This window comes from Bradyrhizobium sp. SZCCHNR1043 (assembly GCF_032489675.1).
Lineage (GTDB): Bacteria > Pseudomonadota > Alphaproteobacteria > Rhizobiales > Xanthobacteraceae > Bradyrhizobium.
The window spans coordinates 344260-401171 of the sequence record NZ_JAUEYN010000005.1; the positions used below are offsets into that span (position 1 = coordinate 344260).

At 65.3% G+C, this 56912-nt stretch carries 53 protein-coding genes, 2 tRNA genes and 1 pseudogene (2 of these 56 only partly in view); 32 read left to right on the plus strand and 24 right to left on the minus strand.

Features of this window, described 5'->3' with window-relative positions; translation table 11 throughout:
• Positions 1–56 (minus strand) — tRNA-Cys (locus QX039_RS11250); it reaches 18 nt to the left of the window's first position.
• Between the two features lie 223 nt (positions 57–279).
• On the opposite strand from QX039_RS11250, the gene QX039_RS11255 reads away from it, so the two are divergent.
• Positions 280–864, plus strand: a complete 585-nt coding sequence (locus QX039_RS11255; protein WP_315738037.1) for a Panacea domain-containing protein — start codon at positions 280–282, stop codon at positions 862–864.
• A gap of 348 nt (positions 865–1212) precedes the next feature.
• On the opposite strand, the gene QX039_RS11260 is transcribed toward QX039_RS11255, so the two are convergent.
• Positions 1213–1689 carry a hypothetical protein gene (locus tag QX039_RS11260; RefSeq protein ID WP_315738036.1) on the minus strand — a complete coding sequence of 159 codons (477 nt, stop codon included), beginning with the start codon at positions 1687–1689 and terminating at the stop codon, positions 1213–1215.
• A 67-nt stretch (positions 1690–1756) separates the two neighbouring features.
• Between QX039_RS11260 and QX039_RS11265 the strand changes: the two are divergent.
• Positions 1757–2256 (plus strand): annotated as a pseudogene (locus tag QX039_RS11265) (PQQ-binding-like beta-propeller repeat protein); the annotation flags it as partial.
• 120 nt (positions 2257–2376) lie between these two features.
• Here QX039_RS11265 and QX039_RS11270 read toward each other — a convergent pair.
• The 6 genes from QX039_RS11270 to QX039_RS11295 form a co-directional block, all read right to left on the minus strand.
• A complete protein-coding gene (locus QX039_RS11270) occupies positions 2377–2556 on the minus strand; it encodes a hypothetical protein (RefSeq protein WP_315711867.1) in 180 nt (59 codons plus the stop codon).
• 371 nt (positions 2557–2927) lie between these two features.
• Complete coding sequence (locus QX039_RS11275) at positions 2928–3332, minus strand: response regulator (RefSeq protein WP_315738035.1); 405 nt, start codon at positions 3330–3332, stop codon at positions 2928–2930.
• Complete coding sequence (locus QX039_RS11280; RefSeq protein WP_315738034.1) at positions 3310–3774, minus strand: response regulator; 465 nt, start codon at positions 3772–3774, stop codon at positions 3310–3312. Before QX039_RS11280 ends, QX039_RS11275 begins: the two co-directional genes overlap by 23 nt.
• 221 nt (positions 3775–3995) lie before the next feature.
• A complete protein-coding gene (locus tag QX039_RS11285; RefSeq protein ID WP_315738033.1) occupies positions 3996–4841 on the minus strand; it encodes an EamA family transporter in 846 nt (281 codons plus the stop codon).
• Positions 4842–4856: 15 nt separating this feature from the next.
• Complete coding sequence (locus tag QX039_RS11290; protein ID WP_315738032.1) at positions 4857–5579, minus strand: NUDIX domain-containing protein; 723 nt, start codon at positions 5577–5579, stop codon at positions 4857–4859.
• Positions 5546–5620: transfer RNA gene (locus tag QX039_RS11295), tRNA-Asn, on the minus strand. The genes QX039_RS11290 and QX039_RS11295 overlap by 34 nt, the downstream gene beginning before the upstream one ends.
• Before the next feature lie 257 nt (positions 5621–5877).
• On the opposite strand from QX039_RS11295, the gene QX039_RS11300 reads away from it, so the two are divergent.
• From QX039_RS11300 to QX039_RS11320, 5 genes are all read left to right on the plus strand, one after another.
• Entirely contained in the window at positions 5878–6063 is a 186-nt protein-coding gene (locus QX039_RS11300) for a hypothetical protein (RefSeq protein ID WP_315738031.1), read from the plus strand.
• Between the two features lie 132 nt (positions 6064–6195).
• Complete coding sequence (locus QX039_RS11305; RefSeq protein ID WP_315770760.1) at positions 6196–6861, plus strand: protein-L-isoaspartate O-methyltransferase; 666 nt, start codon at positions 6196–6198, stop codon at positions 6859–6861.
• Between the two features lie 282 nt (positions 6862–7143).
• Positions 7144–8529: a TolC family outer membrane protein gene (locus tag QX039_RS11310; protein WP_315738029.1), complete on the plus strand. Its 1386-nt coding sequence runs from the start codon at positions 7144–7146 to the stop codon at positions 8527–8529.
• A gap of 379 nt (positions 8530–8908) precedes the next feature.
• A complete protein-coding gene (locus QX039_RS11315; protein ID WP_315738028.1) occupies positions 8909–9667 on the plus strand; it encodes a DUF2497 domain-containing protein in 759 nt (252 codons plus the stop codon).
• A gap of 309 nt (positions 9668–9976) precedes the next feature.
• On the plus strand, positions 9977–12841 hold the full coding sequence (locus QX039_RS11320; protein ID WP_315770758.1) for a valine--tRNA ligase: 2865 nt from the start codon (positions 9977–9979) through the stop codon (positions 12839–12841).
• A 108-nt stretch (positions 12842–12949) separates the two neighbouring features.
• On the opposite strand, the gene QX039_RS11325 is transcribed toward QX039_RS11320, so the two are convergent.
• Positions 12950–13573, minus strand: a complete 624-nt coding sequence (locus tag QX039_RS11325) for a DNA-3-methyladenine glycosylase (RefSeq protein ID WP_315770756.1) — start codon at positions 13571–13573, stop codon at positions 12950–12952.
• Between the two features lie 135 nt (positions 13574–13708).
• On the opposite strand from QX039_RS11325, the gene lipA reads away from it, so the two are divergent.
• Both lipA and QX039_RS11335 read left to right on the plus strand, forming a co-directional pair.
• On the plus strand, positions 13709–14668 hold the full coding sequence (gene lipA, locus QX039_RS11330; RefSeq protein WP_315770755.1) for a lipoyl synthase: 960 nt from the start codon (positions 13709–13711) through the stop codon (positions 14666–14668).
• Between the two features lie 10 nt (positions 14669–14678).
• Positions 14679–15152 carry a type II toxin-antitoxin system RatA family toxin gene (locus QX039_RS11335; RefSeq protein ID WP_315770753.1) on the plus strand — a complete coding sequence of 158 codons (474 nt, stop codon included), beginning with the start codon at positions 14679–14681 and terminating at the stop codon, positions 15150–15152.
• A 300-nt stretch (positions 15153–15452) separates the two neighbouring features.
• On the opposite strand, the gene QX039_RS11340 is transcribed toward QX039_RS11335, so the two are convergent.
• Entirely contained in the window at positions 15453–16715 is a 1263-nt protein-coding gene (locus QX039_RS11340) for a methyl-accepting chemotaxis protein (RefSeq protein ID WP_315770750.1), read from the minus strand.
• An 862-nt stretch (positions 16716–17577) separates the two neighbouring features.
• Here QX039_RS11340 and QX039_RS11345 point away from each other — a divergent pair.
• The gene (locus tag QX039_RS11345; protein ID WP_315770748.1) at positions 17578–18135 is read left to right on the plus strand and encodes an HD domain-containing protein; all 558 of its coding nucleotides are present in this window, start codon (positions 17578–17580) and stop codon (positions 18133–18135) included.
• Between the two features lie 248 nt (positions 18136–18383).
• Positions 18384–18734, plus strand: a complete 351-nt coding sequence (locus tag QX039_RS11350; RefSeq protein WP_315770746.1) for a DUF1127 domain-containing protein — start codon at positions 18384–18386, stop codon at positions 18732–18734.
• A gap of 36 nt (positions 18735–18770) precedes the next feature.
• On the opposite strand, the gene QX039_RS11355 is transcribed toward QX039_RS11350, so the two are convergent.
• Positions 18771–19739, minus strand: coding sequence for an alpha/beta hydrolase family protein (locus tag QX039_RS11355; RefSeq protein WP_315770744.1), 969 nt, complete (start codon positions 19737–19739; stop codon positions 18771–18773).
• A 401-nt stretch (positions 19740–20140) separates the two neighbouring features.
• On the opposite strand from QX039_RS11355, the gene QX039_RS11360 reads away from it, so the two are divergent.
• Both QX039_RS11360 and QX039_RS11365 read left to right on the plus strand, forming a co-directional pair.
• Complete coding sequence (locus QX039_RS11360) at positions 20141–20368, plus strand: hypothetical protein (protein WP_315770741.1); 228 nt, start codon at positions 20141–20143, stop codon at positions 20366–20368.
• Positions 20347–20649, plus strand: a complete 303-nt coding sequence (locus QX039_RS11365; protein ID WP_315770739.1) for a type II toxin-antitoxin system RelE/ParE family toxin — start codon at positions 20347–20349, stop codon at positions 20647–20649. The genes QX039_RS11360 and QX039_RS11365 overlap by 22 nt, the downstream gene beginning before the upstream one ends.
• A gap of 142 nt (positions 20650–20791) precedes the next feature.
• Here QX039_RS11365 and QX039_RS11370 read toward each other — a convergent pair whose 3' ends face one another.
• Together QX039_RS11370 and QX039_RS11375 are read right to left on the minus strand one after the other, a co-directional pair.
• Positions 20792–21403, minus strand: coding sequence for a CinA family protein (locus QX039_RS11370; protein ID WP_315770737.1), 612 nt, complete (start codon positions 21401–21403; stop codon positions 20792–20794).
• 66 nt (positions 21404–21469) lie between these two features.
• Positions 21470–22651 (minus strand): bifunctional 2-C-methyl-D-erythritol 4-phosphate cytidylyltransferase/2-C-methyl-D-erythritol 2,4-cyclodiphosphate synthase, encoded by a 1182-nt coding sequence (locus QX039_RS11375; protein WP_315770735.1) that lies wholly within the window; start codon positions 22649–22651, stop codon positions 21470–21472.
• Between the two features lie 448 nt (positions 22652–23099).
• Here QX039_RS11375 and dusB point away from each other — a divergent pair, with 448 nt between their 5' ends.
• The 7 genes from dusB to hflX all read left to right on the plus strand — a co-directional run bounded on the left by dusB (position 23100) and on the right by hflX (position 32512).
• Positions 23100–24053, plus strand: coding sequence for a tRNA dihydrouridine synthase DusB (gene dusB / locus QX039_RS11380; protein ID WP_315770873.1), 954 nt, complete (start codon positions 23100–23102; stop codon positions 24051–24053).
• On the plus strand, positions 24050–25225 hold the full coding sequence (locus tag QX039_RS11385) for a nitrogen regulation protein NR(II) (RefSeq protein ID WP_315770733.1): 1176 nt from the start codon (positions 24050–24052) through the stop codon (positions 25223–25225). Before dusB ends, QX039_RS11385 begins: the two co-directional genes overlap by 4 nt.
• A gap of 9 nt (positions 25226–25234) precedes the next feature.
• Positions 25235–26677 (plus strand): nitrogen regulation protein NR(I), encoded by a 1443-nt coding sequence (gene ntrC / locus QX039_RS11390; protein WP_315711890.1) that lies wholly within the window; start codon positions 25235–25237, stop codon positions 26675–26677.
• 176 nt (positions 26678–26853) lie between these two features.
• On the plus strand, positions 26854–29199 hold the full coding sequence (locus tag QX039_RS11395; RefSeq protein WP_315738012.1) for a PAS domain-containing sensor histidine kinase: 2346 nt from the start codon (positions 26854–26856) through the stop codon (positions 29197–29199).
• Between the two features lie 17 nt (positions 29200–29216).
• Positions 29217–30587 (plus strand): sigma-54 dependent transcriptional regulator, encoded by a 1371-nt coding sequence (locus tag QX039_RS11400; protein ID WP_315711893.1) that lies wholly within the window; start codon positions 29217–29219, stop codon positions 30585–30587.
• A gap of 269 nt (positions 30588–30856) precedes the next feature.
• Positions 30857–31105 carry an RNA chaperone Hfq gene (gene hfq, locus QX039_RS11405; RefSeq protein ID WP_006613906.1) on the plus strand — a complete coding sequence of 83 codons (249 nt, stop codon included), beginning with the start codon at positions 30857–30859 and terminating at the stop codon, positions 31103–31105.
• Positions 31106–31132: 27 nt separating this feature from the next.
• A complete protein-coding gene (gene hflX, locus QX039_RS11410; protein ID WP_315770731.1) occupies positions 31133–32512 on the plus strand; it encodes a GTPase HflX in 1380 nt (459 codons plus the stop codon).
• Between the two features lie 64 nt (positions 32513–32576).
• Here hflX and QX039_RS11415 read toward each other — a convergent pair whose 3' ends face one another.
• From QX039_RS11415 to QX039_RS11425, 3 genes are read right to left on the minus strand one after another with little or no spacing between them, the layout of a single operon-like run.
• A complete protein-coding gene (locus tag QX039_RS11415; protein WP_315770729.1) occupies positions 32577–34310 on the minus strand; it encodes a thiamine pyrophosphate-requiring protein in 1734 nt (577 codons plus the stop codon).
• Positions 34307–36007 carry an FAD-dependent oxidoreductase gene (locus tag QX039_RS11420; protein ID WP_315770727.1) on the minus strand — a complete coding sequence of 567 codons (1701 nt, stop codon included), beginning with the start codon at positions 36005–36007 and terminating at the stop codon, positions 34307–34309. The genes QX039_RS11415 and QX039_RS11420 overlap by 4 nt, the downstream gene beginning before the upstream one ends.
• Positions 36008–36027: 20 nt before the next feature.
• On the minus strand, positions 36028–37401 hold the full coding sequence (locus QX039_RS11425; RefSeq protein ID WP_315770725.1) for an MFS transporter: 1374 nt from the start codon (positions 37399–37401) through the stop codon (positions 36028–36030).
• Positions 37402–37529: 128 nt separating this feature from the next.
• On the opposite strand from QX039_RS11425, the gene QX039_RS11430 reads away from it, so the two are divergent.
• Entirely contained in the window at positions 37530–38432 is a 903-nt protein-coding gene (locus QX039_RS11430; protein WP_315738006.1) for a LysR family transcriptional regulator, read from the plus strand.
• A 23-nt stretch (positions 38433–38455) separates the two neighbouring features.
• Here the strand turns inward: QX039_RS11430 and mazG are convergent, their stop codons facing one another.
• Positions 38456–39274 (minus strand): nucleoside triphosphate pyrophosphohydrolase, encoded by an 819-nt coding sequence (gene mazG, locus QX039_RS11435; RefSeq protein WP_315770722.1) that lies wholly within the window; start codon positions 39272–39274, stop codon positions 38456–38458.
• 134 nt (positions 39275–39408) lie between these two features.
• On the opposite strand from mazG, the gene queC reads away from it, so the two are divergent.
• Positions 39409–40125: a 7-cyano-7-deazaguanine synthase QueC gene (gene queC / locus QX039_RS11440; RefSeq protein ID WP_315770720.1), complete on the plus strand. Its 717-nt coding sequence runs from the start codon at positions 39409–39411 to the stop codon at positions 40123–40125.
• Positions 40126–40177: 52 nt separating this feature from the next.
• Here the strand turns inward: queC and QX039_RS11445 are convergent, their stop codons facing one another.
• The 4 genes from QX039_RS11445 to nthA form a co-directional block, all read right to left on the minus strand.
• Positions 40178–40954, minus strand: a complete 777-nt coding sequence (locus tag QX039_RS11445) for a hypothetical protein (protein WP_315770718.1) — start codon at positions 40952–40954, stop codon at positions 40178–40180.
• A 187-nt stretch (positions 40955–41141) separates the two neighbouring features.
• Positions 41142–41528 (minus strand): nitrile hydratase accessory protein, encoded by a 387-nt coding sequence (locus QX039_RS11450; RefSeq protein ID WP_315770716.1) that lies wholly within the window; start codon positions 41526–41528, stop codon positions 41142–41144.
• Positions 41525–42187: a nitrile hydratase subunit beta gene (gene nthB, locus QX039_RS11455; protein ID WP_315770713.1), complete on the minus strand. Its 663-nt coding sequence runs from the start codon at positions 42185–42187 to the stop codon at positions 41525–41527. The genes QX039_RS11450 and nthB overlap by 4 nt, the downstream gene beginning before the upstream one ends.
• A complete protein-coding gene (nthA, locus tag QX039_RS11460) occupies positions 42187–42822 on the minus strand; it encodes a nitrile hydratase subunit alpha (protein WP_315738000.1) in 636 nt (211 codons plus the stop codon). Before nthA ends, nthB begins: the two co-directional genes overlap by 1 nt.
• A gap of 278 nt (positions 42823–43100) precedes the next feature.
• Between nthA and QX039_RS11465 the strand changes: the two genes are divergently transcribed.
• Positions 43101–44561 carry a GH1 family beta-glucosidase gene (locus QX039_RS11465; protein ID WP_315770711.1) on the plus strand — a complete coding sequence of 487 codons (1461 nt, stop codon included), beginning with the start codon at positions 43101–43103 and terminating at the stop codon, positions 44559–44561.
• Positions 44562–44664: 103 nt separating this feature from the next.
• On the opposite strand, the gene QX039_RS11470 is transcribed toward QX039_RS11465, so the two are convergent.
• The gene (locus QX039_RS11470) at positions 44665–44805 is read right to left on the minus strand and encodes a hypothetical protein (protein WP_315737998.1); all 141 of its coding nucleotides are present in this window, start codon (positions 44803–44805) and stop codon (positions 44665–44667) included.
• On the opposite strand from QX039_RS11470, the gene QX039_RS11475 reads away from it, so the two are divergent.
• Positions 44804–45691 (plus strand): hypothetical protein, encoded by an 888-nt coding sequence (locus tag QX039_RS11475; protein ID WP_315737997.1) that lies wholly within the window; start codon positions 44804–44806, stop codon positions 45689–45691. The two genes, QX039_RS11470 and QX039_RS11475, sit on opposite strands and share 2 nt — an antisense overlap.
• A gap of 69 nt (positions 45692–45760) precedes the next feature.
• On the opposite strand, the gene QX039_RS11480 is transcribed toward QX039_RS11475, so the two are convergent.
• Complete coding sequence (locus tag QX039_RS11480; protein ID WP_315737996.1) at positions 45761–46585, minus strand: hypothetical protein; 825 nt, start codon at positions 46583–46585, stop codon at positions 45761–45763.
• A 359-nt stretch (positions 46586–46944) separates the two neighbouring features.
• Here QX039_RS11480 and QX039_RS11485 point away from each other — a divergent pair, with 359 nt between their 5' ends.
• The 6 genes from QX039_RS11485 to QX039_RS11510 all read left to right on the plus strand — a co-directional run bounded on the left by QX039_RS11485 (position 46945) and on the right by QX039_RS11510 (position 53376).
• The gene (locus QX039_RS11485; protein WP_315770709.1) at positions 46945–47763 is read left to right on the plus strand and encodes a DUF2167 domain-containing protein; all 819 of its coding nucleotides are present in this window, start codon (positions 46945–46947) and stop codon (positions 47761–47763) included.
• Positions 47760–48485 carry a site-2 protease family protein gene (locus QX039_RS11490; RefSeq protein ID WP_315770706.1) on the plus strand — a complete coding sequence of 242 codons (726 nt, stop codon included), beginning with the start codon at positions 47760–47762 and terminating at the stop codon, positions 48483–48485. The genes QX039_RS11485 and QX039_RS11490 overlap by 4 nt, the downstream gene beginning before the upstream one ends.
• Before the next feature lie 296 nt (positions 48486–48781).
• A complete protein-coding gene (locus QX039_RS11495) occupies positions 48782–50014 on the plus strand; it encodes an ABC transporter substrate-binding protein (protein ID WP_315737993.1) in 1233 nt (410 codons plus the stop codon).
• A 76-nt stretch (positions 50015–50090) separates the two neighbouring features.
• The gene (locus tag QX039_RS11500) at positions 50091–50966 is read left to right on the plus strand and encodes a branched-chain amino acid ABC transporter permease (protein ID WP_315770704.1); all 876 of its coding nucleotides are present in this window, start codon (positions 50091–50093) and stop codon (positions 50964–50966) included.
• A 2-nt stretch (positions 50967–50968) separates the two neighbouring features.
• Positions 50969–51898 (plus strand): branched-chain amino acid ABC transporter permease, encoded by a 930-nt coding sequence (locus QX039_RS11505; protein ID WP_315737991.1) that lies wholly within the window; start codon positions 50969–50971, stop codon positions 51896–51898.
• Positions 51899–51906: 8 nt separating this feature from the next.
• Positions 51907–53376, plus strand: coding sequence for an ATP-binding cassette domain-containing protein (locus QX039_RS11510; RefSeq protein ID WP_315770702.1), 1470 nt, complete (start codon positions 51907–51909; stop codon positions 53374–53376).
• 52 nt (positions 53377–53428) lie between these two features.
• Here QX039_RS11510 and QX039_RS11515 read toward each other — a convergent pair whose 3' ends face one another.
• Positions 53429–54169, minus strand: coding sequence for a hypothetical protein (locus tag QX039_RS11515; protein ID WP_315770700.1), 741 nt, complete (start codon positions 54167–54169; stop codon positions 53429–53431).
• A 569-nt stretch (positions 54170–54738) separates the two neighbouring features.
• Between QX039_RS11515 and QX039_RS11520 the strand changes: the two genes are divergently transcribed.
• Positions 54739–55758, plus strand: coding sequence for a TRAP transporter substrate-binding protein (locus QX039_RS11520; protein WP_315737989.1), 1020 nt, complete (start codon positions 54739–54741; stop codon positions 55756–55758).
• 35 nt (positions 55759–55793) lie between these two features.
• Positions 55794–56912: the 5' portion of a TRAP transporter large permease subunit gene (locus QX039_RS11525; protein WP_315737988.1), read on the plus strand. The gene runs 768 nt beyond the window's last position; only the first 1119 of its 1887 coding nucleotides appear in the window; it begins with the start codon at positions 55794–55796; the stop codon falls past the right edge of the window.

The window sequence follows — 56912 nt, forward strand, 5'->3', positions numbered from 1 at the left end:
TTGAACTGGTGTAAACGGTTTTGCAGACCGCTGCGTAACCACTCCGCCACGTGGCCCCAACATGACGGATCGATACCGGAGATCAATGGGTTAGGCAACCGGCTTGTTTCGTTCCATCCACCAGTTCTGAAACTCCCGGCCGCTTCATTTCTGAAACTGGAGTTGCGGGTTCGTTCCATGAGAATGCGTGAGACGCTGATGAATGTCATTGGGCGGATCAGTCGGCGCCGGATCTGACGAGGGCTAGCGTAGAATCGTTCGAGAGCCTAGGTTACTGACATGTCAAGCATTCCGGAGACCCGAGCAAAATTGACCTGGGAGGTCGATCTACCCGGCGGCCAGCGCCGTCTTCGGGAGGCGGTCCTTTATGTCTCCAAGGCTTGTGAGAGGACACCTTTCTTTGGCCTCGTAAAACTCAACAAGATTATTTGGCACGCCGATTTCGAGTCATTCACCCAGCGAGGGCAGCCGGTAACTGGGCGGATGTATCAGAAGCTAAGACAGGGCCCGGCTCCTGTTGAAATGCTCCCGGTTCTCAATGACCTTCAAGCCGAAGGCCATCTAAAGATTAGCAGAATTCTAAAGGGACATCACTACGAACAGCGCCCTGTCGCTCTCTCAGATCCATTCCTTACAATCTTCAGCAGGCAGGATTTAGATTACCTTGATCGTGCCGTTGCCGCCTATTGGGATTTGACGGCAAAGGAGGTCAGCGAGAAGTCGCACGGGGTTGCGTGGAGAACGCGGGAAAATGGTGAACCGATGCCGTATCAATCGGCCTATTTGTCGGATGAACCAATAGGGGCTGGACAGCGTGGACGACTCCTCAAATTGGGAGCTGAACACGGTTGGCGCAGCAAATAGCAAGTGCGACAGATAATCGAGGGCCCCAATTTTGCGGAAAGCGTGGAGCAGCTTGGAGGCTACCGAGCAGTTGACCTAGCCCTTGAAACAATCATTGAAGGACTACAAGAAAATCCGTTTGGCTTTCCGCTTTTTGAAAACGACTGGTGTCGCTTCAGGTACGCGCGAACACGCATGATCGAGGGTTATATCCCGCCTCTAGTCGTGACCTTCGTAGTCAACGAGGATAACGACGTAATTCTCCAGTGGGCGGAAGTCGCAGACGAGGGCGAAGACTACTAATAATCGGTGAGCGTCCTATCGAATTGAGCGTCCTATCGAACACGGGCCTTGGGTCTGGTTCTGATCTCACCCTACGATCCCGATCCGATGCGCATAGCGCTTCCGTGTTGCCGCCAGCGCCCGTTTCTTCGCATATCCCTCATACGCCTTCGACTTGTGGGCAGACAGCGCGCGGCCCGGGCCGTCGGTGAACTCTGCCTCTTCGAGTTCGGTCATGCCGCCGTGGCGGCAGGCGTCGATGGTGAAGGTCGCGGGCAGGCCAAGCCGCTCGCGCAGCGCCCGCACCAGGCGGGCCATGCTCATGTTGTCCCATTTGCGCGGGCCGCTCGGCGTCGGGCGGTCGCGCATGACGATGCCCAGGCCGAGGCGCGGCACCTTGGCCAGCACGGCCTCGGCCTCCTCGTAGAACAGCGTGTGGCCGTCGGCCGTCGTCTCCTCGAGCGGATGTAGCACCATCTCGCCGGTCTTGTGGTGCTCGATGCGGATCTGCGTCGGCGCGCGCGGGCCGCGGTAGTCGTTCCAGGTCAAGTAGCCGGCCAGCACGTTTTCCGGCCGCTGCAGCTACTCGAAGCAGATCACCGCGGCGGCCGCCGCATCGGGATGACCGGCGTACGTGCCGGCGAACGAGAATTTCTGCGGCGGCTTCACCGGGGAAAAGCTGTCGCTCGTTCCCGCCAGCTCTGGCTCGGCACCAAGGCCGAGGACATCAGGCTCACGGTGCGGCCCGGTGCCGACCATTTCGGGGAGCTGCAGGCCTGGGATCCAGCGACAGGCAAGAAGGTCTGGTCGCACAATTTCCCCAAATCCCAGCTGTTCGGGTCGGTGACCGCGACGGCGGGCGATCTCGTCCTGGTCGGCGGCACCAATGACCGGATGTTCCGGGCTTTCCATGCCAAGACCGGCGAGCTGCTGTGGGAGCAGAAGACGAATTCGGGCATCATGGGCATGCCGGTCGCCTATGAGGTCGATGGTACCCAGTACATCGCCGTGCAGTCCGGCTGGGGCGTCGACGCGCAGCGCATCCAGGATGCGCTCTCGAAAGGCAACATCGGTCTCGAAGACAACGTTCCGCAAGGCGGCGTCGTCTGGGTGTTCGCAGTCAGGAAGTAGCGCCGGTGATCTGAATGGCGGCGGCCTCGGCCGTCGCCATTCCGGGAAACGAAGATCGCAGCAGTGTTCCGGCCAAGACGTGCCGATCGCCTGGCCTGCATGGCGACAGAAGATCGCGCGTCAGCAGGCCGCGAACCAGCCGTCTGGAAACGGGATCAGCGGCCAGGCGCCCTGGTTGTCGTTGGCTGCCGTGGGGAAATGCAGGATCGAAAACAAGCGGGCCATGGAATCGGTCTCGGTCTCGGGCGCAATAGCCGTTCTCACAACGTCCATCAACAACTCGTATTCGGCTTCGCTCATCTTGCCCTCGCGCAAACTGCGAGCCACGATGGCAGAATTCCACTTTGTTCAAATTGAGCGGATCGCTCAAATTCTAACGATCGGGCGCAAAGGACCTAATCGTTACCGGTGCCCGTCGTTCCAAAAGGTACGGCGGTCCGCGCTGTTCCGATGTGAACAGGCTCACACCCCTCGAGACTTCTCGTCTTCCCTTGACCCGTCTCCCTGTGCGGCAGGTGATGCCGTACAGCGACGACGAGCCGGCCTGCAGCCGACCGTGAGCAAGAGATCGACATGGCCGCCGCGAGTCGCAGGCTGCTTCTCCGGCAAAGGTCGAAGAGGCGATCCGCTCCAAACGTTCGGCTCGACGCGTGCGACCGAATCGCTGGCGGTCAGACCGCGACGGCGAGAGGTTCGGTGTCCTGCGCCAGAATGTCACGCATCAGCTGCGACAGGTCTTTCGGCTTGAACGGCTTCGCCAAACGATGAAGGCCGACCACTTTGGCCGAGGGGCCGAGCAAATCAGCCGTCCCACGTCCTGATTCCAGCACCATGCCCGACATCATCACGATGGGCATCGTGGGCCGAGCCGCGCGTGCAGCCCGGATCACGTCGTTGCCGTCCATGTCGGCCAAGTTGAGATCGATCAGAGCCGCGGCGAAGTCACCGCGGGTCACCGCATCCATCGCCAGCCGACCGTCGGTGACGGCAGTGACCGCGTAGCCCTCGCGAACCAGAAGGTGCTGGATGACACAGCAAACGCCGACTTCGTCATCAACGACCAGGATGTTCATCATGAGGCCTTCCTGACAGATGTGAGCGAGGAGCCACGTGCCGCGCCTCGGTCAGAAGTCGTTGACGCACCTCGATCGCACGATCGACCGCTTCGAGCAGATCGCGGATGTCGAACGGCTTCTGCAACGCAGCCGTCGCTCCGAGCTTGATTGCCATACCGAGGAAATCCGGAGCGCCCTGTTTCTTGTCGGTGAATGCGTAGCCGGAGATCGCGATGAACGGCACCGTGGGATCGATCTTGATGAGCTCACGAATGGTTGCGATCCCATCCATACCCGGCATGAACATGTCGATCACGACGGCATCGAAGGACACGCTGCCGATCAATCGAATGCCGGTCGGACCGTCCGGCGCGAGAAACACGCAGAACCGCTTCTTCTTCAATGATGCTTCCAGCGCAGCGCGCGTAGGATAGTCATCGTCAATAATGAGGACAGTAGGCATGGGCCACCTCAGTATCAGCGGGACTGAAGGACTCTCACGCTACAAGGACAATGGGTTGAAGCTCGAAAATGACAAAGTGGTTAACACTGAATTAGTTGTTACGATTCTGCAACGAGGAGTTTTACGGAACTTCCCGGCCGCGGGCCGGCGCATGTTGTGCACTAAGCGACGAAGATGGAACCATGCTTTCCGGACCAATCGCTTCGGCAGTTTGGAGAAGCTCAGCCCGGCTTGAGCAAGGCGATGGCGACCAGCCCGGCTGCGATCAGTGCGGCGCAGCAGAGCCGCCGCGGCGTCGCATGCTCCTTCAAGAACAGCACGCCGATCAGCGTCGCAAACAAGACGCTGCATTCGCGGAAGGCCACCACATTGGCGATCGGATTGCGGCTCAAGGCCCAAAGGAATACCACGAATGACGCCAGCCCCAGGGTTCCTGCGATCAGCACCGGAATCCAGGCGTCGCGGATCTCCCACACCAGCGCAGGCCCTCGCAGCATCATCGCGACGAGGAAGAACGCGACACTGTCGAGCACGATCATCCAGACCGTGAACGAAGCCCAGCCTTCGGTCTGCCGGGTGCCTGCCGCATCGATGACCGAATAGCCAGCGACCAGTGCGGCGGCGCAGATCGCAGCCCAGAACGCACGGCGATCGACGGGACCGTGGATGCGGTCGCGCGCCAGGCCGGTGATGCCGAGGACGATGACGGCAATCCCGATCAACTGCCCGCTCCGTGGCGGTTGCTGTAGACCCAGCGAGGCAAACAGCGTTGCGAACAGCGGAACGGCGCCGCGCGCGATCGGGTAGGAGCGTCCAAGCTCGGCCGAGCGGTAGGCCGTTGCGAGGCTCGCCTTGTAGCCTGCGTGCAAGACGAGCGAAGCGACGATGAGCGGCCAAGTCGAGGGGGCCGGAACGGGAACGAGAAACATGAAGGGCAGGATCAGGATGCTGCTCACCAGCCCCATGCCAGCCAGGAGAGAGAGGCTGCTGCCGGTCTTGACGATGGCATGCCAAGTCGCGTGAAGCAGACCGGCCATCAGCATGAGGCTTGCGGCGACAGGATCCAACGTCTTGTGTCCGGATCAGCTCTCGGGCCGCCAGCTCGCGGCAGCGAAGTAGGGGACGGGGTCGTGCTGGAGCGCCTGCCGCGAGATGATTCGGCTCGATGGCGACACCGCGAGCTGTTCCCATTCCGCGCGATCGACAAATCGCAGGCTCGCCATCTCCTCGCCGTCGGGCGCAAGCGCGCCGCCTTCGATGACGGCCTCGAACGCGATGACCGTATAGTAGGTCAGATCACCGTTGGGATAGCGGATGAGGAACTCCGGGCCGCCGAACACCCCGAGCAGACGTTTTGGCCGGACCACCAGTCCGGTCTCCTCGAAGCATTCGCGGGTGGCCGCGTCGGCTGGGTGCTCATTCGGATCGATGGCGCCGCCAGGCAACGTCCAGAGGCCCGTCTCCGCGTCGCGTCCGAGTAGAATGCGTCCTTGGTCGTCGAACACGGAGATGGAAACTGCCGTGGTCGCCAACAGATCATGGCCGATCTTGCTGCGGACGGCTCTCAGATGATCGGAAATCGGCATCGCTGGTCGCCACTTGCAAGAGATCCGTCCCGCTTGCCCGACGCCCCATGCGCCGTCAAGGCGGACAGCCACGCCGCCCAGCCAGATGACGGTCAGGAGGCGCGCGTTCGCCGCGAATCGGCGGGTGCCCAGCGTCACAAGAAAGAGGGAATGTGAGGATAAAGAGCCATTCGGCTTGGCCAGAATGGCTCCCCGGGCTGGATTCGAACCAGCGACCATTCGATTAACAGTCGAATGCTCTACCGCTGAGCTACCGAGGAACAGGCGAAACAATGTTCGCGAATGCGGCTGCGTATAACAAAGCCGTTTCGCCTTGCATAGAACGAAATCGCATCTTTGCGACGATTGCGGGTTCAGGAATAAAATACCGAAATTTCAGATGGTTAGATTCATTTTGAACGCTTGCTGGGCAGCGGTCGCCCACAGTTCGATGACAGGAAATTCACTTGGAGGGGAGCAAACCGGCCCCGATAGTTTGCTGGAACCGGCCAGTGCCCGCGCTCATGGAGTGTCGCAGATGCCAAACACCGTGATCCAATTCGCCGAAGCCGCCTCCGCGCCCTCCTTGATTCCCGACCAGGTCGAGCGTCTCAGCGACGACGAATGCCTCACGCGGCTGGCCGACATGGTGACGCGCGGTGATTCCGAACACATTGACGAGATCGTGCAGTTGCTCGGACGACTCGCCGTGGTGATCGAGTAGCTGGCGACCGCCCTCGCAGACGCGGCTTCCCAGCGGATCCGTTCAAACCCGCATGTTGCCTTTTCGGGGACCTTGTACCAAAAGATTGCGCAGATCGTCCGCGGTCCATCCACTTTGCTTGCAGGTCTGCTCATGTCTTCATTCGCGACGGCGCGCCAGAAAATGGTCGATGGTCAGGTTCGGACCAGCGACGTCACCGATCACCGCGTGCTGGATGCGTTGTTGACCGTGCCGCGGGAAGCCTACGTTCCCGCAGATCGGCAGGCGCTGGCCTATCTCGACTTGGATCTCGACGTCTCCGAATCCGCTTCTGCCAAGCGGTATCTGATCAAGCCGATGCTGACCGGAAAGCTGCTGCAGGCTGCCGAGATCAAGCCAACCGACAACGTGCTGGTGGTTGGATGTGCGACGGGCTATCTCGCCGCGCTGACCGCCCGACTCGCGGGCAGCGTGACGGCGACCGAGGTCGATTCTGCGGTCGAAGGGCGCGCCAAGCAGCTGCTTGCCGCCGTCCATGGCTGCCCGGTCACGATTCGGGTCGCGCCGGCCGCGCAGGGTGATCCGGCGGACGGCCGCTTCGACGTGATTCTCCTCAATGGGGCCACCGAGGTCCCTGTCGACGGTCTTTGCCGTCAATTGAAGGAGGGCGGCCGCCTTGTCGGTGTCTTCGCCACCGTACGTCCCGCCCGCGCCATGATCTTTACGCGATCGCATGGTGATATCGGCAGCAGGGTCCTGTTCGATGCCGCGGCACCGGTCATTCCCGGTCTCGAACAGCTCCCGGAATTCGTGTTTTAAATCGCCCAACGAAGTTCTTCGCGGCTTCTCTGAACTGGCGGGCCATCCCGTGGCGAGCAGGGTTTGCTGCGTCGTTTTCGCGCCCTCTAGCGGGCGAAATTCTGTTTTAAATCAGAAGTGTGGCCCGGATGCTGCACGTTGACAGTTTTCGGCACAGGTTCCAGGCTTGGGTAGTTCCGTTGCGCATGCATGGGGAATAAGGTGCGAGGTGCGCGGGAGTCTCTTCAACAGGTTACGGCCCGGCTCTGGCGTTCGAGCCGGTAACAAATGAATGGAACAGGGATGTTTGGGGTGAAGCTCGTCACTGCAGCGGCGGCTGCGGTCCTCGTGATGGCTTGTGCGGGCCCGACGCCTGCGCTGGCCGACACGATCGAGGCTGCGCTGGTGCGCGCCTATCAGAACAACCCGCAACTGAACGCGTCGCGGGCTCAGGCTCGTGCGGTCGACGAAGGCGTTCCGCAGGCACTCTCGGGGTATCGGCCGAAGGTCAGTCTGAATGCGACGGCGGGCATTCAGTATACGGATTTGCAAGCGGCACCCGCGACGCCGGCCGCGCACGGCGTGCAGAGGCCGCGAAGCGTCGGCCTGACGGTCAACCAAACTCTCTACAACGGTCAGCAGACGGCAAACGGCGTGCGCAAGGCCGAGGCGAACGTCTCGGCGCAACGCGAGGCTCTCCGCATTCTTGAGCAGCAGGTGCTGCTAGCGGCGGCCACGATCTATATGGACTATCTGCGCGATGCGGCGATCGTCGAGGTCCAGCGCAGCAACACGCGGGTGCTGGAGCAGACGCTCAAGCAGACTCGCGATCGGTTCAACGTCGGCGAGGTCACCCGCACCGACGTCGCACAATCCGAGGCTCAGCTCGCCGCCGGCCGCACGCAGCAGCTCACAGCAGAGGCCCAACTAACGGCGACCCGCTCGAACTTCCGCCGAATCATCGGCAACGATCCCCAGAACTTGGCGCCGGGCTCTCCTGTCGACCGTTACTTGCCGCCGACCCTCCAGCAGTCGGTCGAAACGGCCCTGACGGAAAACCCGAGCGTGACCTCGGCGATGTACGGCATCGACGTCCAGTATCTTGACACGAAGATCAAGGAAGGTGCGCTGCTGCCGACCGTAAACGTCCAGGCTCAGGCTCAGCAGGGCTATGAGTCGAGCCTGCAATCCTATCGTGGGTTCAGCGCGTCGGCTGTCGCCTCGCTGAACGTCCCAATCTACAACGGAGGGGCGGAATATTCGCTGATTCGTCAGTCCAAGGAGTCGCTGGCGCAGCAGCGTCTGGTCCTGGAGCAGACCCGCGATCAGGCTCGCTCCGACGTGGTATCTGCCTGGGGCAAGCTGCTCGCGGGCAAGGCACAGGTGCAGTCGGCACAGGCCCAGGTCTCAGCCTCCGAGATCGCCCTCAATGGTGTCCGCGAAGAGGCCAAGGCCGGGCAGCGCACCACCCTCGACGTGCTCAACGCTCAGCAGGCGCTGGTCAACGCGCGGAATTCGCTGGTGAACGCCCAGCATGACCGCGTGGTGGCATCCTATACGGTGCTTCAGACCGTGGGGCGGCTGTCACCGCAGGTGCTGAACCTGCCGACCACCACCTACGATCCCAGCGTGCACTACCAGCAGGTCCGGGATAACTGGGCGGGTGTACGGACGCCGGATGGTCATTAGTACATTCTTAATATCGACCCTGATCCCTCGGTCCTTGGCCGGGGGATTTTTTTGTGGCACATGCTGTGGTTGTGACGAATGGGCGACGCTTGACAGGCGACCTCCGTGCTCCACCGGGTTCGCGGCCGGCGTTGCTTGCATTCATTTGTTGCCATGACATAGCCTCAAAATGGCCGCCGAACGATTCGGACTGCGTCGGAAGTTCTTCCAAGAATAGACTCCGACATGGGCAGTATCGTTCTGTTGTTTTGCATCGATCAGGCCTTGTCCGGAGACAAGTTGGCATGTCCGTTGAGAAGTCCAAGCCACTTGGGGCCGGCGCCCGGGACTTTTGCGCTGAGCCGGTTCGTACGGCAGCGTTGCTGATTTGGAGTCGGAAATGACGCAGCCTGCGAAGGTCCAAGAACCCTCCATGGAGGAGATTCTGGCGTCGATCCGGCGTATCATTGCCGACGACGAGGGTAAGCCGCCGGCGGCAGACAAGGCCGCCGCGCCGGAGCCGGTCAAGGCCGAGAAGCCGGCGGCCCCGGCAGCGAAGTCGGCGATGAACGACATCCCACCTTCGAAGATCGCCGCTGCGGCTCCCGCCAAGCCCGCACCTCCACCTCCCGCACCGCCGCCAGCGCCTGCGGCCGCCGCGAACAACAACCAGGACGACATTGACGCATTGCTGGCGGGTTTGGATGAAACGACTCCAGTCGCAGAGGTTCGGCCGGTAGCACCCGAGCCCGATCCCGAACCTGAAGTACTCGAGTTGACGGACGACATGGCAGTGGCCCCACCGACTCCCGCTCCAGCGCCAGCCCCCGCCGCGGCATCCTTCCGAAAGGTGGATCCGCGGGACGATATCGAGTTCATCGAGGCCGGGCGGCTCAATCAGAAGGCTGCCAGCTTCGAGTCCCCGTTCGAGCAAGTCACGCCGAAGCAGCCGATCCTGGCCCCATCGACGGTGAACGCCGTCGAATCGGCGTTCAACGCGCTGGCCAATACGGTGCTGAGCAACAACGCCCGGACGCTTGAGGACCTCGTCAAGGAGATGCTGCGTCCGATGCTGAAATCGTGGCTGGATGACAATCTTCCGGCCCTGGTCGAGCGCATCGTCAAGGCGGAGATCGAGCGCGTCTCGCGCGGCCGCTGACGCCAAGACGGCACGATCTCCCGTTCCGTTCTGGAGTGAGCCGCGGCGGGCGGTAGACGCTATCCGTCAATGTTCGCCGCTGCTGTTGACTTGGCGCGCCGCGGCGGCTTTCTAGCCCTGTCAAGCTGATCCCTGCCGGACGGATCGAGAGGGCTCTTCCGGGAGCGCGGTCCGCGGTCGGGCATCAGTCCGAAAACAGCCCAAGCACCAACAGCTTGCGCGAGCTTTTTCAGGTCGTGTCACAAAAGGCCCGGACGAGTTCCGCGACATCCCGAATTGGACAGCCGGCCCCGCGCCGCTGGAAATGCCATGATCGATAAGAATTATCAGCCCACCGATCTCGAAGGTCGCATGTCCCTGGTCTGGGAGGATGCCCGCGCGTTCTCCGCCGGTCGCCCCGATCGGCGCAATGCGGATCCCTTCACCATCGTGATCCCGCCGCCGAACGTGACCGGCTCGCTGCACATGGGGCACGCGCTCAACAACACGCTGCAGGACATCCTGTGCCGTTTCGAGCGCATGCGCGGCCGCGACGTGCTGTGGCAGCCGGGCACCGACCATGCGGGCATCGCGACCCAGATGGTGGTCGAGCGTCAGCTGATGGAGCGCCAGCAGCCCGGCCGCCGCGAGATGGGCCGCGAGAAGTTTCTCGCGCGCGTCTGGCAGTGGAAGGACGAGAGCGGCGGCACCATCATCAACCAGCTCAAGCGCCTCGGCGCCTCCTGCGACTGGGGCCGCGAGCGCTTCACCATGGACGAGGGCCTGTCCAAGGCCGTCGTGAAGGTGTTCGTCGAGCTGCACCGCGCCGGCCTGATCTACAAGGACAAACGGCTGGTCAACTGGGACCCGAAGCTCCTGACCGCGATCTCCGACCTCGAGGTGCAGCAGATCGAGGTCAAGGGCAATCTCTGGTACCTGCGCTATCCGATCGAGGGCACGACGTTCAGCCCCGAGGATCCCACGAGCTTCATCGTGGTCGCCACCACGCGTCCCGAGACCATGCTCGGCGACAGCGCGGTCGCGGTGCATCCGGACGACGAACGCTATCAGCATCTCGTCGGCAAGCGCGTGATCCTGCCGCTGGTCGGTCGTGAGATCCCGATCGTCGCCGATACCTATTCCGATCCTGAGAAGGGCACCGGCGCAGTCAAGATCACGCCGGCGCACGACTTCAACGATTTCGAGGTCGGCCGCCGCCACGGCCTGCCGCAGATCAGCATTCTCGATCGCGAAGGCTGCATCGCGCTGGTCGACAACGAGGACTATCTGCGCGGCCTGCCCGAGGGCTCCGAGGAGTTTGCCAGGGAGTTCCACGGCATCGAGCGCTTTGCTGCGCGCAAGAAGATCCTGGAGCGGCTGGAATCCTTCGGCTTCCTCGAGCGCGTCGAGCCGAACACGCACATGGTGCCGCATGGCGACCGCTCCGGTGTCGTCATCGAGCCGTACCTCACGGACCAGTGGTACGTCGACGCCAAGACCCTGGCGCAGCCGGCGATCGCAGCCGTCAGGTCGGGCGCGACGACGTTCGTGCCGCGCAACTGGGAGAAGACCTATTTCGACTGGATGGAGAACATCCAGCCCTGGTGCATTTCGCGCCAGCTGTGGTGGGGCCACCAGATCCCGGCCTGGTACGGGCCCGACGGCAAGGTGTTCGTCGCCGAGACCGAGGAAGAGGCGGTGTCCAACGCACTCGGCTACTACGTCGAGCAGGAGGTCATCACGGCCGAGCAGGGGCGGGAGATGGCGCTCGACCGCAACAAGCGCGACGGCTTCATCACACGTGACGAGGACGTGCTCGACACCTGGTTCTCCTCGGCGCTGTGGCCGTTCTCGACGCTCGGCTGGCCCGACGCCACGCCGGAGGTGAAGCGCTACTACCCGACCAACGTGCTGGTCACCGGCTTCGACATCATCTTCTTCTGGGTCGCCCGCATGATGATGATGGGCATCCACTTCATGAAGGAGGTGCCGTTCTCGACCGTCTACATCCATGCGCTCGTCCGCGACGAGAAGGGCGCCAAGATGTCGAAGTCGAAAGGCAACGTCATCGATCCGCTCGCGCTGATCGACGAGCACGGCGCCGATGCGCTGCGCTTCACGCTGGCCGCGATGGCGGCGCAGGGCCGCGACATCAAGCTGTCGACCCAGCGCGTCGACGGCTACCGCAAGTTCGCCAACAAGCTCTGGAACGCGAGCCGCTTCGCCGAGATGAACGGCTGCACCGTGCCGGACGGCTTCGATCCGGCCGCTGCGAAGGAGACGCTGAACCGCTGGATCGCCCACGAGGCCGCCGCCGCGACGCGCGAGGTCACCGAGGCGCTGGAGGCGTATCGCTTCAACGACGCGGCCAATGCGATCTACCGCTTCGTCTGGGATGTCTATTGCGACTGGTATGTCGAGCTCTCCAAGCCGACGTTGCTCGGCGAGGACGGCCCGGCCAAAGCCGAGACCCGTGCCATGGTCGCCTGGGCGCGCGACGAGATCCTCAAGCTCCTGCATCCCTTCATGCCCTTCATCACCGAGGCGCTGTGGGAGTCGACCGCCAAGCGCGACAGTCTGCTGACCCTGTCGCCCTGGCCGCACCGCACCGACAGGCCGACGGTCGCCGAGATCGCCGCGCTGTCGGCCGCCAGCTTCGGCGATCCCCTGGTGCCGCCGCTGCTGGTCTCGTTCGACGCCGCCAGCTTCAAGGACGAGGCGGCCGAGGCCGAGATCGGCTGGGTGGTCGATCTCGTCACGTCCATCCGCTCGGTCCGCGCCGAGATGAACATCCCGCCGGCGACTCTGATGCCGCTCGCGCTCGTCGCTGCCTCCGCCGAGACGAGGGAGCGCGCGCCGCGATGGAGCGAGGTCATCAAGCGCCTTGCGCGTCTCTCCGACATCTCCTTCGCCGATACGGCGCCCGAAGGCTCCGCCCAGCTCGTCGTGCGCGGCGAGGTCGCCGCGCTGCCGCTCAAGGGCGTCGTCGATCTCGCCGCCGAGCGCACCCGCCTGGGCAAGGAGATCGCCAAGGCCGAGGCCGACATCGAGCGCGTCGACAAGAAGCTCGGCAACGAGAAGTTCGTCGCTAACGCGCCCGAGGAACTCGTCGAGGAGGAGAAGGAGAAGCGCGAGGCGGCACTGGCCCGCAAGGCCAAGCTTCAAGACGCGTTGTCGCGGCTTCAGGGCGCGTGACGTCGTCCTCTCTCCCTCGTCATTCCGGGGCGATGCGAAGCATCGAACCCGGAATCTCGAGATTCCGGGTCTGGTCCCTTGGGCCATCCCGGAATGACTGCCATGGGCTTAGCGCGCGAACGGCTTGCTCAAAAACCGCGAGCCCTTCAGTCCGAACCGCCAGGGCAGCTCGACGGCCTTGGTGATGCCGATGCGCACGCCGGTGACGACGTCGACATCACCCGCTCGTGCGAACAGCTCGATCGGTAGAGCATCCAGCGCCAGGCCATTATGGGCGATCGTGATCCCCATCGCCTCGGTCAGCTTGCCCGGCCCCGAGCACAGTGTCCTGACATCCTCCAGCCCGCGCCGCTGCCGCATCTCGTCGATCCCGAACGTCGGCTCGATCGCCCGGATCAGGACCGCGCTCGCCGAGCCCTCCATCTCGCAGACGAAATTCATGCACCAGTGAATGCCGTAGGAGCGGTAGACATAGGCGAAACCGGGCGGGCCGAACATCACCTGGTTGCGCGGCGTCGGGCCCCGGAACGAATGCGCCGCCGGGTCGGTGTGATGATAGGCCTCGACCTCGACGATGGTTCCGCCGACGCCGTCGACCAGAAAGGTCGCCCCGATCAGCTCCGGCGCCACCGCGAGCACCTCGCGGGCGAAGAACGCCCGCGTCAGCCGTTTGGCCGCGCCATGCCGCCGGGGCCGTGAAACCCCGGGGGCTTTTGCCGGTTTTTGCGCCATTCTTGAGGAAATCCGCCGTGATGAGCGCTGTTCCGCGCTGCCCATATCTGCCATGCCCTGGTATCGTCGGCCAGCCGGTTGCGGCGCGCCGCGGCACGGAATAGCTAGGGCGCAACAGAGGTTTGTGCGAATCCCATGGTCACCATCGTCGACACGCTCTCGAACACGCCGCTGCGCCCGCGCCACCCCGAAAAAGCGAACCGGCCGGACTCGATCTCGCCGGCCAAGCCTGCCTGGATCCGCGTTAAGGCGCCGACCACCCGCGGCTATGCCGACACCCGCAACATCGTGCGCGAGAACGGCCTCGTCACCGTCTGCGAGGAGGCCGGCTGCCCGAACATCGGCGAGTGCTGGGACAAGAAGCACGCCACCTTCATGATCATGGGCGACACCTGCACGCGGGCCTGCGCCTTCTGCAACGTCAAGACCGGTCTGCCTCAGGCGCTCGACGCCGGCGAGCCCGAGCATGTGGCGGAGGCGACCTTCAAGCTCGGCCTGGCCCACGTCGTCGTCACCTCGGTCGACCGCGACGATCTCGCCGACGGCGGAGCCGGCCATATCGCCGCGACCATCCGTGCCATCCGCGCGAAATGTCCGACCACCACGATCGAGGTGCTGACGCCCGACTTCCTGCGCAAGGACGGCGCGCTTGAGCAGGTCGTCGCCGCCAAGCCCGACGTCTTCAACCACAATCTCGAGACCGTGCCGTCGCGCTACCTCTCGGTCCGTCCCGGCGCGCGCTACTTTCACTCGATCCGGCTGCTGCAGCGGGTCAAGGAGATCGATCCGACCATCTTCACCAAGTCCGGCATCATGGTCGGCCTGGGCGAGGAGCGCCACGAGGTGCTGCAGGTGATGGACGACCTGCGCTCGGCGGAGGTCGATTTCCTCACCATCGGCCAGTATCTGCAGCCGACCAGGAAGCACCACGCCGTGATGCGCTTCGTCACGCCGGAGGAATTCTCCGGCTACGAGACCGTCGCCTACACCAAGGGCTTCTTGATGGTGTCGGCGAGCCCGCTCACGCGCTCCTCGCACCATGCCGGCGAGGACTTCGCCAAGCTGAAGGCCGCGCGCGCCGCTATCGCGCGCTGATCGAGACCAGATGCCGAGATTCTCTAACAAGCGCCGCGTCGCGCATACGGCTGACCAGATGTTCGACCTCGTCGCCGATGTCGAGCGCTATCCCGAATTCGTGCCGCTGTGCGAGAAGCTGGTGGTGCGCCAGCGCAGCCAGAAGCCCGATGGCACCGAGGTCGTCGTCGCCGACATGACGGTGTCGTTCAAGCTGGTGAAGGAGACCTTCACCAGCCGCGTCACGCTCGACCGCGCCGGGCGCAAGATCCTGGTCGAATATGTCAGCGGGCCGTTCTCCAGCCTGGAGAACCGCTGGAGCTTTGAGCCGCGCGAGCAGGGCGCCTGCGAGGTGACGTTCTTCATCGCCTACGAGTTCAAGAGCCGCATGCTGGCGATGCTGATGGGCTCGATGTTCGACACCATCTTCGCGCGCATGTCGGCGGCGTTCGAGAAGCGCGCGGATGCGATCTACGGCCGCAAGCCGGCGGTGTCGTCGACGTAAGTCCTTGCCAATCCCTGCCGATGGTAGACCACGGCCGGCGCCCCAACCTCAGCTGTCATCCCCGCGAACCATAGCCGCCGCGGAGTATGGGTCCCGGGTCGGCGCCTCCGCGACGCTGCGCGCCGCTCTGGCTTGCCCGGGACGACAGCGAAGGGTGAGGACGCTCCTCGTCATCTCACCCCGCGCGTTCCGAGTGCGAAGCCCGAGCGCTTTCCTTCCTATCCACGTCTTCAAACAGCTGCTCCGCGACATCGTCGCGGAGTCGTTCTGATCGCGGACACGTCGCGCCGGCGATCGAAACTACGCCGCCTGCACGGCGCTCAAAAAGTCCTTCACCTTGCCGCGCAGCTCGTCCGCGTGCTTGGCGAGCTGGCCGGCCGCGCCCAGCATCTGCCGCGCGGCGCCGCCGGCTGATTCCACCGTCTGGCTGACCGAGCCGATGTTGGTGGCGACCTCGCGGGTGCCGCTGGCGGCCTGGCTGACCGAGCGGGCGATCTCCTGCGTCGCGTGGCCCTGCTGGTCGACCGCGGTCGCAATGGTCTTGGCGATCTCGCTGATCTGGCCGATGGTGCCGCCGATGCCCTGGATCGCGGCCACCGTGTCGCTGGTGGCGCGCTGCATCGCGCTGATGTGCGCGCTGATCTCGTCGGTCGCCTTGGCGGTCTGGCTCGACAGGCTCTTCACCTCCGAGGCCACGACGGCGAAGCCGCGGCCGGCATCGCCGGCGCGCGCCGCCTCGATGGTCGCGTTCAGCGCCAGCAGGTTGGTCTGGCTCGCGATCGCGTTGATCATGTCGGTGACCGCGCCGATCTTGGCGGCCGCGTCCGCGAGGCTGTTGACGAGATCGTTGGTGCGCGAGGACGCCTCGACCGCCTCGGCTGCGATGGTCGAGGAGGTCGCGACCTGGCGGTTGATCTCGCTGACCGAGGTCGAGAGCTCCTCGGTGGCGCCGGCCACCGACTGCACGTTGGAGGAGGCGGAGTTGGACGCCGACGCGACCAGCGCCACGCGTTGCGCGGCCTGATCCGCGGTCGTCGTCAGCGAGGCCGCCGTGGTCTCGACCTCGCGCGAGGCGCCGGAGATCGCATTGGCGATGGCGCCGACGCTGGTCTCGAAATCCTTGGCGAACCGGTCGAGCGCGCGCTTCTTCTCCTCGCGTGCGGCGACGAGGTCGGAAAGATCGCGGCGGAAGCTCATGACGTAGGTCTGGCCCTCGACCTGGGTCGGCACCAGCGTGATCTGGACCAGCGCCGGGCTGCCGTCGGCGCGCTTGGTGGTCCACTCGAACGTCGCGTGGCCCTCGCGCCTGGCCTTGGCATCCATCTCCTTCACCACGTCGGCGGAGCGCTTGCCACTGGGCTGAAACTCCGGCGCCATGGTCGCCGGCGAGCGCGACAGCAGATCCTGCTTGCTGCGGAAGCCGCCGAAGCGAACCGCGGTCTCGTTGCAGGCGATGATCTTGCCGTCGGACATCACCAGGATGGCGTCGCGATGGCGTTCGAACAGCTCCGTCATCAAGAGATTATGCGTACGATCAGCCGACTTGCCGGAGAAGAAAGCCATGGGGTCCCGAATCCACTGTCAGAGAAGAACGCACGAGACGTAGCAGGACAAAATTAACCAAAACCTTTAGGCCGTGGAGGGGCGAGCGATAATCGTCGGCGATCGCGGTCCGGACGGTGAGGGACGGCATCCAGCGGGCACGCAGCCGCATCCTCCGCGGCGCAATCACGCCCGGGCTGTGCATCTCGATCGACCCTCTGAAATCACGAGGGCGCAGGGAATGCCGGGTGCTGGCCGCAACCCATGGCCCGCCTGCAACAAAAAAAGCAGGCGGCAGTCACCACAGGTCCAGCCGACATCCGGCATTCCCTGCGCGATGGTCTTCACGTTTATACGCAGTCTCCCCGGGGACCGGGCTGTCTTGCCCCCGTGACCGGCGGATCATCATCTCCACCGGCGTGACACCAGCATCGGGGTGCCAGGACGCTGCGACTTCACGTCCGCCAAGAGCCGTTCGTCCGCACGTCATCAGACGTGCTGCGGCCCATCGGCGGCCATCGCCTCCCCACCTCGCGTGTCGTGACGATCGCGATACGCCCCTCGTGTCGAGGCGGGATGACGGGAGGGAAGCATGAATTCTGAAAAATAGAAACGAGAATATTTTCGTCGGCAGGACTGGACAGTGAGTCGGACATTGAACGGATTGAGGAAATCAGTGTCTCGGCGCACGCCCTCGCGATGGGCTTCGATCGCAGCAAGGCACCGGAGGCGGGCTCTCCGCTATTCCGCACGCCAGCTGATTCGCCCGTCGGGTCGGCTAGGATGATGCTCGACGTGGTGCCCAATGATTGGAACAATGCCGATAGTCCCCAATGACGAACCATCGGTCTGACCCTGCGTCAGCCAGAGAAGAAAGCAAGCAATGACACTCTCCCATCTCTACGACGAAGCGCTCGTCTATGCGACAAGGCTGCACCGGACCCAATTGAGAAAGGGCAGCAACGTGCCCTACATCGCGCATCTGCTGAGCGTCTCCAGCCGCGTGCTGTCGGCGGGCGGCAGCGAGGTGCAGGCTATCGCGGGACTGTTGCATGACGCCGCCGAGGACCAGGGCGGGCAGGCCACGCTGGATGAGATCCACCGGCGTTTTGGCGATAGCGTCGCCGGGATCGTCGCGGACTGCACGGATTCCTGGGTCGATCCGAAGCCGGCCTGGCGCCCGCGGAAGGAAGCCTATCTCGCCCGGCTGCCGCTCAAGCCGGCGTCATCGCTGCTGGTCTCGCTCGCTGACAAGGTTGACAACGCGGAAGCGATCGCGAGCGACCTTGATGAGGTGGGCGACGTCGTGTGGCAACGCTTCACCGGTGGAAGGGATGGGACGATCTGGTATTACCGCACGCTGAGCCGGATTTTCGATGAGGCTCTGCCCGGACCGTTGGCGCGGCAACTTGCGCGGACCGTCGGTGCTTTTCCCTCCTGACCAGATCGGGCAAGGCGCTTGCCCGCCTCGCACCGGATTCGATGATGACAACCTCAGGGCGATCAGCTATAGAGCCGGCCATGATCACCGTCGCTTCCCATCGTTTTGGTCGCATCACGCACCGTAGCTCGCTGGCGGCGGGAGGATCGCGCTCAATCTGACGATTTGCAGGATTTGATCCGAACAGCCGCCAGAACCTGGCGGCTTTTTTGTTGCCGGCAGGTTCTTCATTTGAAGGGGAGCCCGCTATGCCGAGCACGACCGACGATCCGAGGGTCAGCGCCATCGAGGAGCGAACTCCGCTCCATCATGCGCTGCGTTTCCAGGAACTCGACGAGCGGCGCCGTGGTCCCTCGGCGAGCCATCCGATCTCGCCCAAGCCCGGCGCTGAGATCTACTACTTGGCGCGACCGGCGCCTGATCAAAGCTGCGCCGAGCTGCAGCCAGTGTCATTGCTGCGGCTCTGGTGGGAGCGCTGGCGCGAGCGCGGTCGCTTCGCCCAGGAGTTGCCGTGGATCGCCGACGAGGTGCTGCAGGACTACGGCCTGACACGCGACGAGGCGCGGCGGCTGTGCCGGCGCCCGTTCTGGCGCGCATGAGAGCGACGCGGCGGAACGCAGGTTCTGCCACGGATCCTACTTGCCCAGCTTCTCGGAGAAGAACCTGACGACCTGGGCGTCAAACTCTCGGTGAAACGCCGCGCGGTCGAAATCCGCAGGCGTATCAGCGCAGATGCGCGGGACGGCGGCCGCGAGCTCCGCGGAGCACGGCGCGAGGAAAGAAAAATGCGCGGCGGGCACGGTGTGGACCTCGGGCGTGCCGGGAAGGCTCGCGGTTACGCGGGCGGTCCCTTCCGGATCGACCCCGTTGCCGCCGAGCTCCGAGCGCCAGACCTGGAGGGGAATCTTGATGCTCGCGAGATTTGCTCGCGTGAATCCGACCGTGTGGGCGGCGTCGGCCAGAACGGCCGCCTTGATCCTCTCGTCGTGCGGCCAGCTTCTAGGAAACTCGCCATTGCGGACCTGCTCGCAGAACGGGTTCTGTTGCGTGCAGTAGTGCGCCACCCTTTGAAAGTCCGGGTCGACGCCGGCGAGAACGGTTCCGGTGTAGCCACCGCGCGAAAAGCCGAAGAAGCCGATCCGGTCCGGATCAATCGCGGCTCTGCTTGTCCAATCGTTCAACATGAAATCGATCAGATGCATCATGTCCTGCGGCCGTGAGAGCCAGACCGACAGGCTGTCGCGCTGCGCCAGGTCACCGACACTGTCGCCGGGATGGTTGATCGCCGCGACGATGAATCCCGCGTCCGCCAGCGCTTCCGCAACATCGTGGTTTCCACCGATCCAGCCGCCGCGCCCGTGGGACATGACGACCAATGGCAGCTTCGTGCCGTTGATTGGACAATTCTTTATCCCGGGCAGTGTCTCCAGCCCTGGGATCGCGAGGCTTCCAACCGGCACGCTACCGGCGTCTTCGGCGCACGGCGTCCAGATGATGCCGTGAAATCCATGATCGACCTCCAAGAGCTGCAAGCCAGCGGCGTGGGCGGAGGAGGTCAGGAGTAGGAGCGGCAGCGCGAGAGTGGCGAAGGTCCGATGAAGCAAGACGGTCTCCTCACGTTGAACTACGAAATAGCGTGTACCCGCGAAAGTTGTGCCAACTGGACCGCCCGTTCCGCCCAATGACCGGCCGTCGAACCGGAGTGGACAATCCATCGGCAGATCACCTCGGGTGCCATAGGGTCTGTCGTGCCGACCATCTTTGCGTTCACCACCAGCTCGTGCCTCCGATGACAAGATGATTTGATCAAGCCGTCGAGGTTCTGCGGTAACTCCCAAACGTTAGCTTCAGTCCCGGCCAGTGCGGGCGCTCCGTGCCCACCATTCCGAATGCGCGGCTGACATGGCGGCAGTCCGGGCGCCTTACGGGCGGCTCTTTGCCTAGGTGTCCGCAGCCTATTGCGTGAACACTTCCCGGCGGAGGCTCGTCAGTATATATTGCCTGCATGACAACATTGCTTGACAGGGCTTTTGACGTCGCACGCCAGCTTCCGGCCGAAGAGCAGGATGAGCTGGCGCGGGTACTGTTACGGTTGACCGGATACGACGAAGCTTGCGTTGAGTTGACTCCTGCCGACCTTGCTTCGCTGGAAGAATCGCTGCGCCAAGCAGATCAAGGGCGGTTCGCGACCGAAGACGAAATCAAGGCCATATGGGCCAAGCACGGTCTCTGAAGCTTCGCTTCACGACTCGCGCAGCGAACGAGCTTGAGAGCGTACTCGATTATGTCGCGTCGCATTCGCCAGGCGGCGCAAGGCGCGTTCATATGCGGATCAAGTCCGTCTTTGACGTGTTGGTTTATTATCCTAAGGCAGGTGCTCAATCGACCCATCCGCGCCTGCGCAGATTGACTATCAATCCTTATCCTTACCTCATCTACTACGAAGTTGCTGCCGACGAGGTGGTCATTCACAGTGTGCGTCACACGGCGCGCAATCCGGATGAGTTCGGTTAGGGGCGGAATGAAGATTGAACATCTGGTCATTGCGAGGCGCTGTCGCGCCGGAGCAATCCAATGTCTTGAAGCGCGAAAGCCTTGGATCGCGTCGCTGCGCTCGGGATGACGATGGGGCGAGAGCTGCGCTCATGACGAGCAACTAAGTTCGCGGCCGGCGTGGCCGTTTCACCGGATGCAGCCGCGGCGCGCGGGCGACGCGCGGACGGAGGCGGGTGGCGGCGGCGCGCTTGGGCTTGGCAGCGACCTGTGGCCGGGCCAGTTCCATCAGCAGGCGCAGGGCCTCGATGACGGAGCGGGTGCGCACGGTGCTTCGGCCGATGGCGCCGAAGCGGTGTTCGCGGTGGGTGATGCGGCCGTCGCGGGCAGCAACGGCGAAATGGACCAGGCCGACCGGCTTGCCGGGGGTGGCGCCGCCGGGGCCGGCGATGCCGGTGATGGCCACCGCGAGATCGACGTCGGCGCGCTCCAGGGCGCCGACCGCCATCTGGATCGCGGTCTCCTTGGAGACGGCGCCGAAGGTCTGCAGCGTCGAGGCCTCGACACCGAGCATCGCGCGCTTGGCCTCGTTGGAGTAGGTGACGAAGCCGCGGTCGATGACATCAGAGGAGCCGGGGATGTCGGTCAGGGCCGCGGCGACCAGGCCGCCGGTGCAGGACTCGGCGGTCGCGATCATTAGCTTGCGCGACCGGCAGAGGTCGAGCAGCGAGCGGGCCAGCGCGCTGGTAGAGCCGATTTGACGTTCGCTGGCCATGGCTGCGTTGTCCTCATCCGACCGTCAGATCGAAAGCTCCATGAGCGGTGACAGGGTGGTGCGCCTCTAGGCGCTCCACGGCAGACGGATCGTCGCGCTCGCCGTCGCTGCGATGCCTTCCTCGCGGCCGGTGAAGCCGAGCCGCTCGCTGGTGGTGGCCTTCACCGCGATGCGCGAGATGTCGACGCCGGTGATCTCGGCGATGCGGGCGCGCATCTGGTCGCGCAGGGGGCCGATCTTCGGGCGTTCGCAGATCATCGTGACCTCGAGATTGGCGACGCGGCCGCCACGCGCGGTCACGCGCTCGATGGCGTATTTCAGGAACTGGTCGGAGGAGGCGCCTTTCCACTTCATGTCGGAGGGCGGGAAGTGCGAGCCGATGTCGCCATCGGCCAGGGCGCCCAAAATTGCATCAACCAGAGCGTGCAGACCGACGTCACCGTCGGAGTGGGCAAGGAACCCCTTGCTATGCGGCACACGCAGGCCGCACAGCCAGACATGGTCGCCTTCGCCGAAGGCGTGGACGTCGTAGCCGGTGCCAGTCCGGATGTCGCCGAGCTGCGCGGCAAGGCGCGCTTCCTCGCGCACGAAATCTTCCGGTGTGGTGAGCTTCATGTTGGCAACATCGCCCTCAAAGGTCGCGACGGTCAATCCCGCCCATTCGGCGATCGCCGCATCATCTGTGAACTCGGTGAGGCCGTCGCGCGCGGCGCGGCGGTGTGCCTCCAGGATCGTGTCGAACTTGAAGGTCTGCGGCGTCTGGGCGATGCGCAGCTTCGCGCGCTCCGGTGTCGCGGTGATGTCGCCGCCCGTGCCGACTTCCTTGATGGTGTCGGTGACCGGAACCACGGGAATCGCCGCACCGGTCTTGCCGGCCGCTCGAATCGCGCGCGAGATCACGGCGGGCGTGACGAACGGACGCGCGGCATCGTGGATCAGCACGATGTCGGGCTTGTGCGGCGCCAGCGCTTCCAGGCCTGCGAGCACCGAGGCCTGGCGCGTCGCACCGCCATGCGCCGGGACCTCGTGGCGCAGGCCGAAGACGGCTGCGTTGAAGACGTCGATGTCGTCGGGGTTCACCACCGGCTGGACCACCGCCACCTCGGGGTGATCGGCGAAGGCGGCGAGCGCGCGATGGATGACCGTGCGGCCGCCGATCATGCGATATTGCTTCGGACCGCCGGCGCCGGCGCGCAGGCCACGTCCGGCCGCGACGAGAATGGCTGCAGTCCGCTGAGAAGTCGTCATGGGAACAGGGTATCGATGCAAAGGGAGATGATGGGTTCGCGGCTTCTTACATCTGCAGAACATGTTAAGCGAGCAGGATCACACGTTGCCTGAGCGGCAACTGCGATCGCGCTGCATGTGCCGGGAGGCGCCGTGGCCTCGAGCGGGCCGATCGCCCGCCGCCTGTGGGCATCCTCGCTGAGCCATGCAAAAATCCGCCGGCTCACGGGTTTACCATGACTGCCGAACAAGCATATTTTGCTGCACTGCACTTGAAATGCTGATTGTCTTGGCTAAAGTGTAGGCATGACGCTTGACTGCCCAAGATTTGTGCTTGAGAGTACAGCGCAGACGCGATGATGCGTCCGAAGAGCTTTAAGAGTCGTTCGTGACCGGTCCGGCCAATACACACGCCAAAGCCTTGAAGATAGGCGACGTTTCACTCGCCAACCGGGCCATTCTCGCGCCGATGTCGGGCATCACCGACGCGCCGTTCCGCCGACTCGCGGCCGAGCTCGGCGCCGGGCTGGTGGTGTCCGAGATGACCGCGAGCGACGATCTCGTGCGCGGGCGGTGGATATCCCGGTTGCGCTGCGAGGCGAGCGGCGTCGGGCCGCATGTGGTGCAGCTCGCCGGCTGCGAGGCGCATTGGATGGCCGAGGGCGCGAGGGTCGCCGAGGAGGGCGGCGCTGATATCATCGACATCAACATGGGCTGCCCGGCGCGCCACGTGACCGGCGGCCAGTCCGGCTCGGCCCTGATGCGTGATCTCGATCATGCGCTGACCCTGATCGAGGCGACGGTCGAGGCCGTCGATGTGCCCGTGACGCTGAAGATGCGGCTCGGCTGGGACCAGGGCAGCCTCAATGCACCGGAGCTGGCGCGCCGCGCCGAAGCCGCGGGCGTGCAGCTGATCACCGTGCACGGCCGCACGCGGCAGCAGTTCTACAAGGGCGAGGCCGACTGGAGCGCGGTGCGCGCGGTGAAGGACGCCGTCGATCTGCCGGTCGTCGTCAACGGCGACATCACCACCTACGAAGACGCGCGCGAGGCGCTCGATACGTCCGGCGCCGATGCCGTGATGATCGGGCGCGGCGCGCAAGGACAGCCGTGGCTTCCCGGCCAGATCGGCCGCCGGCTCGACGGCGGTGCGGAAGAGGGCGCGCCCGAACTGGCTCAGCAGCTCAGTCTTCTCACAGCGCTCCATGACGAGATCTGCCGTCACTATGGCGCGCGTGTCGGCCTGCGCCACGCCCGCAAGCATCTCAGCTGGGGGCTCGACGTCGCCGCCCAGCACGCCCAGGCGCCGGCCGAAAAACTGAAGGCGTGGCGCGACCGTATCCTGACGTCCGAGCAGCCATCCCAGGTGCATCGGGCGCTGCGTGAGGCTTTCGACGATTTTGCCTGGAGTGCAGCCGCATGAGCTCAGCCGCAGAACAGCGCAAGCGACTTCCGTCGGATGGCGACGCCATCCTCAACGCTTTGCCGAATCCGGTCCTCGTCATCGGCCCGGATGGCATGATCATGGACGCCAACATGGCGGCGGAATCGTTCTTCGATTCCTCGACGCAGTTTTTGCAGCGGCAGTCGCTGAAGAAGCTGGTGCCGTTCGGCAGCCCCTTGCTGGCGCTGATCGACCAGGTCCGTACCACCAGCGCGCCGGTCAACGAGTACAAGGTCGATCTGGGCACGCCGCGCACCGGCGCCGATCGGCTCGTCGACCTGCACGTCGCGCCGCTGCCGGAGCGCCCCGGCCATATCGTGGTGATGCTGCAGGAGCGCACCATCGCCGACAAGATGGACCGCCAGCTCACGCATCGCAGCGCTGCGCGCTCGGTGATCGCGCTGGCCGCGATGCTCGCGCACGAGATCAAGAACCCGCTGTCGGGCATCCGCGGCGCCGCGCAGCTTTTGGAGCAGCAGGCCTCCTCCGAGGACCGCATGCTGACCCGCCTGATCTGCGACGAGGCCGACCGCATCGTCACTTTGGTCGACCGCATGGAGGTGTTCGGCGACGACCGCCCGGTGGCGCGCGGGCCCGTGAACATCCATTCCGTGCTCGATCACGTGAAGCGGCTGGCGCAGTCGGGCTTTGCCCGCAACATCCGCTTCGTCGAGGATTACGATCCGTCGCTGCCGCCGGTGCTCGCCAACCAGGATCAACTGATCCAGGTGTTCCTGAACCTGGTCAAGAATGCCGCGGAAGCGGTCGTCGATCTCGGCTCGGATGCCGAGATCCAGCTCACCACGGCCTTCCGCCCGGGCGTGCGTCTGTCGGTGCCCGGCAAGAAATCGCGGGTGTCGCTGCCGCTGGAGTTCTGCGTCAGGGACAACGGCCCCGGCGTGCCGGAAGACCTGATGCCCAATCTGTTCGATCCGTTCGTGACCACCAAGCCGACCGGAAGCGGCCTCGGACTTGCATTGGTCGCGAAGATCGTCGGCGATCATGGCGGGATCATCGAGTGCGAGTCGCAGCCGCGCAAGACGACCTTCCGGGTGCTGATGCCGATGTACAGCGCAGCCAGACAACCAGACCACGGCCATCGCGATGACGTTTCGGGGACGCCGTTGCATGCCTCACAGGGATCAAATTGAGGACCACCTATGCCTGCAGGTAGCATTCTCGTTGCCGACGACGATACGGCCATCCGCACGGTCCTGAACCAGGCGCTGTCACGCGCCGGCTATGAGGTGCGGCTGACCGGCAACGCCGCCACGCTGTGGCGCTGGGTGAGCCAGGGCGAGGGCGATCTCGTCATCACCGACGTGGTGATGCCGGACGAGAACGCGTTCGACCTGCTGCCGCGGATCAAGAAGATGCGGCCCAACCTGCCGGTCATCGTGATGAGCGCGCAGAACACCTTCATGACCGCCATCAAGGCGTCGGAGCGCGGCGCCTATGAGTATCTGCCGAAGCCGTTCGACCTGAAGGAGCTGATTGCGATCGTCGGCCGTGCCTTGGCCGAGCCGAAGGAGCGTGCGGCGAGCCAGCCCGACGACGGCGAGTTCGAATCGATCCCTCTGGTCGGCCGCTCGCCGGCGATGCAGGACATCTACCGCGTGCTGGCGCGACTGATGCAGACCGACCTCACGGTGATGATCTCCGGCGAGAGCGGCACCGGCAAGGAGCTGGTGGCGCGCGCGCTGCACGATTACGGCAAGCGCCGCAACGGCCCGTTCGTTGCGGTCAACATGGCGGCGATCCCGCGCGACCTAATCGAGTCGGAACTGTTCGGGCACGAGCGCGGCGCCTTCACTGGCGCCAACACCCGAGCGTCCGGCCGTTTCGAGCAGGCCGAGGGCGGCACGCTGTTCCTGGACGAGATCGGCGACATGCCGATGGAGGCGCAGACGCGGCTCTTACGCGTGTTGCAGCAGGGCGAGTACACCACCGTCGGCGGCCGCACCCCGATCAAGACCGACGTGCGCATCGTCGCCGCCTCCAACAAGGACCTGCGCATCCTGATCCAGCAGGGGCTGTTCCGCGAGGATCTGTTCTTCCGCCTCAACGTCGTGCCGCTGCGGCTGCCTCCCTTGCGCGAGCGCATCGAGGACCTGCCAGATCTCGTCCGGCATTTCTTCGCGCTGGCCGAGAAGGACGGGCTGCCGCCGAAGAAGCTCGATGCTGCGGCGCTGGAGCGGCTCAAGCAGCACCGCTGGCCGGGCAACGTCCGCGAGCTGGAGAATCTCGCCCGGCGTTTGGCCGCGCTGTATCCGCAGGACGTGATCACTGCCTCGGTGATCGATGGCGAGCTGGCGCCGCCGGCGGTGACCACCGGCTCGAACACGCCGACCTCGATCGACAATCTCGGTGGCGCCGTGGAGGCCTATCTGTCCTCGCACTTCCAAGGCTTTCCGAACGGCGTGCCGCCGCCGGGGCTGTACCACCGCATCCTCAAGGAGATCGAGATTCCGCTGCTGACGGCGGCGCTGGCGGCAACCCGCGGCAACCAGATCCGCGCGGCCGATCTGCTCGGCCTCAACCGCAACACGCTGCGGAAGAAGATTCGCGACCTCGACATTCAGGTGTACCGCAGCGGCGCTTGATGGTGATTTGATACCTTTCCGGGCGGGCTCAGGCCCGCCTCAGGTGAGAATTAATGTAGACAAATCCGCGACGCGCTCCGGCGCCGCGGATTTGTCGCAATTTGGCAACAGCGTGGTAGGAATGCATCAGTCCGATTCCCGGATATGCCGCGTTCAGCATCACCCACCTTGCCGGAATGACCAGCGCAGAGACCTCGGCCACCCCCTTCGATTCGTCGTCCACCGACGGCCGGCGCTGGACCTGGCGCACCTGGCTGGCGCCGGTGGCGGTGGCGCTCGCGCTGCTGTCGGCCTTCCTCACCTTCATCGTGCTGGTCGGGTTGACCCCGGTCGAGCCGACGACCGACGTCGTCAAGACCTTCTACCTGATCGACGCCGGAACGATCCTGGTCCTGGTCGGGATCATCATCCGCGAGGTCTGGCAGGTGGTGCAGGCCCGCCGGCGCGGCCGGGCGGCGGCGCGGCTGCACGTGCAGATCGTCAGCCTGTTCTCGGTGATCGCGGTGCTACCGGCCGTGCTGGTCGCGGTGGCGGCCAACGTCACCATCGATCGCGGCCTCGACCGGCTGTTCTCCGGACCGGCCAAGGTCGCGATCCAGAACTCGCTGACCATCGCGCGCGCCTACATGCAGGAGCACGCGCAATTCATCCGCGGTGACATCATCGGCATGGCGACCGACATCGCACGCGCGCGGCCGCTGTTCGACCAGGACCGCGCCAGCTTCCGCGAGCTGCTCACCACCAGCGCCGCCTCGCGCAACCTGCCGGGCGCGATGATCATCGACAAGAACACCAATCCGATCGTCTGGGCCGAGACCGGCGGGGTGCAACTGGCCTATTCGCCGCCGGCGCCCGAGTTCCTCAACAATGTCCGGGAGGAGGAGCCCGAGATCGCGGTCCTGCCGGAATCGAACTACGTCGCCGCGGTGATCCGGCTGCGCGCGTTCAACGACACCTTCCTCTACGTCGCGCGCCCGCTCGATCCGCAGGTCGTCGAGCAGCTCAAGCAGACCGAGCTGTCGGTCGCCGAATACGCCCAGGTCGAGGCGCGGCGCTTCGGCATCCAGATCGCCTTCGCGCTGATGTTCGCGGTGATCGCGCTGACCATCCTGATGGCCTCGGTGCTGATCGGGCTGAACTTCGCCAACTGGCTGGTGGCGCCGATCCGGCAATTGATGAATGCCGCCAACACCGTGTCGACCGGCGATCTCAACGTCCAGGTCCCGGTGCATCGCTCGGAGGGCGATCTCGCCCAGCTCGGCCAGACCTTCAACAAGATGACGCAGGAGCTGCGCACGCAGCGCGACGAGCTGGTCAGCGCCAGCGAATTGATCGACAGCCGGCGCCGCTTCATCGAGGCGGTGCTGTCGTCGGCCTCCGCCGGCATCATCGGCGTCGATGCCTCGGGCAGCGTCGGCATCCTCAACCGCTCGGCCGAGAAGCTGATCGGACATGCCGAGCAGGAGGTGCTGGATCATCCGCTCTCCGACGTGCTGCCCGAGCTCGACGACATGATGAAGACGGCGCGCGAGGGCAAGCAGCGGCTGGTGCAGGGGCAGATCACGATCCAGCGCGACGGCCACGAGCGCAATCTGTCGGTGCGCGTCACCGCCGAGCAGACCAACCAGGCGCGCGACAGCTACATCATCACGCTGGACGACATCACCGAGCTGGTCTCGGCGCAGCGCACGTCCGCCTGGGGCGACGTCGCGCGCCGCATCGCGCACGAGATCAAGAATCCGCTGACGCCGATTCAACTCTCGGCTGAGCGCATCCGCCGCAAATTCGGCAAGGTCATCACCGAGGACAAGGCGGTATTTGAGCAATGTACCGAGACGATCGTGCGGCAGGTCGACGACATCAGGCGAATGGTCGACGAGTTCTCGCGATTCGCGCGGATGCCGAAGCCGGTGATGGAAGGCGAGGACGTCGCCGACACCGTGCGGCAGGCCGTGTTCCTGATGAAGGTCGCGCATCCCGAGATCGACATCGAGACCGAGATCAAGCAGGACCCGTTGCGCGCGCAGTTCGACCGCCGCCTGATCTCGCAGGCGCTGACCAACATCATCAAGAACGCCACCGAGGCGATCGAGGTGGTGCCCGAGGCGGAGCTCGGCAAAGGCCGAATCGATGTCGTCGCCTCGCGCGAGGGTGAGGACGTGCTGATCGACGTCATCGACAACGGCATCGGTCTGCCGAAGGTGGCGCGGCAGCGGCTGCTCGAGCCCTATGTCACGACGCGCGCCAAGGGCACCGGCCTCGGGCTCGCCATCGTCGGCCGCGTGCTGGAAGACCATGGCGGCAAGCTCGAGCTGAAGGACGCGTCCGATTTCCGTCCCGGCCAGCGCGGCGCCTGGATGCGGCTGCGCTTTGCCGTCTCCGGCCAGGCCGCGAAGACGGGCGCGAAGGAGCAGGCGGGGGCGTCTGACAATGCGCAGAAGACCGAGGCCGGCGGCGAAACCGCTGACACGGTTCAAACGACCAATGATGAACCAAAAATCCAAGCCGCAACCGGCAGCTGACGAGACAGGCGTGACCCATGGCGAGTGATATTCTGATTGTCGACGATGAAGCCGATATCCGGGAGCTGGTCGCCGGCATCCTGGATGACGAAGGCTTCACGACGCGAACCGCGCGCGACAGCGATTCGGCGCTCGCGGAGATCACGAGCCGCCGTCCCAACCTGGTGTTCCTGGACATCTGGCTGCAGGGCTCCAAGCTCGACGGTCTGCAGCTCCTCGAGCAGATCAAGAAGGACCATCCCGACCTTCCGGTCGTGATGATCTCCGGCCACGGCAACATCGAAACGGCGGTCGCCGCGATCAAGCGCGGCGCCTATGACTTCATCGAGAAGCCGTTCAAGTCCGACCGCCTGATTCTGGTTGCCACGCGTGCGCTGGAGAATTCCCGGCTGAAGCGCGAGGTTCGTGAGCTCAAGCAGCTGGCGCCGACCGCGAGCAGCATGACCGGCCGCTCGCCATCGATGAACCAGTTGCGCCAGACCATCGAGCGCGCCGCCAAGGCCAACAGCCGCATCCTGATCGTCGGCCCGCCGGGCTCGGGCAAGGAGCTTGCCGCGCGTTCGCTGCACGCTCAGTCGCCGCGCTCCGAGGGCCCGTTCGTCGTCATCAACGCCGCCGCGATCACGCCGGAGCGGATGGAGGAGGAGCTGTTCGGCATCGAGCAGTCGAACGGCGAGCAGGCGCGCAAGACCGGCGCGCTCGAGGAGGCCCACGGCGGCACGCTGTTCGTCGACGAGATCGCCGACATGCCGCGCGAGACGCAGAACAAGATCCTGCGCGTGCTGGTCGACCAGACATTCCAGCGCGCCGGCGGCACCACCAAGGTGCACGTCGACGTGCGCATCATCTCCTCCACCGCACGGAATCTCGAGGAGGAGATTGCCGCCGGGCGTTTCCGCGAGGACCTCTATCACCGTCTGTCGGTGGTTCCGATCAGGGTTCCGCCGCTGTCGGAGCGCCGCGAGGACATTCCCGAGCTGATCGACTATTTCATGGAGCAGATTTCGGCCACGACCGGCCTGCCGAAGCGCCAGATCGGCCAGGACGCCATGGCCGTGCTGCAGTCGCATGTGTGGCCCGGCAACGTCCGTCAGCTTCGCAACAACGTCGAGCGCGTCATGATTCTGGCCGCCGGTGGACCGGAGGTGATCATCACCGCCGACATGCTGCCGCCGGATGTGGGATCGATGGTGCCGGCGATGCCGACCAGCAACAATGGCGAGCACATCATGGGCCTGCCGCTGCGCGAGGCACGCGAGGTGTTCGAGCGCGACTATCTGATCGCCCAGATCAGCCGCTTCTCGGGCAACATCTCGCGCACGGCCGAGTTCGTGGGCATGGAGCGGTCGGCCCTGCATCGCAAGCTGAAGGCGCTCGGCGTCGGCTGAGGCTCCAGCTCGGCCAAACCTGCCGACTGGACGAATTTACATTGGAAAATTCGTCCATTTCCGGAATTTTACGGATGAATCCGGTTGTTTTGGAACCGGCTTCCTTGCAAGCGGCTTGCCTAATATGCTCGCCTGTCTTCTAATCCGGCATCCCGTGGTCCCTCGAGGGGGATCTCAATGGACCATGGGCCACCTCGATGAATCCGGGGCCTGCGATCGGGACATCGAAGGTTCAATAAGAAAAAGCACAAGACTGCGAGACAATAACAATGGCGGCAGACCGCGCACAAAACCTACAAGACACCTTTCTAAACCATGTCCGCAAAACCAAGACGCCGCTCACGATCTTTCTGGTCAATGGCGTGAAGCTGCAGGGGATTGTCACATGGTTCGACAATTTCTGCCTGCTGCTCCGGCGCGACGGTCACTCGCAGCTCGTCTACAAGCATGCGATCTCCACCATCATGCCAGGCGCGCCGATCCAGTTGTTCGAAGGCGGCGAGGACGCGTCTGCGTGAGTGTGACCTGACGTGAGAGTGACCTGATTGGAACCCCGCAATCGCGAAGGGACCATCGGCCTGTCGAGGCCGGATGACAATAAGGGGACCGGGCTCGTCATCGTGGTCGGCCCCTACTTGCGAGCGCGCCGCGGCGACGATGGCGCGCAAGCAGGCCAATCTGACATGCGTGATTTCGAGGCGAGGATCGACGAGGCGGCGGGCCTCGCGCGGGCCATCGACCTGACCGTGGCCGAGGCCATTCTCGCGCCGATCGGGCAGATCCGCCCCGCGACCTATCTCGGCAAGGGCAAGGTCGAAGAGATTGCCGGCGTGATCGCCGGCCATGGCGTCGAGCTGGTGGTGATGGATTGCGCGCTCTCGCCGATCCAGCAGCGAAACCTCGAGAAGGCCTGGAACACCAAGGTGCTCGACCGCACCGGCTTGATCCTGGAGATCTTCGGCCGCCGCGCCAAGACGAAGGAGGGTGCGCTGCAGGTCGAGCTCGCGCATCTCAACTATCAGCGCAGCCGCCTGGTGCGGTCCTGGACCCATCTCGAACGCCAGCGCGGCGGTTTCGGCTTCATGGGCGGTCCCGGCGAGACCCAGATCGAGGCCGACCGCCGGCTGATCGGCGACCGCATCACGCGGCTCGAGAACGAGCTGAAGAAGGTCCAGGCGACGCGGCGGCTGCATCGCGCCGGACGCCAGCGCGTGCCGTATCGCGTCGTGGCGCTGGTCGGCTACACCAATGCCGGCAAGTCGACGCTGTTCAATCGCCTGACGCGCGCCGACGTCCAGGCCGCCGACATGCTGTTCGCGACGCTCGATCCGACCTTGCGCGCGATCACGCTGCCGCATGGCGGCAAGGCGATGCTGTCGGACACCGTGGGATTCATCTCCAACCTGCCGACGCAGCTCGTCGCCGCCTTCCGCGCCACGCTCGAGGAGGTGCTGGAGGCCGACGTGATCCTGCACGTCCGCGACATGTCGCACGAGGATGCCGAGGCGCAGCAGCACGATGTCGAACTGGTGCTCAGCCAGCTCGGCATCGATCCCGAGGCCACCGACACCATCATCGAGGTCTGGAACAAGATCGATCGCCTCGACGAGGCGGCGTGCGAGAACCTCGCCAACATCGCCGCACGGCGGCCACCGGAGCGCCCGTGCCTGCTGGTCTCGGCCCAGACTGGGGAGGGCGTCGACGCGCTCCTGCAGACGATCGAGGACCGGCTCGCGGCGGCGCGGACGACGCTCGATCTCACCATCGATGCGGCCGACGGCGCCGGCATCTCCTGGCTGCATCGCAACGCCGAAGTGCTGGCCAAGGAGCTGCACGAGGGCCACTACGACATGACCGTGCGCGTCGATGCCACCAAGCGCGACATCGTGGTCGAGCGCTATCACGGCGTGCCCCGCGTGGCGTGAGCCGCGCGCGACGTCGTTTGCCTCTCGTGCAGGATGACATGCATCGCTGCGCCTATCCATCGGGCTACAAGGGCGTGATGTCGACGTGCAGCACCGCGGCGCGCCCGCCGTCGAGGGCGGCGAGGCAGCGCTCGATCGCCGCATCGAGCTTGTCGGGATCCTCGACCCGCTCGCCATGGGCGCCGAATGCGCAGGCGATGTCGGCGAGACGACGCTGCTCGCCCTGGCGCCCGGTGCTGAGCCTAGAGAGGAAGGAGTCCGTGCGCTGTGCGGCGCCGTCCGGATAGACGCGCTGCACCGATGCCTTCACCGCCTGCCATCCGTTGTTGTCGAGGATCACGGTCAGGATCGGGAGCTGGCACTGCTGCGATAAGGCGTAGACGGAGTCCGGCGCGGCGAAATGATAGGCGCCGTCGCCGACGATCTGCACCACGCGCGCTGAGGGATTGGCGAGCTTGAGTCCGAGCGCCATGCCGCCGCTGAAGCCGAGGCCGCCGCCGGCCAGGCCCACATAGGTCATCGGCTTGGTGCGGCGAAGCTGCTGTTGCAGGATTGGCGCGTTGCGGACCGCCTCGTTGAGGACGATGTCGTCCTCCGACAGCAGCGCCTGCAACCGCGCAAACAAATAGGCCGGGTTGATCGCTCCGATCCGGCCCTTCTGTGCCGCCGCGGATATCCGTTTCGCCTGCGCGGCCTCGCGTGCCGGCTGCCAGCTCGCGATCCGGTCGCGCACTCTCGTGAGATAGGCGTCGTCGCCACGGGCAACGATGATCTCCAGCACCTGACGAAGAATGACGGCCGAATCGCCCTGAATACGGAGGTCGGTGGCAAATCCCCACATCGGGATGTCCGCCTTCAGGGCGTCGATATCGATCTGGATCCAGCGCAGCCGATCGGCGGCCTTCAGCATCTGCGGAATGAATGGCACGTCGATGTCGATGAGCAGCCCGAGATCGGCGCCGGCGACCAGCGCGGCCGGGTCGGAGCCGGCAAAGCAAGGGGAGTCCTGGCAGATGTTCATCGTGACAGGGTTGAACTCCGCGACACGGATTCCGCAGACCAGCGCCAGCCGCTCCAGCACAGAGACGGCCTCGGCGCTGCGTCCGAGATAAGCAGTGAGCGCGATCGGATTCTCTGCCTTCATCAGCGCGTCCGCGATGGCACGCGCGCGCTCCGGCTCGATCCCTCCCGCCTTGACGCTGCCATGGCGCGCGGGCGGGCAAGCCGGCATCGCCGCCTCGTCCCAGATCTCGGCGAGGGTCTCGCGCGGCAGCATCATGTAGACCGGGCCGGGCGGATCGCTGTGCATGAACGCGGCAGCGCGGGCCACCGCCTCCTTGACGACGACGCCCGACGGCAGCGTGTATTCCCATTTGACATAAGGACGCACGATGCTGCCCTGATCGAAACTCTCCTGCACGAAGTGGACGTAGGTGTCACGTCCTCCCGGCAGCTCGCCATGCAGCGCGAACGGAGCCCGCCCTGCAAACAGCAGCACCGGCAGCCGGTAGCGAAAGGCGTTCTGAATCGCCATGCACGCGTTCGCCGTGCCGGCATCGACATGGACGAACACGGCTTGGCCGCGGCCGGTCGCGCTCGCATAGCCCATTGCCATGTGCACCGCGACCACCTCGTGAGGACACAGGATCACCTCGGGGTGCCGTCGACCTTCGCTGTCCCAGCGTGCAAGCTCCTCGATCAGCGAGACATGATCGGTGCCGAGATTGGCGAAGATGTAATCGATGCCGATCTCGACGAGCGCCTCGAGGAAGTAATGCGCGGTGGTGTGGCGGGTCATGGCGCGACGACGCGGGTCAGGGCGACGACGGCATCGTCACGGCGCATGCTCTGACTTGCCTGTCCACGCAGGCGACCGAACAGGTCGTTGGGCTCGAGCGGTGCGGCCAAGCCGCGCCAGGCAATGTGCGAGTCCGGCCGCAGCACGAGCAGGCTGTCCGGGAAGCCATAACCGGCCTTTGCGCGCTCGACGTCGACGAGCGTCAAGGGAACGCCCTGGCGGGCCGCGGCGTCGACCAGTGGCATGACATCGACGGTCGGATCGAACCGCACCAGCGTGTAGGCCGGGCCAAGCGCATCCAGCAGCGATCGGCCATCGGCCAGCCAGACGTGCGGCGCGCGTGCGCCGGGCACTGTGGACGCGCTGAAATGGCCCATGCCGTAGGGCGGCGGCGTCTCGCCATCGTATGAGATCGCCGGAGACCGGTCGTAGTAATAGCCGAAATTCAAGCCGGCGCAGCAATATTGCTGCACGTTGAGATCATAGGCGGCCTTGCCGACCATGCTGCGCGCCGCGTCGCCGACGGGGCCATCGATCTCCACCTCCGCAGGCACGGCGCGTCTCTGGCTCATCACCGCGAGCGCGTGGTTCATCGCGAAGTGCGACACCTGCTCGGTGATCGGCTGCCGCTCCGCTTCGTACGCGTCGAGCAGGGCAGGGGTGGCCCAGCCGTGGAGGACGCCGGCAAGCATCCAGCACAGGTCGACCGCATCGGCGATCCCTGCATTCATGCCGTAGCCGGCATAGGGGATCCACAGATGCGCCGCATCACCGCAGATGAAGGCGCGGCGATCGCGGAAGCGATCCGCCACCAGGCGACGTCCGATCCAGTCCTCCTTGCTGATGATCTCATACTGGAAACGGTCGTCGACACCGAGAATGGTGCGCAGTGCCCAATCGCGATCGACACTGTCGAACTCGAGCTCCTCGGCCGCGAGGTGGTTGTGGATCAGCCAGTTGTCGCGGCCGTCGATGGAGACGGTGGTGCCGCAGCGCCGCGGGTTGAGCGACATCGTCATCCAGGCCGGCTTCTGGGTGATCAGCTCCTTCAGCGCGGGAGCGTGGATGTAGGTCGACTGCACCCGCTGCACGACATCGGTGCCGCTGAGCCGTGAGCCGATGAGCTTGCGCACCGTGGAGCGGCCGCCGTCGCAGCCAATCAGATAGTCGGCTGAGATGGTGATGTCCCGGCCGGCGTCGAGATCGCGCGCCCGCGCGATCACGCCGTTTTCATCCTGGTCGAACCGATCGACCTCGACGCGGTTGAGAATCGTGATGCCGCGCTGCGCCTCTGCGCAAGCGAACAGGATCGGCTCGAGATAGATCTGATTGATGCGATGCGGCGGCTCGGGCGTCGGCCAATCGGTGTCCGGCCCACCGGTTGCCGTGTAGCGGTCCTGGCGGCATGGGATCGGGATGCGCGTCAGCTCGCGGCCGACGACGGCGGTGCGATAGGCGCAGTCGTTTGGAAAATCAGCCGGCAGGCCGCCTTCGCGCACCTCGCGGACGATGCCGAGGCGGCGGAACACCTCCATCGAGCGCGCGGAGACGTGGTTGCATTTCACGTTGGGCGGCTCTCCGGCGCGCCTGATCTCCGCGACCACGACGTCGATGCCGCGCGAGGCGAGATCCATGGCGGCGGTCAGTCCGACCGGGCCGGCGCCCACGATGAGCACCTGGGTTCGTATCGTCTTCATGTCGGTTCTCTTGCTTTGATCTACGCGCGCTCGGGCGTGGAGAGCGCACTGCGTTGCGCATCGTCGGCGCTCGGAAGACTGCCGCGCATGCCGAGGACAGCGAGGCCGAGGATCACCAGCGCCGAGAACAGTTGCGGTACCGCGCTGGCCTGAAACAGCGAGGAGACGTCCCATTTCGCCGCGAGCATCAACCCGCCGATCGTGACGCCGAGGATCGAGCCGAAGCGGCCGATGCCCAGTGCCCAGCCGATGCCGGTGCCGCGGATGTAGGTCGGATAGATGCGCGCCGCATAGGCGTTGCAGCCGATCTGTCCGCCGATCACCGCGACGCCGGCAATGAAGACGGCCGGCACGAGAATCGGCAACGAGGCTCCCGCGATACCGATGGTGATGATCGAGAGGAAGCCGGCAACGTAGGTCGCGAACAGGGCGCGATCGAAGCCGAACTTTTCGATCAGCAGGCCGAGCCCGACGGTGCCGAGCATGCCGCCGAGCTGGAAGGCGATGCCGACGGCGATCGCCGCCTGGACGTCGAGCCCGACACCATGTGTGAGCGTCGGCAGCCAGCTGTTGAGGAAATAGATGTCCATCATGTTCATGAAGAACATGACCCACAGCAGCAAGGTCGGCAGCAGACGCCGCTTGGTGAACAGCTGTGGCAGCAGAAAGCCCTTGCCGCTCTCCTCGATGATCGTAAAGCGCGCGTCGGCGGGCAGGCGGTCCGACGGATCGATCCGCGTCAGCAGCGCGCGCACGCGATCATTCTTGCTGTCGTCGAGGGCCAGCAGCGAGAGCGATTCCGGCAGCCAGATAATGAGGACCGGACAGAGGATGAGCGGCAGAATGCCGCCGATGAGAAAGATGATCTGCCAGCCATAGGCGGTGATGAGCTTGGCCGCGACCGCTCCGCCGATCGCCGATCCCAGCGACACCGTCATGAACATCAGCATGATCAACAGGGTCCTGCGGCGCTGCGGCGAATATTCGCCGGTCAGAGCGATCGTGTTGGGCAGGACGCCGCCGAGCCCGAGGCCGGTGAGGAACCGAATGATGACGAGGTCGGATATGCTCGTGGCCTGGGTGGTCGCCAGCGATCCAAGCGCGAACACGAGAACGCCGGCGACGACGAGCCATTTGCGCCCGAGATAGTCGGCCAGGGCGCCGAACACCAGCGAGCCGATCATCACGCCGAACAGGGACGCGCCAAACACCGGTCCCAGGGCGCCCGGCGCCAGATGCAGGTCCTTGCTGAGGGCAGGGGCGACGAAGCCGAGCGCCTGGGCATCGAAGCCGTCGAGCCCGACGACCAACGCGCACAGGCAGATCACCCTGATCTGGAATCCCGACAGCGGCCGCTCGTCGACGTAGCGCGTGAGATTGATCGCTTGCGTCAAATGTCCCTCCCCATGTGCTTGTTATTGCCTGGCCGCTTCACCGCAGCCGCCGGCTGTTTGCAAATATGTTGCATGATCAAACTCTTTCGATTAGCCACAAAATTCTCATTCATTCATGAGGAAAGCTAATGCCCCCGACCTTGCGGCAATTGGAGGCCCTGGTCCTGGTGTATCGGCTCGGCAGCATCACCAAGGCGGCCGCCGAGCTGCGCGTCACGCAGTCGGCGATCAGCCTGCTGATCCGGCAGATCGAGGAGAACTTTCAGCTCAAGCTGTTCGATCGCACGACGCGGGCGCTGCACCCGACGGCGGCCTGCCGCGAGGCGATCACGGCGGCGGAACGCATCCTGGCGGGGACGCAGGGGCTGTCGCAGCGGATGCGCGACCTTGCCGAGATCAAGGCCGGCCGAATTTCCATCGCGGTCTCAGCGGGCGTCGCGTCGGCGCTGCTTCCACGCGTGTTTGCGACGTTTCGATCGCGCCATCCCGAGGTGCGCATCGATCTGCGTGATGTCGCGCCCGACGAACTGCTCGCGATCGTGATGGCCGGGCATGCGGAGTTCGGCCTCGGCAGCGTGGAGGACGAGGGCGTACCGGAGGTCAGAATTGAGACGCTGATGCAAAGTCCGCTCTCGGCGATCGGCATCAAGGACGGCCGGTTCGAGAAGCACCGCCGTCTGACGTGGGACGGCATCATGAGCTCCGACCTGATCACGATGCGTCACGGCACGCGCATCCGCCGCCAGATCGACGAGGCGCTGGCGGAGACCGGGCGGTCGCTGAAGCCTGCCTGGGAAGTGTCGCTGATCACGACCGCGCTGGCGCTCACGGCGGAGGGCGCCGGCATCAGCATCCTGCCCGCGCACATGCTGCCCAAGGCACAATTTCCGACCTTGGCCGCGATCCCGCTGTCGCAGCCGACGATTCATCGGCACGTCTCGCTGCTGAGCCGCGCCGACTTTGGATTGTCGCCGGCCGCCCAGCGCTTCGTCGAGATCGCAAGGGCCGAGCTGTCGCGCAAGGGCGGCTGATCACGACCTCGGAACCGGGGACGCTACTTCTCCAGCCGCTTCGCCTCGTTCCACAATTCGTCCATCTCGTCGAGCGACGCTTCTTCGAGTGTGCGGCCCTTCGCCGTCAACGCCTGCTCGATGTGCGCGAAACGGCGCTCGAACTTGGCGTTGGTGCCGCGCAATGCGGTCTCCGGATCAACCTCGGCGTGGCGGGCAAGATTGACCAGCGCGAACAGGAGATCGCCGGTCTCTTCGGTCAGCTCGGTCGCATCCTTGTTGTCGAGCGCGGCCTCGATCTCGTCGGCCTCCTCGCGGATCTTCTGCAACACCGCGCGCGGATCGTTCCAATCGAAGCCGACGGTCGCGGCCTTGCGCTGCAGCTCCATGGCGCGGACCAGCGCCGGCTGTCCGGCCTTGATGCCTGATAGCAGAGAGGACTTGCTCGTCTGCGCCTCGGGCGGCCGCCGCGCGGCGCGCTCGGCCTTCTCCTCGGCCTTGATGCGGTCCCAGGTGCCTTTGGTAGGCTGGGTGACGTTGCCGTCCTTGTCCGGGAACACATGCGGATGGCGGCGGATCATCTTCTTCGTGATGCCCTCGACGACGTCGCCGAACGCAAACGCGCCTTGTTCTTCGGCGATGCGGGCATGATAGACCACCTGCAGCAGGAGATCGCCGAGCTCCTCGCGCAGATCGTCGAGATCGTCGCGCGTGATCGCGTCCGCCACCTCATAGGCTTCCTCGATGGTGTAGGGCGCGATGGTCCGGAACGTCTGCTCGATATCCCACGGGCAGCCGGTGACCGGCGTGCGCAGCGCCGCCATGATCTCGATCAGGCGTGAGATGTCGCGGGAGGGGATCATGGGCAGGTCCTGAGAGCATCGTTCGATCGGGTCCTGTATGCCCCAAGCCGCGCGCGGCTCCCAGCGAAAAGGGCGACTGCACGGGATGCGCCCGGCGGGTTGGCCCGACCCGTCGATGATGCTAAGCGGGGGCCATGAGTGAGCAGGACACGACGGCCCTGGTGCTGTTCTCGGGAGGGCAGGATTCCACGACGTGCCTGGCCTGGGCGCTCGACCGCTTCGCGCGCGTCGAGACGATCGGTTTCGCCTACGGGCAGCGCCATGCGATCGAGCTCGCCTGCCGCGACCGGCTGGTCGAGGGCATCGCGCGCCTGCGCCCCGACTGGGCAGCCAAGCTCGGTGACAGCCACACGCTGGACATTCCAACGCTGGCTGCGATCTCCGAGACCGCGCTGACGCGCGACGTCGCGATCGAGATGGGCGCCGACGGCCTGCCCAACACCTTCGTGCCGGGCCGCAACCTGGTGTTCCTGACCTTTGCGGCGGCGCTCGCCTATCGCCGCGGCATCCGCCATATCGTCGGCGGCATGTGCGAGACGGACTATTCGGGCTATCCGGACTGCCGCGACGAGACCATCAAGGCGCTGCAGAATGCGCTGAGCCTGGGCATGGCGCGCGCGTTCGAGTTGCACACGCCGCTGATGTGGCTGTCGAAGGCCGCGACCTGGCAGCTGGCGCATGACCTCGGCGGCGCCGGCCTCGTCGACCTGATCCGCGACCAGTCGCACACCTGCTATCTCGGCGAGCGCGGCGCGCGGCATGACTGGGGTCACGGCTGCGGTCACTGCCCCGCCTGCGAGCTGCGCGCCAAAGGATGGCGCGCGTACATCGCGGCGGGCGGGCCATCCTGAATCGGAAGCGGGGCCCTCGGGCCCCGCGGAGAGCTGCGCGACAGACGAGCGCTCAGGCGGCTTCGTTGTCGGACGGCTCACGCTGGCTGACGATGACGAGATCCGCATCGGCGAGGTGGTGGCCGTCATCGGCCTCATTGGCTGCCGCGGATGCCGCCTGTGCGACGAGGCGCGCGGTGATGTCGTCCTTGGCGTCCTTGCCGCTCTTCTCCCAGGCAGGCGCGTTCAGCACCACGATGTCGTCGTCGTGGGCGGCACCGTCGTGATCGGCGGGCACGATCGACGGCGACTTCACTGGGGTGTCGACGATACGCAGGGTGGGGGCCTCGGCTTCGACCGGCTCCGCTGCGGCTGCGGCCGGTTCGTCCTCGGCCATTTCTGCCTGCTCCGGCTCGGGGGGCGCGGCCTCTTCGGCGGGGGCATCGGTGTCGGCGCTCGCAGCGCAGGCCACAGCCTCGGCGGCTTCGGCGGGCTGTTCGGCGGCCGCGGCAAGGCCCTCCTTGGCCGGCGCATCATCATGCGGCGCGAGGCCGAGATGCTGCGAGATCTCCTTGATCACGCGGTCGATCGCCACCAGCACGCGATACTCCGGGATCGACGCCATGTGCTGCTCGAACCGGTTGCGCGCATATTGCAGCGAATCGATCACGTCGGTGGCGATGGAGGAGCCCGACGCCTCGGTGCCGTGCAGGGCTCCCGCAGCCTTCTCGGTCGAGCTCTCGATCAGCAGGAAGGCTTCGTACTGTGGAATCGATTTGAGCTTCTCGTGATAGTCCTGACGCACGCCGGCGAGCGTGTCGACGATGGTGGCGAACTCTGGCGCGGGCATTTCGACGTCCCCCTCAACTTCAGCAAAGAAGATGCGCGGGACGCTACGGACGCACTGATGAACGTTCAATTTCGAACGAATACCGCTGTTCGCGGCATGAATAGCCGGCCGTTAAGACCGGACCATCAAAAGCAGGATCGTCCGCACACCGGGCATTAAGCATCCGCCAGACGCGCGCGCGAAGGGCTCAGCCGACAAAATCCTCGGGCCTGAGCTCGATCGGCTTGCCATGCGGGGTGCGATCGGCAGCGTGATCCCAGGCGTCGCGGTAGCGCGCGAGCGCGCCGGCGGAGGTGACGCCCTTCTCGGCGACGAGCCGCTCGAGCGTCGCGAGCCAGTGCCGGTAATAGGTATCGCCGCAATCGGGATCGCCAGACGCTTGCGCGCGCGAAATCTCCTCGGCGAGCGCAGCCGCCCATTCGGGCCAGGTAAAGAGGCCGCGGGCGTGCAGCGTGACGGCCATCGCGAAGGCGTGGGCTTCCCACGGCTCGCGAAACACGGGCCCGCTGTCGTCGACGGGAATGCCGGGCAGGGCGCGCGTCGCCGCGGCCGCCGCCTCGCGGTCGGGTGTCATCGGGCCGGCTCCAGATAGGGCTCGAAGGCGTCGACCGTGACCTCCAGCAGCGGATCGGGCGCATCGGCCCACAGCTCGGCGCCGCTGAACGACACCGTGTAGAGCCATTGCGGGTCTTCGCCGCCGCCATGGGCGTTGCTGTCCGGAAACACGTGCACGCCTCTGACCGCCTCGACGCGGCCGAGATGGCCGCGCACGTAGCGCGGCAGCCGCGTATGCGTCGTCGGATGGATGTCCTTGGCGCGGACGCGGTCGCCGACCGCGAACAGCGCCGGCTTCGTCGCCGCGCGCTCGGTCGGGCCGCCGCGACGCAAGGTCGGCGCGACGGCATCGGCGGTGAGGATCTTGGCGACGGGCTTGACCGGATGCAGCACCTTGCCGGCGACGATCTCATCGGCGTCGACCAGATGCCGCTCCTGCATCAGCCGTTCGATGCCCGCGAGCCAGATCTGGTAGTAGCTCATGCCGAGGTAGTCGTCCGGCGGACGGTTCTCGCGCGCGAAGCGCGACATGTCGATGTTCCAGCCGCCGGGCGTCGCCATCGCCAGCGTCATGGCAAAGGCGCGACGCTCCCATTCGGCGTGGAACACCGGCTCGTTCGGCTCGGGGCGGACCGGACCAAAGCCGGCCACGCCGCCCATGTCATGCGCACCATCCATCAGCGGCCAACCTCGTGCGGTTGCTTCGGCAGGCCGGTGCCGATCATGCTGTCGCGCGTGACGAGCGCGGCGAGCTGATCCTCGCTCCAGCCATCGGTCCCGGCGGGGCGGATCGGCAGCACGAAGTAGCGGACCTCGGCGGTCGAATCCCACACCCGGATCTTCGTCGTCGGCGGCAGCTCGAAGCCGAAATCCTTCAGGACGCCGCGCGGATCCTTCACCGCCTTGGCGCGATAGGGCGCCGATTTGTACCAGACCGGCGGCAGGCCGAGCACGGGCCACGGATAGCAGGAGCACAGCGTGCACACGACCATGTTGTGCAGATCCGGCGTGTTCTCGACCGCCACGATGTGCTCGCCCTGGCGGCCGGCATAGCCGAGCTCGCCGATCGCAGGCGTGGCGTCGGCAAGAAGGCGCGCCCGATAGGCCGGATCGCTCCAGGCCCGCGCCACGACCTGCGCGCCGTTGCGGGGACCGACCTTGCTCTCATAGGTCTCGATGAGCACGTCGAGCGCGGCGGGGTCGATATACCCCTTCTCGGTCAGGATGCTTTCGAGCGCGCGGACGCGCAGATCGGTCTCGGACAGGTCCGAGTGATCGTGCTGATGGTCGTGATGGTGATCGTGATCCGTCATGACTCAACCATAGGCGTAATCGGGCACCGCTGTCGAGCCGAGGCCGCTACGAACCCACGGTGCGAGCAGTCGCGTTTCACTGCCGCCGCAGCCGTGCGGCGGTCACAATGCCGAGCGCGGCGTCATCGGTCATTGACGCGCCGATTCCGGACGCAGATGTGATCGGGGCCGCTCCATTGCCGCCACCTCGGGCGGTTCAAATCGGAGCCCAGATATGGTTCGTAGTGCTTTCGCCGTTCCGATCGGGCACGATAGCAACAGAGGTTTGAGGTTCATCAATGCCGAACGACGTTTCCCGCCGTGATCTTGCGAAGCTGGCCGGGCTGGCCGCCCTCGGGGCGGCCAATGGCCCGGCGCAAGCGGAGGAGGGCGCGGTGAAGGAGGACATCGGGCGGCGGTTTCCCGCAGATTTCGTGTGGGGGACGGCGACGTCGTCGTACCAGATCGAGGGCGGGGCTACGGCCGATGGCCGCGGGCCGTCGATCTGGGACGTGTTCACGCATTTGCAGGGCAACATCGAGGACGGCAGCACTGGCGACGTCGCCTGTGATCACTACAACCGCTACAAGGACGACGTGCGGCTGATCAAGGAGCTCGGCTGCCGGGCCTATCGGTTCTCGATCGCCTGGCCCCGGCTGTTTCCCGACGGCGGGCTGACGCCCAATCCGAAGGGCCTCGACTTCTACAACCGGCTCGTCGACGAGCTCCTGGCGAACGGCATCACGCCGTACGCAACGCTGTATCATTGGGATCTGCCGCAGGCGCTGCAGGACCGTGTCGGCGGCTGGCTCTCGGCCGACACGGCCAAGGCCTTTGCGCATTATGCGGGCTACGTCGCGCAGCATCTCGGCGACCGTGTCAAGACCATCTTCACCATCAACGAATGCGGCCGCTTCGTCCCGTTCGGCTATGGCCTCGGCGTCGACGCGCCCGGGCTGAAGCTGCCGCAGCAGCAGGTCAACCAGGCGCGCCATCACGTGGCGCTGGCGCACGGTCTCGCCGTCCAGGCCATCCGCTCCGGCGGGCGCGCCGGCATGCGCGTCGGCATGGCCGAGAACATCACGGCCTGCCTGCCGGCGATCGACACGCCGGAGAACATCCGCGCCGCCGAGATCGCGACGCGCGAATTGAATGCCGGCTTCCTCAACGTCATCCTCGAGGGGCGCTACACGGAGGGTTTCCTGGCGTGGTCCGGCAAGGATGCGCCGAAATTCACCGCCGACGAACTGAAGATCATTTCGGCGCCGGTCGATTTCGTCGGCCTCAATATCTACGCGCCGCAAGCCTATGTCGTCGCGTCGGACCGCGCGGCCGGATTCGACGTGCTGCCGATGCCGTCCTCGTTCCCGCACATGAGCTCACCCTGGCTGCTGGTCGGTCCGGAGACGGCCTATTGGGTGCCGAAGCTCGCCGCCAAGATCTGGAATCTCCAGACCATCTACATCACCGAGAACGGCACCTCCTCGGACGACAAGCTGACCGCCGATGGCAAGGTCCACGACCTCGACCGCGTGATGTATCTGCGCAACTATCTCGCCCAGCTGCAGCGCGCTACGTCCGAGGGCGTGCCCGTGAAGGGCTACTTCCTGTGGAGCCTGCTGGACAATTTCGAGTGGGTGTTCGGCTACAAGCAGCGCTTCGGCATCTATCACGTCGACTTCGACACCCAGGTGCGCACGCCCAAGCTCAGCGCGTCGTACTACCATCACGTGATCAGCCGCAACGCCGTGAGCGCGTGAAGCGCCGCGACGCCACCCGGGGTCCAGCCGGACGCAGTCCGCGCCATTCAGGCGGCCAATGTGCCGTCGGCATCCGGCGCATTGAGTGTCGGCACGCCGGCCTTCACGCCGCGATTGCAAATTCATGATGCGGAAAGCACACCTTGTGCGACTCTTTTGCGCGCATGCCGTTTTCGTGGCGAAAGCTGGCTGCAGATGACGTAAACCGGCAATCTGCCGGCCCCTCAAGCGAGTTTTCCAGCATGCAAGTTTCCGTTGTTTGTCCGCCAGCCGTCCGCGCCGGCGTTCTGTTCTGCGTCCTCGGAGTGATCGCTGGCTCCAGCGCCTGGGCTCAGGGAGCCGCGAACGATGCGGCCAAGCCCGCCACGGAGCAGTCTGCCGCGCCGACGGCCGACAAGCCCGCAGAGTCCGAGCCGAAACCCGCGGTCGCTGAAACCAGGCCCGCCGAGCAGCCCTCGGATGCCGCCGGCAAGCCTGCGGCCGAGCCTGAGAAGACGGCCGAGAAGCCCGGCGAGCCAGCCGCTGCGGACGCCAAGCCCGTTCAGGCCACAGACAGCGCGAGCCAGCCGCCGGCGGACAAGGCATCGACTGAAAAAGCCGCGACGGATGCTGCGGCCGAGAGCAAGCCGGCCGAGGCCAAATCCGAGACCAAGGTCGAACCGAACTCCGGCACCGACGTCGGCCAGAAGCCGGCCGTGACCGAGTCGAAACCGGCAGAGCCCACTCTGGCCGTTCAGCCCGCTGCCGTCGCCAAGGACGCGCCCGCATCGGAGAAGGTCGAGGAGAAGGCCGCCGAGAGCAAGCCCGCGGCGGCGCCGGCCGAGCCCAAGAAATCCGAGCCGCCGGCCGCAGCTTCTCCCGCGGCCACGCCGGAGAAGGCGGCTGCGAAGCAGAACACCGCAACCACGTCAGCCAAGCCCGAACGGCACGGCCAAGCGCATCACCATGCCGAGGACGACGCCAAGCCCGCCAAACGCGAGCACCGCGCCCGCAAGCCCAAGAGCCAAACGAACAGCGAAATGAAGCGGGAGGCGAAGAGGGGTGGTGCCAGCTGCAAGAGCTTCCGCACCTATGACGCGGAGAAGGGCACCTATCGGGGCTACGACGGGCGCGTTCACACCTGCTCGTAAGGAGCGATCGGAAAGTGGTGCATCGGCGGCGGCCAAGACCGCCACCGATCGCCGCTGCCGATCACACCATCAACGCGGCATCGGCGGCTGAATGCCCGAGGTGTTGCGGGTAAAGAGTGTCCCGAACGTCGAGCCCTGCGGCTGCGCCGGCTGCGGCCGGGCCATTCCCGTCGTGGTCCGCTGCTGCGGCGTCACGATGATCTGCTGGGGCGGGCCCGGGGGGACCGCAGTGCCGCGTGCCTGCACCGCCTGGTTCGACATCCGCGACACCAGTCGCATCAGCTGATCCTGGCCGGCCTGCAGTTGCTCGATGGCGCGGGTGTGATCGCGGCTGGCCTGATCCTGCGTTGACTTGATCTGCTCGATGCCCTGCTGCAGCTCGGCGATGTCGCGCGCCATCCTCTGCATCAACGTTCCCGGCTCACGGGCGCCGGTGGTGTCTTCCGCTCCCCTCAGCGAGGCATTCGACATCATGGCATCCTCGCTGCCCTGCTGGACCGACGCCTCATCCTGCGACGCTTCGCTGGCGCCCGGCATCCAGCGGTCCATCAGCGAGGCGCCGGCGTCGCGCTGCGACCAGGCGACGGAGCCACCGACCAGCACGACCAGCAGAGCGAGGCCAACGGCGTTGCGCCCGCGCAGCTTGCCGAGCGGCGCCTTCATCCGCGCCCAGCGGCTGGCCCCGCTGCCTGTCGCCTCGCTCGTGCTCGCCGCCGCCGCCGCATCCGCCGCCACACCCGGCTTCTCGATTGCCGCGAGCCGCGTATCGATCCGGGTCAGCACCTCGCGCAGCACCCGCCGGTACAGTTGATCGTAGCTTGCCTTCTCGGGCTTCTCCGGGGCGAGGCCGATCTCGCGCTGATCAATCTGTTGCACGTTCTGTGTGGACTGCATTGCTGATCCCCAAACCCCTTAGCCCGCCGCCGACGCCGCTGTTCTCTTTGAATTTTCAAACGTGACTCGACCCGCCGCTTTGGCCGAAAGCAAGACAGCGTCGTGACGAGGAGGGGGCCTTTTCGGACCATCTCTCCCTCGCTGCAGCGCCAGCAGATCGCTTCGAGAGGCTTGAATCCGCCCTTGGTTGCGCACCGCCGAGCCTTCGAGGTACTATCCGACCGATATTTTTGGGGGGATTGGGGCCGGTGCAAAGCTTGATTGTCATTGCGCGCGCAGTGTTGTGCGCAGCGTTCGTAGTCCTTAGCGCTCACGTGCAGGCCGCGCCAGCGGATGAGGCCACGCGCAAGGCTGAATTGATGGCGGCTTGGCAGGCGGCGAGCCAGGCGGGCACCGACGGACCAAGCGACATCGTGCTGATCGATCAGGGCACGCTGAAGCTGCCGGCCGACTACTTCTACGTGCCGAAGAGCGAAGGTCTGCGGGTCCTACGCGCGCTCGGCAACGTCGTCAACGACGCGACCTTCGTCGGGCTGGTCGTCGGCAGACGCCAGAACGACGATTGGATGGTGGTCATCAAGCACATCAAGGACGGCTACATCAAAGACGACGACGCCAAGAACTGGAACGCGGACGATCTCCTGAGCAACCTTCGCGCCGGCGCCGAGGAGGCGAACAAGGACCGTGCGGCGCGCGGATTTCCGGAAATGGCCGTCGTCGGCTGGGTCGAGCCGCCGGCCTACGATGCCACGACGCATCGTCTCGTCTGGTCGCTGCTCGCGAAGGAGAAGGGCCAGCCCGACGATGCGCCGAAGAACGTCAACTACAACACCTACGCGCTCGGGCGTGACGGCTATTTCAGCCTGAACCTCCTGTCCGGCTCGGAGCGGATCGCGGGGGACAAGGCGGTGGCGCACGAACTGCTGTCCGATCTCTCCTACAATGCCGGCAAGCGCTATGAGGATTTCAGCGCGAGCACGGATCGGATCGCCGAATATGGATTGCTTGCGCTGGTCGGCGGCGTTGCCGCGAAGAAGCTCGGGCTGCTGGCGCTGGCCGGTGCGTTCGTCCTGAAGTTCGCCAAGATCATCATCTTCGCCGTCGTCGGCGCCGCGGCTGCGGTCATGAACTTCTTGCGCCGCAAGCGGCGCGGCGACAACGCGGGCGGGCCGGCGTGAAGGCTCTCCTGCTGATCCTGTTCTCCGGCCTGAAATGGGGGAAGCTCGCCATGAGCGGCGGCACGATGCTGCTGTCGCTGGTCGTCTATGCCGGCATCTGGGGCTGGCGCTATGCGGCCGGCTTCATTGCGCTCCTGTTTGCCCATGAGATGGGACACTACATCGCCGCACGCCAGCGCGGCCTCGACGTCGGGGCTCCCGCCTTCATCCCGTTCGTTGGCGCCTGGATCGCGCTCAAGGAGCAGCCGGTCGACGTCGAGACGGAAGCCTATGTGGCACTCGCCGGTCCGCTGGTCGGGACCGCCGCCGCGCTTGCGGTCTATCTGTGGGCGCGATCGGACGACAGCAATCTGCTGCTTGCGATCGCCTATTCCGGTCTGTTCCTCAACCTGTTCAACCTGCTGCCGATCTCGCCGCTGGACGGCGGCCGCGTCACCAGCGTGCTGAGTCCGCGCATCTGGCTGCTTGGCGTTCCCATGCTGCTGACCTTGATGCTCTATCGGCCGAGCCCGATGCTGATCATCATCGCCATCCTCGCAGCCCCGCAACTGATGAAGGCCTGGCGCTACGATCCCGGCGCGCCCGAGAACGTCGCCTATTACGGTACGACGCTGCAGACCAAGCTCGAATATGCCGGGACTTATCTCGCGCTGGCGGCGCTCCTCGCCGTCATGACCTACGACGTGCACGAGATGCTTGGGCACTTGCGTCAGCTTGGCTGAGTGCTGTTGAGGTCGCCGCTTCAGTTGAGAAGCTTCATGTAGGTCAAGGCGCCGCCTCGTCGTGAGGACATGGGCCTTCCTCAGCTTGGGAATATCCGCTGCTGCAATGCAGCGGATATTTCGGCGCGGCAGCAGGAACCAAGTCGTCTTGTAAGACATTCAGTGAGCCATGAGCGGCGCGCGCTGTCACAATGCGCTGAGCGCAGAGCACGTCTCGGGATGTTCCCTTGCTCACTGGCATATCGGAGACCAAAGTTGAGCCTGCCCGTCAGAGGCATAAGGATTCGGGAGGTTTCATGATTTCGCTCAAGTCCATCTTGCTTGCGAGCTGCGCAACTGCGCTCGTCTCCTCGGCTGCCTGGGCCGCAGACCCGATCAGGATCGGCGTCATCTCCGAAGCGCAGGCCGTCGCCGGCTCGTCGATCGCACCCGCAGCGCAATTGGCCGCCGAGGAGATCAACGCCAAGGGCGGCGTCGACGGGCGCAAGATCGAGATCGTCGTCTACGACAATCATTCCTCCTCGGCGGAATCGGTGCGTGCCTTCCAGCGCGCCGTCAGCGAGGATAAGGTCAACGCGGTCATCGCGAGCTACATCTCAGAGGTCGTGCTGGCGCTGGAGCCCTGGGCAGGGCGCCTCAAGACGCTGATGATTACGCCTGGTGCCGCTTCCGACGTCATCACCCAGAACATCGCCAAGAACTACGACCAGCTCAAATACACCTTCCACGGCTATCTGACATCGACCTCGTTGGCCGGCCTCGTCTGCGACGCGGCCAAGGATCTGCTGGTCGAGCCCTATAAGATGAAGACCGCGGTGATCATGAGCGAGGATGCGGCGTGGACGACGCCGCTCGACGCCGGCTACGAGAAGTGCCTGCCGGAGATCGGGCTGAAGGTCGTCGACCATATCCGCATGTCGCCTGATACCACGGACTTCACGCCGATCTTCAACAAGATCGAAGCCCTGAAGCCGGACGTCATGATCACCGGCATCTCACATGTCGGCACCCAGCCAACGGTGCAGTGGAAGAGCCAGCAGGTGCCGATTCCGATGTTCGGCATCTCCTCGCAGGCGACCAACTCGACCTTCTGGAAGGACACCAACGGCGCCGTCGAGGGCGTCATGTACAATGCCGTGTCGGGACCGGGCGTCGCGGTGACGCCGAAGACGCTGCCGTTCGTGGAGGCCTATCAGAAGAAGTTCGGAAACTTCCCGTCCTATGCCGGCTACACCTCCTATGACGACGTCTACATGATCGCGGATGCGATCCATCGGGCCGGCGGCACCGATCCCGACAAGATGGTCGAGGCGATGGAAGCGACCGACTATGTCGGCACGATCGGCCGCGTCGCCTTCAAGCCGAAGGGCGACCCGAACCCGCACGCACTGCGGACCGGAAAGGGCTACATCACCGGGCTGATGCTGCAATGGCAGAATGGCAAGCAGGTCAACGTCTGGCCCAAGGAGCTCGCCGCCGGCACCGCCACCTGGCCGTCCTTCATCAAGCTCAAGGCGGCCAGCAACTGACGCATCGCGGGGCCGCTCCTTCAAGGGGCGGCCCATTTTCTTGGTGCCTCAGTCTGACGTTGCAGGTCGATTTTCAATGCTTTTCTGGCAGATCTTGATTGATGGCTTCGCCATCAGCGCGCTGTATGCACTCGGCGCGACCGGCTTCACGCTCATCTTCGGCGTCTCGGGCGTGCTCAACCTTTCCCATGGCGCCATCATGGTCGGCGCTGCGGTGGCGGCCTGGGCCGCCGCAGGCGAGCTCGGAGTCGGGCCGTATACGGGAGCCCTGATCGGCATCCTCGCGGGCTTCATCCTGGCCTTCGCCACCTACTTCATCGCCGTGAGGCCGATCCAGCGCTCCAAGGCGATTGCGGAGTCGGAGAAGGAGATCTTCATCCTGACCGCGACGCTGCTGTGGGGCATCATCATCCAGGAGGCGATCGCATATTTCTTCACCAACAATGCCAAGACCGTGCTGCCGATCGTCGAGGGTGTCACGACGGTGTTCGGCGTGCGGACGCCGCGCAACGAATACTTCACCGCCGTGATCTGCTGGGTCGCCATCGGGCTGTTGTGGTTCCTGGTCAACCGCACCAGGCGCGGCAAGGCCGTGATGGCGGCCTCGATGAATCCGCGCGGCGTCACCTTGCTGGGCATCGAACTATCGTCGATCTACCTCACCGTCTGGGCCATCTACGGCCTGCTGGCGGGAGTGGCCGGCATCCTGCTTGGCATGTTCCTGGGCGTCAGCTCCTACAGCGTCGGACCGCTGACGGCGAGCGCGTTCTCGATCGTCGTGCTCGGCGGCCTCGGCAGCGTGTCGGGCTCGCTGATCGCGGCCTATGTCGTCGGCTATCTCGAGACCGGAACGGCCTATCTGATCTCGCCGGCCTACCGGACGATCCCGGCGCTGCTGCTGCTCGTCGTCGTCATGTATCTGCGCCCGCAAGGGCTGTTCGGACGGAGGTGAGCATGCCTGCATTCGTTACGTCGCGGCTGTTCTGGATCGCGCTCCTGACCGTGATCGTCGCTCTGGTCCTGCCGACCTACGTCTCAGGCTACGTTCTCGGGCTGCTGACGGTCGCGTACTACACGGCCGTGTTCGCGATGTCCTGGGACCTCCTGTTCGGCTTCGCCGGCGAGGTCAATTTCGGACCCACCTTCCTGATCGGCGTCGGCGCCTATACGGCCGGCATTCTCGATGCGAACTTCTCGCCGGGCCTGTCGATCTGGCTATGCATCGCCGCCGGCGCCCTGGCGGCGGTCGTCGGCGGGGTCGTGCTGGCGCTGCCGGCGCTGCGCGTCAGCGGGCCATATTTCGGCCTGACGACGCTGGTCGCCGTGCTGATGCTGCAGAACTTCATCGTCGTCGCCGCAGGGCTGACCGGCGGCGAGATCGGTCTCGCCGTGCCGGACGTCATCTCGATCGATGCCAAGACCAACTACTGGATCGCGCTCGGCTTCATGCTGGTGAGCGGTGCGATCCTGTTCGGCTTGTCGCGGAGCGCCATCGGCCTGATCCTGCAGGCGAGCGGGCAGGACAAAATCCAGGCCGGCGCGCTCGGATTCAACGTCACCAAGCACAAGCTCGCGGCCTTCGTCGTCAGCGCGTTCTTCTCCGGGCTCGCCGGCGCGCTGATGGTGTTCTACATGGGCACGGCCTCGGTCTCGACCTTCGTCGATGTCGGTGTCGGCGTGCAGATCATCATCGCCGCCGTGCTCGGCGGCCGCCGCACCGTGATCGGGGCCGCGATCGGCGCGATCTTCCTGATCGGCATGGGCGAGCTGCTGCGGCCACTCGGCGAGCTCGCGACCCTGATCGTCTCGGTGATCGCGCTCGTGGTCATCCTGTTCTTCCCCGACGGCTTCCTCGGCATGATCAGGGGAGGGGCCAAGGCATGACGCAAGGCATGAGCAGCGCTCCGATGCTGGAGGTCAGCGGCCTCACCAAGCGCTTCGGCGGCCTCGTGGCCGTCAAGAACCTCAGCTTCTCGATCCATCCCGGCGAGATCCTCGGCCTGATCGGGCCGAACGGCTCGGGCAAGTCAACGGCGATGAAGAGCGTGATGGGCGTCGAGCGGCCGACCGCAGGTTCGGTCAAGCTCGATGGCGTCGAGCTGGCCGGCCTGCCATCGCACCGCATCGCGCGCATGGGCGTCGGGCTGGTGTTTCAGCATTCGCGGCCGCTGGCGCGCCAGACCGTGCTGGAGAACATCAAGGTCGCGCTGCTGCCGGACAAGCTGACGCGGCTGTTCGCCGACAAGGACGTCGACAGCAGGGCGCGCGCCATTGCCGAGCGCGTCGGCCTCGGCAACGTCATCGACCGCCGGCCGCCGACGCTCGCCTTCGCCGATCTGCGCCGGCTCGAGCTCGCCAAGGCCGTGGCGCGCAGCCCGAAGCTGGTGCTGGTCGACGAGCCCTTCGCCGGCCTCACGGCCTCCGAAGTCGCCGACTTCTCCGACCTCATCCGCGAATTCCGCGACGACGGCCGCGCCGTGCTGCTGGTCGATCACAACGTCAAGAGCGTGTCGGCGCTGGTCGACCGCGTGCTCGCGATGTATCTCGGCGAGAAGATCGCCGAGGGCAGGGCGACCGAGGTGATGCAGGACGAGACCGTGCGCCGCGTCTATCTCGGCGGCGCGCTGGTCTCGACCGCGCGGCCCGAAGCGAGCTTCAAGGACGTCACGCCGGCACTGCAGGTCGACAATGTCGGCGTGCTCTACGGCAAGGCGCAAGCGCTACAGGACGTCTCGCTGCACGTCCACGAGGGCGAGTTCGTCTCGGTCGTCGGCCTCAACGGCGCCGGCAAGACGACGCTGTTCAACGCGATCTCGGGACTGGTGCCGTATTCGGGCGAGGTGAAGTGGGCAGGGCGCAGCCTTGCCGGCGGGACGGCGGCGCAGATCGCGCGATCCGGCATCGTGCAGTGTCCGGAAACGCGCGAATTGTTCGGCGACATGAGCGTGCGCGAAAATCTCGAGCTCGGCGGCAATGCGCTGCCCGACACCGAGCGTGCCGAGCGGCTCGAATGGCTGTTCGGGCTGTTTCCGATCCTCAAGTCGAGGCAGCCGCAGCTGGCGCGCACGCTGTCCGGCGGCGAGCAGCAGATGCTGGCGATCGCGCGCGCGCTGATGATGAAGCCGAAGCTCCTGATCCTCGACGAGCCGACGCTCGGACTTGCGCCGGTCATCCTGGAAACCTTGTCGAAGGCGCTCGATCGACTGCGCGAGACCACCAAGATCACGGTGCTGCTCGGCGAACAGAACGTCACCTTCGCGCTCCCGCACGCCGACCGCGTCTACGTGCTGGATCATGCCAAGATCGTCTGGGAAGGCCCGCCGGAACGCTTCGAGGCGGAGGCTGCGGCGAACTATCTCTGAGGGACAGGAGCAGGGGTGCCCAGCTCCCTGCCCGGATCTCATTCGTTCGGAGCTACGGGAAACGGGGCGGGCGCGCCGGGGGCGGCCGGGGCGCGAGGCGCGCCGCTGCGCCGACGGTCGTCGGTTCGGTCTTCGCAGCGCGGAACGCGCGCGCGAGCTGGTCCTGGCTCGCCTGCAGCTGTTCGATCGCCCTGGCGTGATCGCGGTTGGCCTGCTCCTGGCTGGCCTTGAGCTCCTGAAACCCGCTCTGCAGTTCGGCGACATCATGCGCGATCTTCTCGATCAGCGGCGCGACGTCCCGGTCGGGAGCGGGCGGCATGTCATGCTCCGGCGTTGCCTCCGCCATCGCGGAGGATGGATCGCTGGAGCGCGTTGATACTGATGCTGATGATGTCTCGGGTGTCGGCGAAACGGATGGTGAAGGCGAGGAAGGGGCCGTCTCTGCCGTCTCGGCCGCGCTCGATCCGCTCGCCGCCGTCTCCGGTGACCCGGCCGGATTCACCGTCTGAGCGTTCTCACGCCGGATGGATTGAACCGCCGCTTCGATCCGGTCGGTGACGGAGGTGATGGTCTCGGTATGGTCCCGCGCCAGGGTGACGGCAGCGCCGACGAGCCCGGCTGACGCTATCAGCGTGATCATCGCCCGCAATACGGGCCGGCGCCGGGCCGGAGGAGGCGGTTCCACGGGCTCGCTGCCTACAGCGGGGTCGGCAGCCTCGACTGCATCAGCGGCGGCCTGGGCCTCGATGGCGGCGATCCGCTGGTCGATACGTGCGCGCACCTCGGCCAGCACCCGCTGATAGATCTCCTCGCAGATATCGTCGTCGGGCGGCAGCGCGACATCACCCGGATCAACTTCCTTCGGCGTCGACTGAACTGGCATGTCTTCGGGTCCCCATTCGCGATACGCCCGTGCCCAATCCTGAAGGATGCGCTTTTGACCTCTGGGCTTTGACCAAACGAAGACTGCGGGGTGACGAGGCGGGGGCGATTTCGCACAGGCGCCGACGTCCGCTGGGCGGGCCGTTGTGCGGCTTCTCACATCAGGAGCCGCCCATAGGCAATTCGCATAAGGTATATTATGGAATATTAATATGCTTGGGCAAATCAGAGACTTGCGGCCAACACCTCAAACTCTGCCGTAGCACCGAGCCTGCAGCCCGCGTCGCGAGCACGACCATCGCCGCTCGCCATTGGCGCCTGAAACCCGCGCCAAGGCGCCCGCAGCGAACGCCGCATATTGCTGCTGCGGCTCATCGCTGCAATAAGCGCTGATGACGCTGCTGACGTCGCGGGATTCGGACCGCGCCATCATGCGGCGACTGGATGCAACAAGAAGAAGCTTCTCAGGGAGAAACGAGCATGAGCCTGTCACGACGCGCGCTGCTGAAGGCCTCCGCAGCGTCAGCCGTACTGGGTGGGATCGCGGCGCCGCATGTGGCGCGCGCCCAGAGCGCCGAATTCACCTACAAGTACGCCAACAACCTGCCCGACACCCATCCGCTCAACGTTCGTGCCAAGGAGATGGCGGCGGCGATCAAGGCCGAGACCAACGGCAAGTTCGACTTGCAGATCTTCCCGAACAACCAGCTCGGATCCGACACGGACATGCTGAGCCAGATCCGCTCCGGCGGCGTCGAGTTCTTCACGCTGTCCGGGCTGATCCTGGCGACCCTGGTGCCGGCGGCCTCGATCAACGGCATCGGCTTCGCGTTCCCGGACTACGACACGGTCTGGAAGGCCATGGACGGCGATCTCGGCGCTTACGTGCGCGGCCAGATCAACAAGGCCGGCCTGGTGGTCATGGACAAGATCTGGGACAACGGCTTCCGCCAGACGACGTCGTCGACCAAGCCGATCAATGGGCCCGACGACCTCAAGGGCTTCAAGATCCGCGTGCCGGTGTCGCCGCTGTGGACCTCGATGTTCAAGGCATTCGAGGCGGCGCCCGCCTCGATCAATTTCAGCGAGGTCTATTCGGCGCTGCAGACCAAGGTGGTCGAGGGCCAGGAAAACCCGCTGGCGATCATCTCGACCGCCAAGCTCTACGAGGTGCAGAAATACTGCTCGCTGACCAACCACATGTGGGACGGCTTCTGGTTCCTGGCGAACCGCCGCGCCTGGGAAGCCGTGCCGGCCGACATGCGAGCCATCGTTGCCAAGCACATCAATGCGGCCGCCGTGAAGGAGCGTGAGGACGTCGCCAAGCTCAATGCCGGCCTGCAGCAGGAGCTCGCGTCGAAAGGCTTGACGTTCAATCAGCCCAACGTCGCGCCGTTCCGCGACAAGCTGCGCTCCGCCGGCTTCTATGCCGAGTGGAAGGGCAAATACGGCGATGAGGCCTGGGCGCTCTTGGAAAAGGCCGTCGGCAAGCTGTCCTGACGGGTTGATGGCTGAAGGCGCGTTCGGGTGACGTCATGGCGCATGCCGAGTTCACGGAAATCGCGATCAGCGAGGTGGTCATCGAGACCCCTCGCCGCCGGTCCTGGCTCGATGGCTTGGATGCCTTGCTGGGTCTCATGGTCGAGATCCCAGCCGCGCTGCTGGTCGTGGCCGAGATCGTCATCCTGTTCGCGGGCGTCGTGGCGCGCTACGGCCTGCACCGGCCGCTGATCTGGTCGGACGAGCTGGCTTCGATCCTGTTCCTGTGGCTCGCGATGCTCGGCGCCGCGGTGGCGTTCCGCCGCGGCGAGCACATGCGGATGACGGCAATGGTGGCGCGCGCCAGCCCCGGCTTGCGCGCCTATCTCGATCTGGTCGCCACTGCCGCGGCGCTAGCGTTCCTTGTCATGATCGCCTGGCCGTCCTGGGAGTACGCCTACGAGGAAAGCTTCATCACGACGCCGGCGCTGCAGATCGAAAACATCTGGCGCGCCGCCGCGCTGCCGGTCGGCATCGGACTGATGGCGCTGTTCGCCCTCATCCGTCTCGCCCGCGCGGCCAGCCTCAAGATGATGCTGCTGGCTGTCGTCTCTATCGCAGCCATCATCGCGCTGTTCTGGGTGGCGCAGCCGCTGCTGAAGCCGCTCGGCAACATCAACCTCGTGATCTTCTTCGTCGGCGTGGTCGGCTTGTGCGTCTTCGCCGGCGTGCCGATCGCGTTCGCCTTCGGGCTCGCGATCTTCGGCTATCTGGCGCTGACGACGCGCACGCCGCTGATGGTGCTGGTCGGGCGCATGGACGAGGGCATGAGCCATCTCATCCTGCTGTCGGTGCCGCTGTTCGTCTTTCTCGGATTGCTGATCGAGATGACCGGCATGGCCCGCGCCATGGTCGCGTTCCTGGCGAGCCTCTTGGGTCACGTCCGCGGCGGGCTGCATTACGTGCTGGTCGGCGCGATGTATCTCGTCTCGGGCATTTCCGGCGCCAAGGCGGCCGACATGGCCGCGGTCGCGCCCGTGCTGTTTCCGGAGATGAAGGCGCGCGGCGCCCGTCCCGGCGATCTCGTCGCCCTGCTCGCCGCCACCGGCGCCCAGACCGAGACCATTCCGCCGAGCCTGGTTCTGATCACGATCGGCTCCGTCACCGGCGTGTCG

Coding starts and splice junctions, on each gene's coding strand:
- QX039_RS11465 (WP_315770711.1), top strand. CDS start 43,101: ATGCCGAACGACGTTTCCCGCCGTGATCTTGCGAAGCTGGCCGGGCTG.
- QX039_RS11520 (WP_315737989.1), top strand. CDS start 54,739: ATGAGCCTGTCACGACGCGCGCTGCTGAAGGCCTCCGCAGCGTCAGCC.
- QX039_RS11420 (WP_315770727.1), bottom strand. CDS start 36,007: ATGAAGACGATACGAACCCAGGTGCTCATCGTGGGCGCCGGCCCGGTC.
- QX039_RS11255 (WP_315738037.1), top strand. CDS start 280: ATGTCAAGCATTCCGGAGACCCGAGCAAAATTGACCTGGGAGGTCGAT.
- QX039_RS11430 (WP_315738006.1), top strand. CDS start 37,530: ATGCCCCCGACCTTGCGGCAATTGGAGGCCCTGGTCCTGGTGTATCGG.
- QX039_RS11315 (WP_315738028.1), top strand. CDS start 8,909: ATGACGCAGCCTGCGAAGGTCCAAGAACCCTCCATGGAGGAGATTCTG.
- QX039_RS11415 (WP_315770729.1), bottom strand. CDS start 34,310: ATGACCCGCCACACCACCGCGCATTACTTCCTCGAGGCGCTCGTCGAG.
- QX039_RS11395 (WP_315738012.1), top strand. CDS start 26,854: ATGACCAGCGCAGAGACCTCGGCCACCCCCTTCGATTCGTCGTCCACC.
- QX039_RS11385 (WP_315770733.1), top strand. CDS start 24,050: ATGAGCTCAGCCGCAGAACAGCGCAAGCGACTTCCGTCGGATGGCGAC.
- QX039_RS11340 (WP_315770750.1), bottom strand. CDS start 16,715: ATGGCTTTCTTCTCCGGCAAGTCGGCTGATCGTACGCATAATCTCTTG.
- queC (WP_315770720.1), top strand. CDS start 39,409: ATGAGTGAGCAGGACACGACGGCCCTGGTGCTGTTCTCGGGAGGGCAG.
- ntrC (WP_315711890.1), top strand. CDS start 25,235: ATGCCTGCAGGTAGCATTCTCGTTGCCGACGACGATACGGCCATCCGC.
- QX039_RS11470 (WP_315737998.1), bottom strand. CDS start 44,805: ATGCTGGAAAACTCGCTTGAGGGGCCGGCAGATTGCCGGTTTACGTCA.
- lipA (WP_315770755.1), top strand. CDS start 13,709: ATGGTCACCATCGTCGACACGCTCTCGAACACGCCGCTGCGCCCGCGC.
- QX039_RS11475 (WP_315737997.1), top strand. CDS start 44,804: ATGCAAGTTTCCGTTGTTTGTCCGCCAGCCGTCCGCGCCGGCGTTCTG.
- QX039_RS11445 (WP_315770718.1), bottom strand. CDS start 40,954: ATGCCCGCGCCAGAGTTCGCCACCATCGTCGACACGCTCGCCGGCGTG.
- QX039_RS11350 (WP_315770746.1), top strand. CDS start 18,384: ATGCCGAGCACGACCGACGATCCGAGGGTCAGCGCCATCGAGGAGCGA.
- QX039_RS11360 (WP_315770741.1), top strand. CDS start 20,141: ATGACAACATTGCTTGACAGGGCTTTTGACGTCGCACGCCAGCTTCCG.
- QX039_RS11505 (WP_315737991.1), top strand. CDS start 50,969: ATGCCTGCATTCGTTACGTCGCGGCTGTTCTGGATCGCGCTCCTGACC.
- QX039_RS11495 (WP_315737993.1), top strand. CDS start 48,782: ATGATTTCGCTCAAGTCCATCTTGCTTGCGAGCTGCGCAACTGCGCTC.
- mazG (WP_315770722.1), bottom strand. CDS start 39,274: ATGATCCCCTCCCGCGACATCTCACGCCTGATCGAGATCATGGCGGCG.
- QX039_RS11375 (WP_315770735.1), bottom strand. CDS start 22,651: ATGACGACTTCTCAGCGGACTGCAGCCATTCTCGTCGCGGCCGGACGT.
- QX039_RS11345 (WP_315770748.1), top strand. CDS start 17,578: ATGACACTCTCCCATCTCTACGACGAAGCGCTCGTCTATGCGACAAGG.
- QX039_RS11370 (WP_315770737.1), bottom strand. CDS start 21,403: ATGGCCAGCGAACGTCAAATCGGCTCTACCAGCGCGCTGGCCCGCTCG.
- QX039_RS11280 (WP_315738034.1), bottom strand. CDS start 3,774: ATGCCTACTGTCCTCATTATTGACGATGACTATCCTACGCGCGCTGCG.
- QX039_RS11500 (WP_315770704.1), top strand. CDS start 50,091: ATGCTTTTCTGGCAGATCTTGATTGATGGCTTCGCCATCAGCGCGCTG.
- QX039_RS11450 (WP_315770716.1), bottom strand. CDS start 41,528: ATGACACCCGACCGCGAGGCGGCGGCCGCGGCGACGCGCGCCCTGCCC.
- QX039_RS11510 (WP_315770702.1), top strand. CDS start 51,907: ATGAGCAGCGCTCCGATGCTGGAGGTCAGCGGCCTCACCAAGCGCTTC.
- dusB (WP_315770873.1), top strand. CDS start 23,100: ATGTCGGGCATCACCGACGCGCCGTTCCGCCGACTCGCGGCCGAGCTC.
- hfq (WP_006613906.1), top strand. CDS start 30,857: ATGGCGGCAGACCGCGCACAAAACCTACAAGACACCTTTCTAAACCAT.
- QX039_RS11290 (WP_315738032.1), bottom strand. CDS start 5,579: ATGGTCGCTGGTTCGAATCCAGCCCGGGGAGCCATTCTGGCCAAGCCG.
- nthB (WP_315770713.1), bottom strand. CDS start 42,187: ATGGATGGTGCGCATGACATGGGCGGCGTGGCCGGCTTTGGTCCGGTC.
- nthA (WP_315738000.1), bottom strand. CDS start 42,822: ATGACGGATCACGATCACCATCACGACCATCAGCACGATCACTCGGAC.
- QX039_RS11320 (WP_315770758.1), top strand. CDS start 9,977: ATGATCGATAAGAATTATCAGCCCACCGATCTCGAAGGTCGCATGTCC.
- QX039_RS11325 (WP_315770756.1), bottom strand. CDS start 13,573: ATGGCGCAAAAACCGGCAAAAGCCCCCGGGGTTTCACGGCCCCGGCGG.
- QX039_RS11305 (WP_315770760.1), top strand. CDS start 6,196: ATGTCTTCATTCGCGACGGCGCGCCAGAAAATGGTCGATGGTCAGGTT.
- QX039_RS11400 (WP_315711893.1), top strand. CDS start 29,217: ATGGCGAGTGATATTCTGATTGTCGACGATGAAGCCGATATCCGGGAG.
- QX039_RS11365 (WP_315770739.1), top strand. CDS start 20,347: ATGGGCCAAGCACGGTCTCTGAAGCTTCGCTTCACGACTCGCGCAGCG.
- QX039_RS11480 (WP_315737996.1), bottom strand. CDS start 46,585: ATGCAGTCCACACAGAACGTGCAACAGATTGATCAGCGCGAGATCGGC.
- QX039_RS11300 (WP_315738031.1), top strand. CDS start 5,878: ATGCCAAACACCGTGATCCAATTCGCCGAAGCCGCCTCCGCGCCCTCC.
- QX039_RS11335 (WP_315770753.1), top strand. CDS start 14,679: ATGCCGAGATTCTCTAACAAGCGCCGCGTCGCGCATACGGCTGACCAG.
- QX039_RS11275 (WP_315738035.1), bottom strand. CDS start 3,332: ATGATGAACATCCTGGTCGTTGATGACGAAGTCGGCGTTTGCTGTGTC.
- QX039_RS11485 (WP_315770709.1), top strand. CDS start 46,945: ATGGCGGCTTGGCAGGCGGCGAGCCAGGCGGGCACCGACGGACCAAGC.
- QX039_RS11270 (WP_315711867.1), bottom strand. CDS start 2,556: ATGAGCGAAGCCGAATACGAGTTGTTGATGGACGTTGTGAGAACGGCT.
- QX039_RS11310 (WP_315738029.1), top strand. CDS start 7,144: ATGTTTGGGGTGAAGCTCGTCACTGCAGCGGCGGCTGCGGTCCTCGTG.